50 protein-coding genes, 1 pseudogene and 2 riboswitches (1 of these 53 running past the window's edge) are annotated in these 56426 nt (G+C 65.8%); of the genes and pseudogenes, 15 read left to right on the forward strand and 36 right to left on the reverse strand.

Annotated elements, in window-relative coordinates:
* Window positions 1-36 precede the first annotated feature (36 nt).
* Both ACIPUB_RS04240 and glyA read right to left on the reverse strand, forming a co-directional pair.
* The gene (locus ACIPUB_RS04240) at window positions 37-918 is read right to left on the reverse strand and encodes a bifunctional methylenetetrahydrofolate dehydrogenase/methenyltetrahydrofolate cyclohydrolase (protein WP_407606227.1); all 882 of its coding nucleotides are present in this window, start codon (window positions 916-918) and stop codon (window positions 37-39) included.
* A gap of 77 nt (window positions 919-995) precedes the next feature.
* Window positions 996-2282 (reverse strand): serine hydroxymethyltransferase, encoded by a 1287-nt coding sequence (gene glyA, locus ACIPUB_RS04245; RefSeq protein WP_407606228.1) that lies wholly within the window; start codon window positions 2280-2282, stop codon window positions 996-998.
* A 61-nt stretch (window positions 2283-2343) separates the two neighbouring features.
* Window positions 2344-2431: riboswitch (ZMP/ZTP riboswitch) on the reverse strand.
* A gap of 92 nt (window positions 2432-2523) precedes the next feature.
* Here glyA and ACIPUB_RS04250 point away from each other — a divergent pair.
* Together ACIPUB_RS04250 and purU are read left to right on the forward strand one after the other, a co-directional pair.
* The gene (locus ACIPUB_RS04250; protein WP_407606229.1) at window positions 2524-3624 is read left to right on the forward strand and encodes a flavin-containing monooxygenase; all 1101 of its coding nucleotides are present in this window, start codon (window positions 2524-2526) and stop codon (window positions 3622-3624) included.
* Window positions 3625-3684: 60 nt separating this feature from the next.
* Window positions 3685-4533: a formyltetrahydrofolate deformylase gene (gene purU / locus ACIPUB_RS04255; protein ID WP_407606230.1), complete on the forward strand. Its 849-nt coding sequence runs from the start codon at window positions 3685-3687 to the stop codon at window positions 4531-4533.
* Between the two features lie 85 nt (window positions 4534-4618).
* Here purU and ACIPUB_RS04260 read toward each other — a convergent pair whose 3' ends face one another.
* The gene (locus ACIPUB_RS04260; RefSeq protein WP_407606231.1) at window positions 4619-5176 is read right to left on the reverse strand and encodes a hypothetical protein; all 558 of its coding nucleotides are present in this window, start codon (window positions 5174-5176) and stop codon (window positions 4619-4621) included.
* A 344-nt stretch (window positions 5177-5520) separates the two neighbouring features.
* Here ACIPUB_RS04260 and ACIPUB_RS04265 point away from each other — a divergent pair, with 344 nt between their 5' ends.
* Together ACIPUB_RS04265 and ACIPUB_RS04270 are read left to right on the forward strand one after the other, a co-directional pair.
* Window positions 5521-6045, forward strand: a complete 525-nt coding sequence (locus ACIPUB_RS04265) for a gamma carbonic anhydrase family protein (protein ID WP_407606232.1) — start codon at window positions 5521-5523, stop codon at window positions 6043-6045.
* A 37-nt stretch (window positions 6046-6082) separates the two neighbouring features.
* Window positions 6083-7141 carry a Gfo/Idh/MocA family protein gene (locus ACIPUB_RS04270; protein WP_407606233.1) on the forward strand — a complete coding sequence of 353 codons (1059 nt, stop codon included), beginning with the start codon at window positions 6083-6085 and terminating at the stop codon, window positions 7139-7141.
* 206 nt (window positions 7142-7347) lie between these two features.
* Here ACIPUB_RS04270 and ACIPUB_RS04275 read toward each other — a convergent pair whose 3' ends face one another.
* The 12 genes and pseudogenes from ACIPUB_RS04275 to ACIPUB_RS04330 all read right to left on the reverse strand — a co-directional run bounded on the left by ACIPUB_RS04275 (window position 7348) and on the right by ACIPUB_RS04330 (window position 22359).
* On the reverse strand, window positions 7348-7815 hold the full coding sequence (locus ACIPUB_RS04275; RefSeq protein ID WP_407606234.1) for a 2'-5' RNA ligase family protein: 468 nt from the start codon (window positions 7813-7815) through the stop codon (window positions 7348-7350).
* A 128-nt stretch (window positions 7816-7943) separates the two neighbouring features.
* On the reverse strand, window positions 7944-8948 hold the full coding sequence (locus ACIPUB_RS04280; protein WP_407606235.1) for a bile acid:sodium symporter family protein: 1005 nt from the start codon (window positions 8946-8948) through the stop codon (window positions 7944-7946).
* A 327-nt stretch (window positions 8949-9275) separates the two neighbouring features.
* Window positions 9276-10481 carry a cystathionine gamma-synthase gene (locus ACIPUB_RS04285; RefSeq protein WP_407606236.1) on the reverse strand — a complete coding sequence of 402 codons (1206 nt, stop codon included), beginning with the start codon at window positions 10479-10481 and terminating at the stop codon, window positions 9276-9278.
* 18 nt (window positions 10482-10499) lie between these two features.
* The gene (locus ACIPUB_RS04290; protein ID WP_407606237.1) at window positions 10500-11831 is read right to left on the reverse strand and encodes an O-acetylhomoserine aminocarboxypropyltransferase/cysteine synthase family protein; all 1332 of its coding nucleotides are present in this window, start codon (window positions 11829-11831) and stop codon (window positions 10500-10502) included.
* A gap of 43 nt (window positions 11832-11874) precedes the next feature.
* Window positions 11875-14217 (reverse strand): annotated as a pseudogene (gene metE, locus ACIPUB_RS04295) (5-methyltetrahydropteroyltriglutamate--homocysteine S-methyltransferase); the annotation flags it as partial.
* A gap of 55 nt (window positions 14218-14272) precedes the next feature.
* The gene (locus tag ACIPUB_RS04300) at window positions 14273-15199 is read right to left on the reverse strand and encodes a methylenetetrahydrofolate reductase (RefSeq protein WP_407606238.1); all 927 of its coding nucleotides are present in this window, start codon (window positions 15197-15199) and stop codon (window positions 14273-14275) included.
* Between the two features lie 103 nt (window positions 15200-15302).
* Window positions 15303-15419: riboswitch (SAM riboswitch) on the reverse strand.
* 383 nt (window positions 15420-15802) lie between these two features.
* Window positions 15803-17590 carry an ABC transporter permease subunit gene (locus ACIPUB_RS04305; RefSeq protein ID WP_407606239.1) on the reverse strand — a complete coding sequence of 596 codons (1788 nt, stop codon included), beginning with the start codon at window positions 17588-17590 and terminating at the stop codon, window positions 15803-15805.
* Window positions 17590-19113, reverse strand: a complete 1524-nt coding sequence (locus tag ACIPUB_RS04310) for an ABC transporter substrate-binding protein (protein WP_407606240.1) — start codon at window positions 19111-19113, stop codon at window positions 17590-17592. The genes ACIPUB_RS04305 and ACIPUB_RS04310 overlap by 1 nt, the downstream gene beginning before the upstream one ends.
* A gap of 58 nt (window positions 19114-19171) precedes the next feature.
* The gene (locus ACIPUB_RS04315) at window positions 19172-20437 is read right to left on the reverse strand and encodes an MFS transporter (RefSeq protein ID WP_407606241.1); all 1266 of its coding nucleotides are present in this window, start codon (window positions 20435-20437) and stop codon (window positions 19172-19174) included.
* Window positions 20434-21225: an ABC transporter ATP-binding protein gene (locus tag ACIPUB_RS04320; protein ID WP_407606242.1), complete on the reverse strand. Its 792-nt coding sequence runs from the start codon at window positions 21223-21225 to the stop codon at window positions 20434-20436. The genes ACIPUB_RS04315 and ACIPUB_RS04320 overlap by 4 nt, the downstream gene beginning before the upstream one ends.
* Window positions 21222-22001: an ATP-binding cassette domain-containing protein gene (locus ACIPUB_RS04325; protein ID WP_407606243.1), complete on the reverse strand. Its 780-nt coding sequence runs from the start codon at window positions 21999-22001 to the stop codon at window positions 21222-21224. Before ACIPUB_RS04325 ends, ACIPUB_RS04320 begins: the two co-directional genes overlap by 4 nt.
* Window positions 22002-22185: 184 nt before the next feature.
* The gene (locus ACIPUB_RS04330) at window positions 22186-22359 is read right to left on the reverse strand and encodes a hypothetical protein (RefSeq protein ID WP_407606244.1); all 174 of its coding nucleotides are present in this window, start codon (window positions 22357-22359) and stop codon (window positions 22186-22188) included.
* Here ACIPUB_RS04330 and ACIPUB_RS04335 point away from each other — a divergent pair.
* Window positions 22358-23890 (forward strand): deoxyguanosinetriphosphate triphosphohydrolase family protein, encoded by a 1533-nt coding sequence (locus ACIPUB_RS04335; RefSeq protein WP_407606245.1) that lies wholly within the window; start codon window positions 22358-22360, stop codon window positions 23888-23890. The genes ACIPUB_RS04330 and ACIPUB_RS04335 overlap by 2 nt on opposite strands.
* 78 nt (window positions 23891-23968) lie before the next feature.
* Here ACIPUB_RS04335 and ACIPUB_RS04340 read toward each other — a convergent pair whose 3' ends face one another.
* Together ACIPUB_RS04340 and ACIPUB_RS04345 are read right to left on the reverse strand one after the other, a co-directional pair.
* Window positions 23969-26191 carry an NADP-dependent isocitrate dehydrogenase gene (locus ACIPUB_RS04340; RefSeq protein ID WP_407606246.1) on the reverse strand — a complete coding sequence of 741 codons (2223 nt, stop codon included), beginning with the start codon at window positions 26189-26191 and terminating at the stop codon, window positions 23969-23971.
* Between the two features lie 220 nt (window positions 26192-26411).
* On the reverse strand, window positions 26412-26996 hold the full coding sequence (locus tag ACIPUB_RS04345; RefSeq protein WP_407606247.1) for a TetR/AcrR family transcriptional regulator: 585 nt from the start codon (window positions 26994-26996) through the stop codon (window positions 26412-26414).
* 156 nt (window positions 26997-27152) lie between these two features.
* On the opposite strand from ACIPUB_RS04345, the gene ACIPUB_RS04350 reads away from it, so the two are divergent.
* A complete protein-coding gene (locus ACIPUB_RS04350; protein ID WP_407606248.1) occupies window positions 27153-28613 on the forward strand; it encodes an MDR family MFS transporter in 1461 nt (486 codons plus the stop codon).
* Between the two features lie 677 nt (window positions 28614-29290).
* Here the strand turns inward: ACIPUB_RS04350 and purH are convergent.
* Window positions 29291-30958: a bifunctional phosphoribosylaminoimidazolecarboxamide formyltransferase/IMP cyclohydrolase gene (gene purH / locus ACIPUB_RS04355; protein ID WP_407606249.1), complete on the reverse strand. Its 1668-nt coding sequence runs from the start codon at window positions 30956-30958 to the stop codon at window positions 29291-29293.
* Window positions 30959-31046: 88 nt separating this feature from the next.
* A complete protein-coding gene (locus ACIPUB_RS04360; RefSeq protein ID WP_407606250.1) occupies window positions 31047-31562 on the reverse strand; it encodes a hypothetical protein in 516 nt (171 codons plus the stop codon).
* 244 nt (window positions 31563-31806) lie between these two features.
* On the opposite strand from ACIPUB_RS04360, the gene ACIPUB_RS04365 reads away from it, so the two are divergent.
* Window positions 31807-32310, forward strand: a complete 504-nt coding sequence (locus ACIPUB_RS04365) for a sigma-70 family RNA polymerase sigma factor (RefSeq protein WP_407606251.1) — start codon at window positions 31807-31809, stop codon at window positions 32308-32310.
* Window positions 32307-32975, forward strand: a complete 669-nt coding sequence (locus ACIPUB_RS04370; protein ID WP_407606252.1) for an anti-sigma factor family protein — start codon at window positions 32307-32309, stop codon at window positions 32973-32975. Before ACIPUB_RS04365 ends, ACIPUB_RS04370 begins: the two co-directional genes overlap by 4 nt.
* Here ACIPUB_RS04370 and ACIPUB_RS04375 read toward each other — a convergent pair.
* The gene (locus ACIPUB_RS04375) at window positions 32972-33733 is read right to left on the reverse strand and encodes a DUF4303 domain-containing protein (RefSeq protein WP_407606253.1); all 762 of its coding nucleotides are present in this window, start codon (window positions 33731-33733) and stop codon (window positions 32972-32974) included. The genes ACIPUB_RS04370 and ACIPUB_RS04375 overlap by 4 nt on opposite strands.
* 263 nt (window positions 33734-33996) lie before the next feature.
* Between ACIPUB_RS04375 and ACIPUB_RS04380 the strand changes: the two genes are divergently transcribed.
* Complete coding sequence (locus ACIPUB_RS04380) at window positions 33997-35346, forward strand: MFS transporter (RefSeq protein WP_407606254.1); 1350 nt, start codon at window positions 33997-33999, stop codon at window positions 35344-35346.
* Between the two features lie 250 nt (window positions 35347-35596).
* A complete protein-coding gene (locus tag ACIPUB_RS04385) occupies window positions 35597-38629 on the forward strand; it encodes an alpha-mannosidase (protein WP_407606255.1) in 3033 nt (1010 codons plus the stop codon).
* Window positions 38630-38680: 51 nt separating this feature from the next.
* Here ACIPUB_RS04385 and ACIPUB_RS04390 read toward each other — a convergent pair whose 3' ends face one another.
* Window positions 38681-39094 carry a hypothetical protein gene (locus tag ACIPUB_RS04390; RefSeq protein WP_407606256.1) on the reverse strand — a complete coding sequence of 138 codons (414 nt, stop codon included), beginning with the start codon at window positions 39092-39094 and terminating at the stop codon, window positions 38681-38683.
* A 694-nt stretch (window positions 39095-39788) separates the two neighbouring features.
* Here ACIPUB_RS04390 and ACIPUB_RS04395 point away from each other — a divergent pair.
* Window positions 39789-40472 carry a helix-turn-helix domain-containing protein gene (locus ACIPUB_RS04395; protein ID WP_407606257.1) on the forward strand — a complete coding sequence of 228 codons (684 nt, stop codon included), beginning with the start codon at window positions 39789-39791 and terminating at the stop codon, window positions 40470-40472.
* A 118-nt stretch (window positions 40473-40590) separates the two neighbouring features.
* On the forward strand, window positions 40591-41208 hold the full coding sequence (locus ACIPUB_RS04400; RefSeq protein ID WP_407606258.1) for a hypothetical protein: 618 nt from the start codon (window positions 40591-40593) through the stop codon (window positions 41206-41208).
* Window positions 41209-41302: 94 nt separating this feature from the next.
* Here the strand turns inward: ACIPUB_RS04400 and purN are convergent, their stop codons facing one another.
* Genes purN through ACIPUB_RS04425 form a run of 5 tightly spaced genes read right to left on the reverse strand, consistent with a single transcriptional unit; the run spans window position 41303 to window position 47000 of the window.
* Window positions 41303-41869: a phosphoribosylglycinamide formyltransferase gene (gene purN / locus ACIPUB_RS04405; RefSeq protein WP_407606259.1), complete on the reverse strand. Its 567-nt coding sequence runs from the start codon at window positions 41867-41869 to the stop codon at window positions 41303-41305.
* Between the two features lie 10 nt (window positions 41870-41879).
* On the reverse strand, window positions 41880-43619 hold the full coding sequence (locus ACIPUB_RS04410) for a dipeptide ABC transporter ATP-binding protein (RefSeq protein WP_407606260.1): 1740 nt from the start codon (window positions 43617-43619) through the stop codon (window positions 41880-41882).
* Window positions 43616-44455: an ABC transporter permease gene (locus ACIPUB_RS04415; protein WP_264268618.1), complete on the reverse strand. Its 840-nt coding sequence runs from the start codon at window positions 44453-44455 to the stop codon at window positions 43616-43618. Before ACIPUB_RS04415 ends, ACIPUB_RS04410 begins: the two co-directional genes overlap by 4 nt.
* A 50-nt stretch (window positions 44456-44505) precedes the next feature.
* Entirely contained in the window at window positions 44506-45456 is a 951-nt protein-coding gene (locus ACIPUB_RS04420; RefSeq protein WP_407606261.1) for an ABC transporter permease, read from the reverse strand.
* A 17-nt stretch (window positions 45457-45473) separates the two neighbouring features.
* Window positions 45474-47000, reverse strand: coding sequence for an ABC transporter substrate-binding protein (locus tag ACIPUB_RS04425; RefSeq protein WP_407606262.1), 1527 nt, complete (start codon window positions 46998-47000; stop codon window positions 45474-45476).
* A 144-nt stretch (window positions 47001-47144) separates the two neighbouring features.
* On the opposite strand from ACIPUB_RS04425, the gene ACIPUB_RS04430 reads away from it, so the two are divergent.
* Together ACIPUB_RS04430 and ACIPUB_RS04435 are read left to right on the forward strand one after the other, a co-directional pair.
* Entirely contained in the window at window positions 47145-47537 is a 393-nt protein-coding gene (locus tag ACIPUB_RS04430; RefSeq protein WP_407606263.1) for a hypothetical protein, read from the forward strand.
* A gap of 11 nt (window positions 47538-47548) precedes the next feature.
* Window positions 47549-48088, forward strand: a complete 540-nt coding sequence (locus tag ACIPUB_RS04435) for a DinB family protein (protein ID WP_407606264.1) — start codon at window positions 47549-47551, stop codon at window positions 48086-48088.
* Here ACIPUB_RS04435 and ACIPUB_RS04440 read toward each other — a convergent pair.
* The 5 genes from ACIPUB_RS04440 to ACIPUB_RS04460 all read right to left on the reverse strand — a co-directional run bounded on the left by ACIPUB_RS04440 (window position 48085) and on the right by ACIPUB_RS04460 (window position 52693).
* A complete protein-coding gene (locus tag ACIPUB_RS04440; RefSeq protein WP_407606265.1) occupies window positions 48085-49413 on the reverse strand; it encodes a DUF6350 family protein in 1329 nt (442 codons plus the stop codon). The genes ACIPUB_RS04435 and ACIPUB_RS04440 overlap by 4 nt on opposite strands.
* Window positions 49414-49477: 64 nt before the next feature.
* Complete coding sequence (locus ACIPUB_RS04445) at window positions 49478-50224, reverse strand: sulfite exporter TauE/SafE family protein (protein ID WP_264268357.1); 747 nt, start codon at window positions 50222-50224, stop codon at window positions 49478-49480.
* A gap of 178 nt (window positions 50225-50402) precedes the next feature.
* The gene (locus tag ACIPUB_RS04450) at window positions 50403-51218 is read right to left on the reverse strand and encodes an aldolase/citrate lyase family protein (protein ID WP_407606266.1); all 816 of its coding nucleotides are present in this window, start codon (window positions 51216-51218) and stop codon (window positions 50403-50405) included.
* Entirely contained in the window at window positions 51203-51988 is a 786-nt protein-coding gene (gene hpaH / locus ACIPUB_RS04455; RefSeq protein ID WP_407606267.1) for a 2-oxo-hept-4-ene-1,7-dioate hydratase, read from the reverse strand. Before hpaH ends, ACIPUB_RS04450 begins: the two co-directional genes overlap by 16 nt.
* Before the next feature lie 204 nt (window positions 51989-52192).
* Window positions 52193-52693, reverse strand: coding sequence for a DUF6328 family protein (locus ACIPUB_RS04460; RefSeq protein WP_407606268.1), 501 nt, complete (start codon window positions 52691-52693; stop codon window positions 52193-52195).
* 179 nt (window positions 52694-52872) lie between these two features.
* Between ACIPUB_RS04460 and ACIPUB_RS04465 the strand changes: the two genes are divergently transcribed.
* Window positions 52873-54078 carry a MalY/PatB family protein gene (locus ACIPUB_RS04465; RefSeq protein WP_407606269.1) on the forward strand — a complete coding sequence of 402 codons (1206 nt, stop codon included), beginning with the start codon at window positions 52873-52875 and terminating at the stop codon, window positions 54076-54078.
* Between the two features lie 16 nt (window positions 54079-54094).
* Here ACIPUB_RS04465 and ACIPUB_RS04470 read toward each other — a convergent pair whose 3' ends face one another.
* The 5 genes from ACIPUB_RS04470 to ACIPUB_RS04490 all read right to left on the reverse strand — a co-directional run.
* Window positions 54095-54775, reverse strand: coding sequence for a CE1759 family FMN reductase (locus tag ACIPUB_RS04470; protein ID WP_407606270.1), 681 nt, complete (start codon window positions 54773-54775; stop codon window positions 54095-54097).
* Between the two features lie 64 nt (window positions 54776-54839).
* A complete protein-coding gene (locus tag ACIPUB_RS04475; RefSeq protein WP_407606271.1) occupies window positions 54840-55058 on the reverse strand; it encodes a hypothetical protein in 219 nt (72 codons plus the stop codon).
* Between the two features lie 223 nt (window positions 55059-55281).
* Complete coding sequence (locus ACIPUB_RS04480) at window positions 55282-55569, reverse strand: hypothetical protein (RefSeq protein ID WP_407606272.1); 288 nt, start codon at window positions 55567-55569, stop codon at window positions 55282-55284.
* A gap of 117 nt (window positions 55570-55686) precedes the next feature.
* Window positions 55687-55860, reverse strand: a complete 174-nt coding sequence (locus tag ACIPUB_RS04485) for a hypothetical protein (protein ID WP_407606273.1) — start codon at window positions 55858-55860, stop codon at window positions 55687-55689.
* A 431-nt stretch (window positions 55861-56291) separates the two neighbouring features.
* On the reverse strand, window positions 56292-56426 hold the end of the coding sequence (locus tag ACIPUB_RS04490; RefSeq protein ID WP_407606274.1) for a molybdopterin-dependent oxidoreductase. Its footprint extends 1425 nt past the window's final position; the window shows 135 of its 1560 coding nt (coding positions 1426-1560); its start codon lies off the right edge, out of view; the stop codon is at window positions 56292-56294.

Consider the following 56426-nt stretch of genomic DNA (forward strand, 5'->3'; position numbering starts at 1 on the left):
CAACGCCCGGACCGTCGTTGCTTGGTGGCGATCCGGTTAGATACCGGCCGCGCGCTCCGCGGATTCGACCACGTTGGCCAACAGCATGGCACGGGTCATCGGGCCCACGCCGCCCGGGTTCGGGGAGATCCAGGAGGCAACCTCATGGGCCGCAGGTTCCACGTCGCCGGTGACAACGGCCTTGCCGTTCTCGTCATTGACGCGCGAGACACCCACGTCCAGCACGATCGCGCCGGGCTTGAGGTCCTTGGCCTTGATCATGTGTGGCTGGCCGGCTGCGGCGATGACCACGTCGGCCTCCGCCAGGTGCTGGGCCAGGTCCTTGGTGCCGGTGTGGGCCAGCGTGACCGTCGCATTGACGTCGCGGCGGGTCAGCAGCAGCCCGATCGGACGTCCGATGGTCACTCCGCGACCGACGACCAGCACGTTCTTGCCGTTCAGGTCGATGTCGTGGCGGGCCAGCAGCTCCACGCAGCCCTTGGGGGTGCAGGGCAGCGGGGAGGTCATCGGGCGGTTGACGTTGGCGACCAGGCGGCCGAGGTTCATCGGGTGCAGGCCGTCGGCGTCCTTGGCCGGGTCCATGGCCTCGAGGATGACGTCCTGGTCGATCTGCTTGGGCAGCGGCAACTGGACGATGTAGCCGGTGCATTCCGGGTTCTCGTTCAGCTCGCGGACCTTGGCCAGCAGTTCTTCCTGGGTGGTCTCCTCCGGCAGGTCCACGCGGATCGACTTGATGCCGACCTCGGCGCAGTCCTTGTGCTTGCCGCCGACGTACCAGGTCGAGCCCGGGTCGGATCCGACCAGGATGGTGCCAAGGCCCGGGGTGACGCCGCGTTCGGCGAGTTTGGCCACGCGTTCGGTCAGTTCGGCCTTGAGGGCCTTTGCCGTTGCCTTGCCGTCAAGAATCTGTGCAGTCATGTGTTTGTGGTGCTCCGTTTCAAGAGATTGTTCCCGTGCGCGCATGGTGCGGGCGGTGTTCGGTGGCCGGCGGCCGTTTACCAGTCTTCGAGGCCCTCATAGAGCGGGAAGGCCTTTGCCAGGGTGTTCACGCGCTTGGCCAGCGCGGCCTTGTCGGCCTTCTGTCCGTCACGCAGTGCGACACCAATGATGTCGGCGACCTCGGTGAAGGCAGCGGCGTCGAAACCGCGGGTGGCCAGCGCCGGGGTGCCGATGCGCAGGCCCGACGTGGTCATCGGCGGGCGCGGGTCGAACGGCACCGAGTTGCGGTTCACGGTGATGCCGATTTCATGCAGCAGGTCCTCGGCTTGCTTGCCGTCCAGCTCCGAATTGCGCAGGTCCACCAGGACCAGGTGCACGTCGGTGCCGCCGGTGAGCACCGAGACGCCCGCCGCGGTGACATCCTCGGCGGTGAGGCGCTCGGCCAGCAGCTTGGCACCTTCCAGGGTGAGCTCCTGGCGTGCCTTGAATTCCTCGCCGGCTGCGATCTTGAAGGCAACCGCCTTGCCGGCGATGGCGTGCATCAGCGGCCCGCCCTGGTGGCCCGGGAAGACGTTGGAGTTGATCTTCTTGGCCAGGTCGGCGTCGTTGGTGAGGATCAGCCCCGAGCGCGGACCCGCAAGGGTCTTGTGCACGGTGGAGGTCACTACGTCGGCGAAGGGCACTGGGTTGGGGTGCAGTCCTGCCGCGACCAGGCCGGCAAAGTGGGCCATGTCGACCCAGAGCTTGGCGCCAACCTCGTCGGCGATGGCACGGAAGGCGGCGAAATCGAGCTGGCGCGGGTAAGCGGACCAGCCGGCGATGATGACCTGAGGCTTCTCGGCGAGCGCCTGGGCACGGAGCTTGTCCATGTCCACGCGGAAGGTTTCCGGGTCGACCTCGTAGGCGGCAACCTTGTAGAGCTTGCCGGAGAAGTTCAGCTTCATGCCGTGGGTCAGGTGTCCGCCGTGGGCCAGGGAAAGGCCAAGGATCTTGTCCCCGGGTTCGATCATGGCCGATAGGGCAGCGGCGTTGGCGCTGGCGCCGGAGTGCGGCTGGACGTTGGCGAACTTGGAGCCAAAGAGGGTCTTCACGCGCTCGATGGCCAGGTTCTCGGCCACGTCCACGTGCTCGCAGCCGCCGTAGTAGCGGCGGCCCGGGTAGCCCTCGGCGTATTTGTTGGTCAGGACCGAGCCCTGGGCCTCGAGGACCGCGCGCGGGGCGAAGTTCTCCGAGGCGATCATTTCCAGGGTGTCGCGTTGGCGGCCCAGCTCAAGCTTGAGGACCTCGGCGATTTCCGGGTCGATCTCGGCGAGCGATTGGTTGGTCACGGGATTCTTGCTCATCTTTTGAACTCCAGTGGGTGAGGGTTGTTCTTCGGGCAGGGTCACATTGCGAATCATTCAACCCCCGGACCCAGGCGCGCGGTCCGTGGTTAGCTCATGTGCCGCTCCCCGGTGGTTCACCCCACCCAACGCCAGTTGCGACACCCTCCGATATTAGTCGGAATAGGCTTACGGGTCAGACTGTTACACCGGGTGACACTTGAATCTTCAATTACCACGTCCTCAAGGAGGGCCAGTCGACATGCAGTCTATGGGTGAGCAGTTGCGTACGGTAGTCATCGGTGCAGGCCAGGCAGGACTTTCCGCGGCCCACCACCTGCGGCGCAAGGGCTTGGTCCCCTTTCAGGACTTCGTGGTGCTGGATGCCAATGAAGGCCCGGGCGGCGCCTGGCGCCACCGTTGGGACTCGCTGACCTTTGACCGCGCCCACGGATTGCACTCCCTTCCCGGCATGGAATTGGACACACCAGACCCATCCGAACCGGCCTCCGCGGTGGTCACCCGATACTACGAGAACTACGAATCGGCGTTCGCCCTGCCGGTGATCCGGCCCTTCAAGGCCAAGACCGTCACCGGCTCGCTGGCCGAAGGCTTCACCGTCACCTCGACCGACGGCCGCCAGGTCCACGCCGCCACGCTCATCAACGCCACCGGAACCTGGGACAAGCCGTACTGGCCCTACTACCCCGGGGCACGGGAGTTCGCCGGGCGCCAGTTGCACACCCACGACTTCGTGGCACCGGAGCAATTCCTGGGCAAGCGGGTACTGGTGGTCGGCGGCGGGACCAGCGCAACGCAGTTCCTGCTCCAGCTTTCCGCCCTGGGGATCGACACCCTGTGGTCCACCCGGCAGGCACCTCAGTGGCGGGAAGCACCCCAGAACAAGTCCTGGGGCATCGAGGTGGAGATGAATGTCAACAGCCGCACCCGGGCGGGCCTGACTCCAAGATCCGTGGTCTCGGTAACGGGACTGCCGCTCACCGATTTCTACCGCGAGGGCATCGACTCCGGTGTGCTGGTCTCCCGCGGCGGGATTGATTCCATCTCTGCCCATGCCGTCACCTTCACCGACGGAACCACCGAGGCCGTCGACGTCATCCTGTGGGCCACCGGGTTCCGGGCGTCGCTTGACCACCTGGCTCCGCTGGGCCTGCGCGAACCCGGCGGCGGCATCGTCATGGGCGAGGACTCAGTCACCGTCGACAAGGTCCCGGGCCTCTTCCTGGTGGGCTACGGCGCCTCGGCCTCCACCGTCGGGGCAACGCGCGCCGGCCGAGCCGCAGCTGTTGCCGCGCAACGGCTGCTGGATGCACGCAGCGTCGCGGTGGTCGGTGCGGACTAGGAATGCTTCATTTACCGGCAGGATTCAGCCACCGCGGGGGCTGCCTGTAGCGTAATCCCCGTGAGCACCAACGAATTCATTGTGTCCCTGTCATGCCCCGACCGCCCGGGCATTGTCCATGCCGTCTCGGGAGCCTTGCTGAGTGCGGGTTGCAACATCACCGAGTCGCAGCAGTTCGAGAGCCCGGAGACCCACAACTTCTTCATGCGCATCGCCGTGGCCACCGGCCAGGATCTCGACGCCGTGCGCGGATCACTGGGCCCGGTCAAGGAACAGTTCGGGATGGAGCTGAAGGTCACCGCCGCGGGTTCCCGGGTACGCACCATGATCATGGTGTCCAAGGAAGGCCACGCCCTCAACGACCTGCTCTACTCCCAGCGTGCAGGGACCTTGCCGGTGGATATCCCGGTCATTGTCTCCAACCACCTGGATCTGAAGCCCATGGCCGATTTCCATGGCATTGAATTCATCCACATACCCGTCACCGCCGCGACCAAGGCCGAGGCCGAGGCCCGGTTGCTGGCCCTGGTTGACGAGCACGACATCGAGCTGGTGGTGCTGGCCCGCTACATGCAGATCCTGTCGGATGGCTTGTGCCGCGCACTGAACGGCCGTGCCATCAACATCCACCACTCGTTCCTGCCGTCTTTCAAGGGGGCCAAGCCCTACCACCAGGCGCACGCGCGCGGTGTGAAGATCATTGGTGCCACCGCCCACTATGTGACGGCTGACCTGGACGAGGGACCGATCATTGAGCAAGAGGTCATCCGCGTGGACCATGCACGCACCGCCGAGCAGTTCGTGGCGATGGGCCGGGATGTGGAGGGCCGCACGTTGACCCGGGCAGTGGCCTGGCATGCCGAGCGCCGCGTCATGCTCGACGGCTACCGGACCGTCGTCTTCTCCTAGTCCGGCGGGCCGGCACCTGGACGTGGTGCTGGCCCATTCTTCCCAGCCGCTTCCGGCGATGGCCCCTGAAGAGGTGTAGGCAGTGCTACTGCTCAGCGGCCCACTGGTCATGTTCATCCAGATGCTGGCGTTCGCTGGCTTCTGGTTGGGTCCCCGAATCGGCCAGCTGTTGCATGCGCCCCATCAGGTCCACGGCAACCGTCCAGGTTTCCAAGGTGGAGGGTGGATTGACGCCAGCGGCCCTGGCGATCTTGTTGCGCCATTTGTTGCTAAAGCCCAAAACCTGGTCACCGCCGATATCCCGGTCCCAGAGCCAGCGGGCCAATTGCCTGGCCTTAAGCATCCTGTTGGCCTCGGCGTGTGCGCCATGGCGGAAGGGATCGACCGCGGTGCTCGCCGCGGCCGGGGCGGAATCGACCGATTTCGCTTCGGCCACCACCGGCTCGAGAACTTCGGGCTCGATGTCCGGCAGGCCCACCGCCACGATTTCCGGACTGGTGTCGATGGAGTGAACCGCTGACCTGATGATCCCGTTCAGTCGTTCCAGGACCTCTGCCGGGATGTTCTCCGACTGCTCCTCAAGTGTGTGCCGGAGGGCCGCGACCATTTGCTCGTATACCTCAACCTTGTGCTGCGGCCACATCGTCCCAGCTGCTCCCGTTCTTTTGCATCCGAACACCGTCTCAGGTTCCGCAGCCCCAAGGCGCGGAGCCGAAGGACAACACTATCCGGTTGCCCAAGGCCGTGGCCACCGCGTGCCGCCCCCACACGATCCAGCCAGGCTCCGGCGGCAAGAATGCCGGCCCGCGGCCTCGTCCATGTCATAGCCCGGACTTCCGCACCCGCAGGGTGCCACCATCAGCCGAACCGATGGATGACCACGGGAGACCATGGTGGCCCGGGCCTCGCAAATTCCCGAAAACGGCATTGCGCCTTGTTGTGTCGTACAGCCAAAATGGGCGCAGGGCACAGGCTACAGTGGGTGTCATGGCCCACATCATCACCATTGACTCGATCACACCAACCGTCGACCCCACCGCTTTTGTGGCACCGACGGCCACGCTCTCCGGGGACGTCTCCCTCGCCGCAAACACCAGCGCCTTTTACGGCGTTTCGGCCCGCGGGGACTCGGACACCATTACCGTCAAGGAAGGCACCAATCTCCAGGACAACGTGGTCCTGCACGCGGATACCGGTTTTCCCTGCACCATCGGCGAGCGCGTCTCGGTGGGCCATTCGGCCGTTGTCCACGGCGCCATCGTGGGCAACGACTGCCTCATCGGCATGAGCGCGACCATCATGAACGGTGCCGTCATCGGGGAGAACTCCCTGGTGGCCGCAGGCGCCCTGGTGCTCGAGGGAACGCAGGTTCCCCCGCGCTCGCTGGTTGCCGGGGTCCCGGCCAAGGTCCGCCGCGAACTGAGCGACGAGGAGGTGGAGAACCTGAAGGAAAACGCCGCCCACTACCTGGTGCTGGCGGCAAAGCACCGTGAGGCCAACGCCTCACTCTAGGTCCACACCCGCCCACGAAATAGGGAGCACACAAGCGATGGTCAGTTATATCCAGGCACCACCCACCGCACACCCGGGAGCCCCCTCGCCAATCAAGGCCACGGGCCGCACACTGAACTGGGGCGTCGTTTCCACCGGACGCATCGTCGGAAGGGTCATTGCCGACCTGCAATCACTCGAGGACGCCAACGTGATGGCGGTGTCCTCGCGCAGCGAGAAACGCGCCCGCGCCTTCGCCGACGAACATGACATCGAATGGGCCTACGGCTCCCACGACGCCATGTTTGCCGAGCCGGAAATCGACGCCGTGTACATCGGCACCCCGCACGGGCAGCACTTTGAGATCGCCATGTCCGCGCTGAAATCCGGCAAACACGTGATCTGCGAAAAGTCCCTGACCATCAATGCCGACGAGGCCCGTGCCCTGGTCGCCGAGGCCCGGGACCGCGACCTTTTCCTGATGGAAGCCGTTTGGTCCCGCTTCACCCCGGCGTTTGGCCGTGCCCTGGACATCCTGGAATCCGGCGAGCTCGGGGAACCTTCCTGGGTCCAAGCGGACCTTGGTTTCCTGGCCCCCTACGACCCGACGTGGCGGCTCTACGATCCGGCTGCCGGCGGCGGCGCCCTGCTGGACATGGGCGTGTATCCCCTCACCTGGGCCATCGGCGCCTTCGGCTTCCCGACCTCGGTGCAGGCCAGCTGCGACCTCAACGAGGACGGCGTGGACATCCAGACCGCCATCACCCTGGGCTACTCCGGCGTGCGCCATGCCCAGCTCATGGTGTCGCTGACCAGCTCCCCCACCAAGGAAGCGCGGATCGCCTGCACCAATGGCTGGCTGGGGACCAATGCTCCGCTGCACAACCCCACGAAGCTCTTCATCCACCCGGCCGACGGCCCGGCACGAACCGAGGTCTTCGAACCCGTGGGCGAGAACTTCACGTTTGAGTTCCGCGAGGCGACCAGGTGCATCCAGCAGGGGCTCAACGAATCCCCCACCATGCCCTGGGAACACTCGATCAACACCATGGCCATTTTCGATGGTATCCGCCACCAATTGGGGATCCGTTACCCGAACGACCTCGTCGCGAGGTAGGCCCGTTCGCCGGACAGCAGAAGGGGGGTTGTGGTGTCGGAGGATACTCCGACACCACAAAACCCCCACTTTTTCCATGTTCGAAATCTCCAGGCGAGCCAGGGACTGCAGACAGGCTTTCCGCACCCCGGATCGCACGCGTACTTCGATTCCGATGAGTTTTCGCTGGGTTCCCGGGCAGGAGGCATGCTGCGGCGGACCGCTTATTACGCCGGTTCCCAGACGGCCAGGACCTGGCGCAGCCGCGGATCATCATCCGGACGCATATCCACCAGTGCTGCCTGCCGGATCCCGACCTGGTCACCGGGAAACAGTCGTGTGGCGGCATGGGTGATGTGCGGGCGGTAATTCGAGCGGTTGTGCTGGGTGCCGGGCAGGTGGACCTGCGGTCCCAGCGCTTCCAGTGCGTCCACATGGAGCCGATGCAGCGCCGGTTCCGGTTCCACCAGCGAGACCGGCACGGACGCGTTGCGGCCGAACTGCGCATCCGGGCCGATGCGCACGCCAAAGCCCAGCCGCGCTGGCAGCACGCCGTCGAGCCTGGCGCGTACGACGTCGGCGGTTTCCCGGGTGTCGAAGCGCACCAAGGTGATGTGCAGCGGCCAGTCCGACCGGGGGAAGACCAGACCGGCCTGCACGGGAACGACAAAGGCAACGAGGACATATGCGCCCATGGTTCAGGATAGGCACACAGTCCCGGATTCCGCACGGCCTCGAGTTGCCGGTGACGATGCCACAAGGATCCCTTGGCCGGACTGTTATCGTCCGGCCAAGGGATCCTTGTGTTACTACGGGCTACCGGCTACTTGGCCGCAAGCTGCGATTCTGCGTCGAACGCGGCGTTCTTGGCGCTGCTGCGGCGCCAGTAAGCGGCGATGAAGGCTCCGGAGAGGTTGTGCCAGACCGAGAACACGGCGCCGGGCAACGCGGCTTCGGGGGTGAAATAAGTCTTGGCCAGACCCGAGGCCAGACCCGAGTTCTGCATGCCCACCTCGATGGCCATGGTGCGGCGGCTGGCAATGGGCTGCTTGAAGAGCTTGGCGGTTCCATAGCCCAAGGCAATGCCACCGGCGTTGTGCAGGATGACTGCCAGCAGGATCAACAGGCCGGCACTGAAGATTGCGGCGGCGCTGCCGGCAACCACGATGAGCACCACGCCGGTGATGGCGAGGACCGAGACCCAGGGAAGGGCGGGGAGCAGCTTCGCGACCAAGCGCGGCAGGATCACCCGCAGCACCAGGCCCAGGACCACCGGGATGAGTACGATCTGCACGATCGACTTGGCCATTGATCCGGCGTCCACCGGCAGGTACTGGCCGGCCAGCCACAGCGTCAGCAACGGGGTGAAGATGGGGGCGAGCAGGGTGGAGATCGAGGTCATGGTCACCGAAAGCGCAACATCACCCTTGGCGAGGTACGTCACCACGTTGGAGGCGGTGCCGCCCGGCGCGCAACCGACGAGGATAACGCCGGCGGCCAGGGCCGGAGGCAACTGAAGAAGCATCGCAATGCCCAGGCCCAGCAGGGGCATGATCACGTACTGTGCCACAACACCCAGGAACACCGGCAGCGGCTTGCGCACGACCATCGCAAAGTCGGGCAGCGTCAGGGTCAGGCCCATGCCGAACATGATGACCATCAGCAAGGGGTTGATGGCCTTCGAGAACCCACTGAAGGAGTCCGGGGTCAGCAGCGCAATCGCGCCGCCGGCCAGGACGAGCAGCGGAAAAAGCGTCACGGCAATCTTGGCACTGCGCTCTTCGGCGTCCAGTCCGGGCTTGGGTTGTACGTTTCGATCAGTTGACATGAAAAAATGGTGACAAACTGACCAAGTAATGTCCAATCCGATCACCAGTTCGTTCAACATCAGCCATTCGTCGCGGATAAACCACCGCTTATCGCACCTTCCGGGGTCCATGTGACTGAGCTCGGTCATGCAGCGGGCCACAACGACCAAGGGCAGGAGCGGACCGGCTGCCAGACGCCGGCCCGCTTCCGCCCCTCCGGCACTGCGGGAACTCCCATACCCGCAGTGCCGTTCGTTCCGGTTCCGGCGATCAAGCACGGTACCCGGTCATGCGGTGTTCCTTCGCGGCCCCCTCAGACCAGGTACGGGAACACCGCAAGCTTTTTCTCAGGCGGCGGCGCGCTGCAGCGAGGCATCCCGCGCCGCAGCCAGCCCCAGCTCCAGGTCCGCGATGAGGTCCTCCACCTGCTCGATGCCCACCGAAAGCCGGACCAAGTTCCGCGGCACCGCAAGCGGGGTGCCGATCACCGAGGCGTGGGTCATTTCCGCGGAGTAGCAAACCAGCGACTCGACCCCTCCCAGGGAAACGGAGAGCGCAAAGAGCTGGGTCGATTCGGCAAAAGCCCGAGCGGCCGCCTCCCCTCCGGCAAATTGCATCGAGACGATCCCGCCAAAGCCGTTGGACTGTGCCTTGGCCAGTTCGTGGCCGGGATGGGTTTCCAGGCCCGGATAGAGCACCGTCGCAATTTCCTCGCGACCGTGGAGCCAGCCGGCGATGGCGGCGGCGTTCGAACAGTGGCGCTCCATGCGCAGACCCAGGGTCTTCAACCCCCGGGCCGCGAGGAAGCAGTCCTGCGGCCCGGCCACTGCTCCCCCGGCAAATTGCTGGAAGCCCACGGCCTCGGCGAGGTCCTGGCCGCGGAATGCCCGGTCCGCCACGATCACTGCGCCGCCGAGCACATCCGAGTGCCCGCCGATGTACTTGGTGGTCGAATGCACCACCACGTCGGCACCCAGGGTGAGCGGGCGCTGCAGGAACGGGGTGGCGAAGGTGTTGTCCACGACCAGCAGTGCCCCTGCGGCGTGCGCGATTCCGGCCCAGCCCGCGACATCCGCGATGCCCAGCAGCGGATTGGACGGGGTCTCCACCCAGAGCAGCGCGGTCCTGCCCGGTTGCACCGCGGCCTGGACCGCCGCGAGGTCTGTGATGTCCACGGGGGTGTTGGTGATCCCCCACTTGCCGTGAAGGCGGTTGATGAGCCGGTTGGTGCCGCCGTAGCCGTCGGAACCAAGGACGATGTGGTCCCCGGGCTCGAGCACCGCGCGCAGCAGCGCATCCTCGGCGGCGATGCCGGAGGCGAACGCGAAGCCGGCGTGGCCCGCCTCCAGCGCGGTGAGCTGGGTTTCAAATCCGCTGCGGGTCGGGTTGGAGCCGCGGGAGTATTCGTGCCCGCTGCGCAGCACGTTGATCCCGTCCTGGACAAAGGTGCTGGTCTGGTAGATCGGCGGGATGACCGCGCCGGTCAACGGGTCCGGTTCCTGGCCGGCGTGGATGGCCTGGGTGTTGAAGCCGTGGTTGGTGGTGGTGCCCATGGTGACTCGTCCCTTTCTCTAGGCGTTGATGGTTTCGCGCGGCGCTGCGGCCGGCGTGGCGGACTCGGTGCCCAGGGCATCGAGGGCTCCGAGCAGGTCCGCCACCAGGTCGGCGGCGTCCTCGAGCCCGGCGGAGATGCGCAGCGTGCCGGCTTTGATCCCGGCGGTCGCCAATTGGGACGCGTTGAGCCGGCAATGGGTCATGGCCGCCGGGTGAACCACCAGGGAGCGGGTGTCCCCGATGTTCGCGGCCAGGGCGAAGAGCCGAAGCGAATCGACCAGCCCCGGCACTGCAGCCGGATCCTTGAGGTCGAAGGAGAACACGCAGCCGGTGCCCCGGGGGAAGTCGCGTGCAGCAAGCGCGTGGTCGGGATGGGTGTGTTCCGAGGGGTGGTGGACCGTGGCCACTGCCGGGTGCGCGGCCAGCGCCCGGGTCAGGGCGAGCACGTTGTCCTGGGCCTTGGCCACGCGCAGGGAAAGCGTCTCGATGCCCGTGAGGATCGCCGAGGCGGAGGCAGCAGGGAGCGTGGGTCCCAGGTCGTGCAGGAACTTCGAACGCAGCAGCATCAGGTAGGCCTTGGACCCGTAACGGTCCAGCAGCGAGTCCCCGTAGTAGCGCGCCCGCGGCGCGGCAATCTGCGGCCAGCGGGCGGCATCGGAGAAATCGAAGGTGCCCGCGTCAATGACCAGTCCCCCAAGAACCGATCCGTGTCCCGCCAGCGCCTTGGTGGCAGAGTGCACGACCACGTCCGCCCCGAAGTCGATGGGGCGGTAGGCGGCGGGTGTGGCCAGGGTGTTGTCCACGACCACCGGGATGCCCGCGGCGTGGGCCGCCTCGGTGATGGAGCGCAGGTCAACCAGGGTGATCAGCGGGTTGGAGACCGACTCCAGCAGGAAACCCCGGGTCTTTTCGGTGATGGCCGCGGCCCAGGCCGCGGGGTCGGCAGGGTCCACGAAGCTCACGCTCACGCCGAAGTCGGCGAAGGTGTCCGTGAGCAGGTCCACGGTGCCGCCGTAGAGCTTGTTGGAGGCCACCAGGTGGCCCGGGCCCTGCAGCAGGGCCAGCAGGGAGATCGCGACGGCTGACTGCCCGGTGGCGGTGGCGATGGCGCCGATCCCGCCCTCGAGGGCGGCTGCGCGTTCCTCCAGCACCGCGACGGTCGGGTTGCCGGTGCGTGAATAGGTGTAGCCCGGTTCCCTGAGCGCGAAGAGCTTCGCGGCGGTGGCGTAGTCGGGGAACTGGTAGGCGGCGGAGTTGTAGATCGGCACGGTCATGGGGCGGTGCGGGGCAGCCGGGGCGTACCCGGAGTGGATTTCGGTGGTGGCGTTGCGCCAGGTGCTGGAGGCCATGATCGTGCCTTTCGGGCCGAAGGGAAGTCGAAGCTTGGTCGGTGAGGGGGGCGCGGGCGGCGACCGCGGCTTCCACCAGGTTGGCCAGCGAGGCCTCGGTTTCCGCGTACCCGCGGGTCTTCAGGCCGCAGTCGGGGTTGATCCACAGCGCCTTGGCATCCAGGGAGGCCAGCGCGATGTCGATGAGCTCGGCGACCTCGGCGGTGGAGGGCACGCGCGGGGAGTGGATGTCGTACACGCCCGGGCCGATGCCGCGGGAGTAGCCGAACTGCGTCAAATCCGCGGTGACCTCCATGCGGGAGCGGGCTGCCTCGATCGAGGTGACGTCCGCATCCAGTGCGTCGATGGCCTCGATGATCTCGCCGAACTCCGAGTAGCACAGGTGCGTGTGGATCTGGGTGGCATCGGTGGCCCCGGAGGTCGCCAGACGGAAGGAGTCAACGCTCCAGCCCAAGTACTTGGCCTGGTCGGTGGCGCGCAGCGGCAGCAGTTCGCGCAGCGCCGGCTCGTCGACCTGGATGATGCCGATGCCGGCGTCCTGCAGGTCGGCGATCTCGTCGCGCAGCGCCAGGGCGACCTGGTTGGCGGAGGTGGACAGCGGCTGGTCGTCGCGGATGAAGCTCCAGGCCAGGATGGTCACCGGACCGGTGAGCATGCCCTTGAGCGGCTTGTTGGTCAGCGAGGCGGCGTAGGAAATCCACGGGACGGTGAAGGCCGCCGGACGGGAGACATCCCCCCAGAGGATCGAGGGGCGGGTGGCGCGCGATCCGTAGGACTGCACCCAGCCGTTTTCGGTCTCGGTGAAGCCGTCGAAGTTCTCGGCGAAGTACTGGACCATGTCGTTGCGCTCGGCCTCGCCGTGCACCAGCACGTCAAGGCCCAGGCGTTCCTGCAGCTGCACGACGCGGGCGATCTCGGCCTTGAGGAAACCGTCGTAGGCGGCGTCGTCGATGGTGCCGGCCTTGTGGGCGGCGCGGGCGGTGCGGACCTCGGAAGTCTGCGGGAACGAGCCGATGGTGGTGGTCGGCAGCGGCGGCAGCGCCAGGGCGCGTTCCTGGGCGGCCTTGCGGGTCTCCGCGTCGGAACGGGAGAAGTCGGCGGTGGTGAGGTTGGCCAGGCGCTCGCGCACCGAGGCCACGGTGGTCCCGGCGAATCCGGCGCGGTGCGCGATGGCCGATTCGGCGGCCGAGAGCTCGGCGGCGATCGCGGATTCGCCCTCGGACAGGCCCTTGGCCAGGGTGATGACCTCGGCGACCTTCTGGTTGGCGAAGGCAAGCCATGTGGGCAGGTGGGTCGGCAGGTTCGCTTCCTGGGCCACATCGTGCGGGACGTGCTGCAGCGAGGTGGCGGTTCCCACGGCCAGGGTGCCGCCTGCCTTTTCGACCCGGGTGCGCAGCGCGGCGAGCGTGCCCAGCGAGGCTGCGAGGTCGTTGCGCCAGATGTTGCGCGAGTCCACGATGCCCGCGACCAGGGTGGAACCGGCAAGGTCGCCCAGGAATTCGGTGGTGGGGAGGGCGCCGCGGACCAGGTCGGCGTGCACTGCCTCGACGCCGGCGCGGGCCAGCAGGCCCTGGGTGGCGCCCGGGCGGGTGATGTCCCCGGCGGTGCCGTAGCCCAGGCTCACGAACAGTGCGGGACGCTCGGTGGCGGCGGCCAGCTTGGAATAGACGGTCTCGGCGAGTGCACCGGGGACGGCCAGGGCGGCGCCGCGGTCGGTGACCAGTGCCGGCTCGTCCAGCTGCACCCACGGTGCCCCGGCGGCGGCCAGGGCTGCAAGGACCTGGGCGTAGGCGTTGACCACTTCGTCGATGCGCGACAGCGGGTCGAAGCCGGCGGGAGCGCCGTCCTCGGCCTTGGCCAGCAGCAGGTAGCTGATCGGGCCCACGAGGGTGGGGCGGATGGTGTTGCCGTTGGCCGCGTGGGCGGTGAAGGATTCGACAAGCGCCGCGGCGTTGGCCTTGATGGGGGTCGCTTCCCCGATTTCCGGGACCAGGTAGTGGTAGTTGGTGTCGAACCACTTGGTCATTTCCAGCGGGGCGCGGGATTCGTCGCCGCGGGCCAGCACGAAGGAAGCGGCGGTGTCGATGGCGCCGTTCTGGCCTGCCAGGTCCGCGAAGCGGGTGGGCAGGGCCGAGAGGGCGACGGTGGCGTCGAGCACCTGGTCGTAGTAGGCGAAGTCGCCGGGCAGCGAGGCGTCATCGGGCTTGAGCCCGAGTCCGGTGAGCTTGGCCAGGTTGGCGTTCTGCAGTTGGCGGGCCGCGGCGTGCAGCGCGGCCTCGTCGGTGCGTGAGGCCCAGTGCGATTCGAGGGCCTTCTTGAGCTCGCGGTTGGGTCCGATGCGCGGGTAGCCGAGGATGGATGCGGCGGGGAAAGTTGGCTTCGACATGGTGGTTCTCCTATTTGTTCTGACGTTGTGGAAAGCGGTGGGAAGGTGTGTGGTTCTAGACAGCTGCGCGGGTGGCCCAGGTGTTGCTGGCCTGTGCGCGGGTCCGCGGCAATTCGAGCTGCTCGACGACATCGAGGGAGCCGCGGTGGTCGTTGAAGGTGTAGAGGTGCACGCCCGGTGCCCCGTCGTCGAAGGCCCTCCGGGCCAGGGTGACTGCGGCGTCCACGCCGATGCGGTGGCGCTCGGAATCCGAGCCGGCGGTTTCCAGCGCGTGGGCCAGGATCGGGTCCGGGGCAATCCCGGCCATCGAGGCCAGCCGGTTCAGGCGCCTGACCGAGTTCAGCGGGATGACGCCGGGGATGATCGGGATGGTGACCCCAGCGCGGCGGGCCGAATCCACGAGGTTGGTGTACTCATTGGCACGGAAGTAGACCTGGGTGATGGCGTAGTTGGCCCCGGAGCGCTCCTTGGCCAGCAACACTTCCACATCGTGTTCGAAGGATGGGGATTCGGGGTGCCGGATCGGGTAGGCGGCGACACCCACCCCCAGTCTTCCTCCGGCCAGGGCGGCCGAGTGGTCGGTCTCAACCTCGCGGATCAGCTCGATCAGGTAGCGGGCGAAGGGGAACTCGCCGCGCCAGTCCTCGGGGTCCGTCGGCAGGTCCCCGCGCAGCGCCAGCACCCCGCGGACCCCGAGGGAAACGAAGTGGCGGATCAGGTTCTGCAGGGATTCGCGGCTCTCCCCCACACAGGTCAGGTGTGCCAGGGGGCGCAGCCGGGTGTTCTGGATCAAGTGCTCGATCAGTTCAAGGGACGCGTTTCGGCGTGCCGGGGAGCCCGAATAGGTCACCGACACGTAGTCGGGATCGGTCGCCTCCAGGGCCCGGATGCTGTTGAAGATTCCCTCGGCGGCGTCGCGGTTCGCCGGAGGGTACAACTCGTAGGACAGTGACGGCGGTGCGGCTGTCGTTCCAATACTCATGCATGTCTCCTCGTCGATTCGAGGGAGGCATCAGGGATCGCCACAAAAGCCCCAGGGATCCGTCACGGATGTCCTGCGGCGATGATGAGTGAACGCTGAAGCGGCTCCATCGCTTCTGGCAGTAGCACCCTCGCCGATGGAGTCCCAGGGAAGGGAATCCATCGGATGATGGTTGCTGCGGCGTCAACGAGCCAGATCTCTCAGCCGCTCTTGATGGTTGATGTATTCATCTTGGAACAGGTTCGAGGGCACGTGCAAGGAGCTTGCCGGCACAGCCGTCACGAAGGGCAAAATCACTTCATGTGTCCACACGGCGTCATTTTCGCCGGGCCGCCGCGGTCACATTGTTACGGCCGTCCATTCGCGTTTTCGGTGTATCCGCAGGGATTCCCGGCACCGGCATGACGTCGCGGGACTTCCGTGAAGCCAATGTGACGCGAAGGAGTGGCGTGCTCGCGACCGATTCCATGTGCCGGGATCCGGGGGCGAGGAATGGTTTTCACCCGTAGTGCCATGGTCGTGACGGACTGCCGGGGCGGAGTTGCGACCCCACCGCGATGACCCTGATTCCTTTTCCGTGAAGCCCCCCTGCGCAGGGGGGCGTTACTCGCCGGACGAGGCAGTACTTTTGTGCCCCTCGCGGATCGGGGCATCGTTCCCGGGGTTGCCCTGGCGGCGGTTCCAGTTCAGGCCGGAGAGCGACACCGCCAGGACCGAGGTGAGCACCAAGGCGGCAGCGGGAGCTGCGACCGTCCACGGCGCCCTTTCGACGTAGTTGATTCCCTCGGCCAGGATGAGCCCCCACTCGGGGGTGGGCTGCCGGGGCCCCAGCCCCAGGAATCCCAGCGAGGCCAGCGCCAGCGCGATCCCGGGAATCCGCAGCATGGCGTGCCTGAACACCGGACCAAGGATCGCCGGCAGGACATACCTGAGCAGGATCCGGGCCGGGCCCACGCCCAGTACCGGAAGGATCTTTACGAACGGCCGGGCCCGCGCTTCCTGTCCCAGTGCCGCCGCGTGCGCCGCCAGCGGTGCCCAACCCACCAATGCGACCGCGATGGCGGCGCCGAGCAGCGACGGACCGGTGACCACCGCGACCATCAGGCCCACCAGGATCGGCGGGGCAGCGTTGGCGACCTCCACCGGACCGGTTGACGCATGCGGAAACAGCCCGATGACCAGCCCCAGGACCAGGCAAACCAGCACCACCAGCAGGGAAGTCCCCAAGGTCGACAGCGCACCATGCCCCACTCTGGCCAATAGGTCGCGTCCGCTGGCATCGGCTCCGAAGGGCAGAGCCAGGCTCGGGGCAGCCAGCCTCGCGTGCTCGGACGCGAACGGATCGCGCAACAGTCCGGCTACGACCAAAAGCACCAGCGCCAAGGCCACCACCAGCGGCAGGAGCATCTCACGTCGGCGGGTGAAGCGCATGGTCTCCGGCGCCGGAACCGTACCGGAGCGAAGTGCCCTGCCCAGCAACAGCAGGCGCACCGCAGCGCAGGCCGAACCCACGATGACGGCCAGCAGCAACAGCGCCAGCACCCCGGCTTGCAGCGCCGGAATGTCCTGGGCGCTGGCGGCGCCCAGAATGGCCCGGCCCAAACCGGGGATCGCGAAGACCTTTTCCACAGCCACTGCCCCGCCGGTCAACCCGATCAGGACCAGGCCGACTTGGCTGGTCACCGATGGCATGGCCCGGCGCAGCACGGCCGCGGTGAGCTGGCCGCGGCGCGCCCCGGCGAGCCGCCAGGTCGCCACCCACTTCTCCGCGAAGGCGGCGCTGATGGCTTCGGAGGCCAGGCGCCCGATCAGCCCGCCGGCGGGCAACCCGAGCGAAAGCGCCGGCAGCACCGCGTGGTGCAGGCCCTGCCAGCCGTAGGGCGGGAACCACCCCAGCAAGACGGCTCCGACAATCAGCAGCATGGCGGCCAACAGGAATTCCGGCAGCGCCGTCATTCCCGCCGCAACGGCCCCGGATCCGCTGCCCGGCTTTCCGGCCAGACCGCGCGCCACCGCAGGGACGCACAGCAGCACGGCCACGACTGCCGCCACCGCCACCGCGCATCCCATCAGGGTCAACGAGACGCCCAGGGCGGAGACAGTCCCGGGACCCACCGGGGTGTTGGTGATCCAGGAGGTTCCCAGGTCGCCGTGGGCCACCCCGCCGGCCCAGGCCAGGAAGATCGCCACCGGGCCGCGGTCCAGGCCGAGCTCGTCACGGATCATCGCCAGGGTTTCCGGTGTCGCTTCCCGATCCGCATAGCGGGCACGCAGGATCGTGTATTCGGGCTTGCTGCCCGATAGCCACGGCAGCAGGCCGATCACGACCGTTACCGCGGCAAGGGCCAGCAGGCGGGAAAGTGCGTTGATTGCCGGGGCCGTGCGCGCCATCAGTCGGCGATTCCCGTGCGGTTGGTGATCAGTGCACGTTCGCGGGGGTCGCGCTCAACATCGCGGACCCTGGCCGATTCGCCCTGGATGACGCGTTCGTGCAAAAGCGGCACTGCCGCGTCCTTGGAAAGGATCAGCGCCTCGGCGGCGGCGATGGCGGCCCGGCGTTCCGCACCGGGGGCCACGGCCGCGGCCTTGGCCAGGGCCGCGTCGACCTCGGCATCGCAGAACTGCGAGATGTTGAACGATCCCTCGCAGGAGAAATCGCTATACATGTAGGCCACCGGGTCCCCGGAATCCAGAACGGTGGCGCGGGAGAGGATGAATGCGTCGAACTTCCCGTCCAGGGCATCGGCCTCGATGTGCTGGTATTCACGCACATCCTGCTCCACGACAAAACCGGCGGCCTCGAGCTGCTGCTCCAGCGCGACGGCAACCTCCGGCAGCTCCGCCCGGTCGGTGAAGGTGCCCAGCGTGATCTTGGTTCCCTTCACAACGGAGGGCGCTGCACGGTTCCCCAGCACCTCGGTGTAGTTTTCGTTCGCGCGTTCGGCTGCCGCCCAGGGCAGGGCGGGGCCCAGCAACCCCTCGGCGATGTCGGCACGGTCCTCGTAGACCCGTTCGACCACGGTGGCCCGCTCGATGGCTTCCCGCGCCGCGGCCCGCACGGCCGGATCGGCAAAGGGGCCGGTGTCGTTGTTCAGGTAGAGGGTGTTGGTCCTGGGCATGGGAACCTCGTGGACCAGCGCGGGATCGATCTGGGCGACCTGTCCCACGGGGATGGTTTCCACGATGTCGGCGTTTCCGGTGCGCAGGGCCGCTGCGCGGGCGGTGCCGTCCGGGACGAATTGGACGTCGACCCCGGCGGCGGCGGCAGGTTCGCCCCAATAGCCATCAAAGCGGTCCAGGGTTGCGGAGCTGGTTCCGTCGAAGGAGGACAGCACATACGGACCGGTGCCGGCCCCGGTCGGGACGACGACTCCGCCGGACTTGTAGGCCGAGGCCGCCAGGATGGACAGCTGCGGGCTGGAAAGCCGTTGCGGCAGCAGCGGGTCGGCAACCTTGGTGGTGACCACGACGGTGTTGGCGCCCTCGGCCTTGATGCCCAACTCGACGCCGTCGAGGATGCGGGGCTTGGGGCTGGCGTTCGCCGCGGTTTCCAGCGAAGCGGCGACCTGTTTGGCGGTTAGTGCGGTTCCGTCGTGGAATTCCACGCCCTGGCGCAGTTCGAAGGTCCAGGTCGTCTCATCCGTTTGCTTCCATGCGGTGGCCAGTGCGGGTTGGGCCTCTCCCACCTCGTCGAGGACCACCAGGGTCTCTGCCGCCTGCCAGCGGGAAAGCTTGAAGGCATCATCGCTCAGCGGGGTCAGTCCCGAACGCGGCGGTTGCATCATGGCCACTTTGATGCGGGCGTCGTCTGCGGCGGCGCCCGCGTCGCCCGCGTCGAAGCATCCGCTCAGGGCCAGTGCCAGGGTGGAGGCCAGCACTGCTGTCGCGGCTGCTTTTGGGCGTGGAAGAACCATCTCGGTCTTACCTGTCTTTCGTGGTTGGGTGGTGACTGGATTTCGGGAAAGAGGGCGGTCAATGCCCGGGCACAAAGCGGCGGATGGCCACTGCGGAGGTTGCGGCCAGCAAGGCCAGTGCCGCCCACGGGGCGGCCGCTGCCAGCGACGGCAGGTAGGCATGTTCATAGAGCGGACCCAATAGGGCATTTCCAGCCAGCACGGCCACCCCTCCGCACGTGGCGAGCAGGCCGTAGTACGCCCCGGCGGGATGTCCGTTGGCAAAGCCGGCAACCAGGCCCATGGCCGTGGGCGTCACGCACATGTGGCCCAGTGCAAGGGCCGTGACCATCAGTGCGGCGGGGGCGAGGGACGCGCCCTCCGGTGCCTCCCGTGTTGCCAGCACCGCCAAGAGCAAAAATCCCACGGCCTGCAGAGAAAATCCGAGCGAGAAGGCCGTCTTGTCCCCGACGCGGCGCATGAACCCTGCAATGGGCCATTGCAGAGCCACGGTCAGAAGCGAAACGTAGACAAAGACCCCGGCTAGTGCCCCGACTCCGGCGCCGCTGCGTTCAAGTTCCACCGGCAACCCGAGGTAGAGCTGGTTGTAGGCGAGCAGGTTCACCGCGTAGAACGCGGCAAACAGCACAAACCGGCGTTCGCGTAGGCACGCCCAGGTGCCTGCCCCCTCCCGATTCCCGACCCGTGAAATCGCTGGTTGGCGCCCGGCGTCGGTTCCCGGAATCCAACGCAGGAAGACCAATGCCATGACGGCAAAGATCGCCGCGCCGGCCAGCAGCGCGGTATCGATGCCGATACCGAGCAGCAAGGCACCGAGCACCGGGCCTGCCACTGCGCCGATTTCACCGAAAATGACCAGCAGCGCAAAAAGCGTCGGCTTGGCGCCGGTGCCGGCGTTCCCCTTCTCCATGGACCGGGCCGTGCCCACCAGGCTTTCGAGCGCCGGCGAGAACAGGGCTCCACCGACTCCAGTGATGATGGCACCGGCCAGGAACGAGGGGAAGTCCGCGGCCCAGGCAAGCACCAGATAGCCGGCAACCCGCACCAGGGTGCCGGAAACCATGAGCCGCCTCGCTCCCCACCTATCGGCCAGCACCCCGCCGAAAAGGAACATCCCCTGTTGGGCGAAGGTCCGTGCCCCCAGCACCACTCCGATCGCCATGGCTCCCATGCCAAAGTCCCCGCGCATGCTCACGGCCAGGAAGGGGACAACGGAAAAGAATCCCACATTGAAAATCAGTTGGCTGGCCAGAAGCAGCCCGGGAGCGGGTCCGGTGCCCTGTACCCGGTCGGGCTCGCCGGCAAGGACGCGGGTGCCGCTCATGCGGCGCCCGTTCGGGTGCCCAATTGCGGGATGGCTGCCAGCAGCTCCCGGGTTGCCGGGTGCCGGGCAGTGTGGAACATATCGAGGGTGTCGCCCTCCTCGACGATGCGCCCGGATTCCAGCACCACGGTGCGGGAACACAGCCGGGACACGGCGGAGAGGTCGTGGGACACAATCAGCAGTCCCATTCCGTCCTGCCGGACCAATTTCTCCAGCAGCCCCAGCACCGCATCGCGAAGCGGCAAATCCAGCCCGCTGACGGGTTCATCGGCCAACAGGATCGACGGCCCGGGAACCAGGGCCCGGGCGATGGCGACCCGCTGGTTCTGCCCGCCGGAGAGTTCGGCCGGCTTGCGTCCCAGCAGTCCGGGATCGAGTTCGACGCGTTCCAGGGCGCGATGGATCATTTGCCGGTGGTCCCCCTGGATGCGAAGTTGCCTCAGCGGCTCGAGCATCAGTTGTTGGATGCTCATGCGCGGGTCCAGGCTGCCAGCGGGGTTCTGCGGGACGTACTGCACGAGCCGCCGGTACCACCGCAGAGAGGAAACCGGACCGGGAACCAGCGGGTTGTCGTTGAATTGGACGGATCCGGAGTCCACCTTTTCCAGGGCGAGCAGGCACCGCAACAGCGTTGATTTTCCGGAGCCCGAGCTGCCAACCAGGCCTACGGCTTGGCCTGCTTCGATGCCGAGGTTGATTCCGCACAGCGCCCGGTGGCCCTGTCGGCTCCTCGGCCACCGGCCAGGATAGCCGTGGACCAGATCCAGGGCGCGCAATCGGGTCGTCATGCGGCCGCCGCCTCGAACGGAGGAGCGAAGGAGGAGCGGGCCGAATCGACCAGCGCAGCGGTGTAGGGATGCCGTGGCCGGGCGATCAGCTCCGGCATGTGGGCCTCCTCGATTTTCCGGCCGTCCTGCAGCACGACCGCGCGGCCGCATATTTGCTCGGCAGCGGCCAGGTCGTGGGTGATGAGCAGCAGGCCACCAGCGCTGGAAGGGACCCCCGCCAGGATCTCGAGCACCTTGGCCTGGTTGACGACGTCAAGTGCCGTGGTCGGCTCATCTGCCACCAGGATGTCGGCACGGCAGGCAAGTGCCATGGCGATGCATACTCGTTGCAGCTGTCCGCCCGACAATTCCCCGCTGAAGCTGCGCAGCATGCGGTCCGCGTCGGCCAGTCCCACCGAGGCCAGCAGTTCACGGGAAATTTCACGCGCCTCGCGTCCCGAGAGCCCCGCGTTGCGCAGTGGCATGGCCAGCTGGCGGCCCAGGCGCACCAGCGGGTTGAGTGCTGCGGCCGGGTTCTGGTGGATCGCGGCGAATTCCCGCCTTGCGTGCCTTCGGCCCCGGAGGGGAATTTCCTTGCCGTTGACGCGCAGCATACCCGTGGCGTTCATCCCGGCCGGGAGCTGCCCCAGCAAGGCCGCCGCCGTGAGGGACTTGCCGGATCCGGAGGCCCCCAGCAATGCCAGTTTCTCCCCGGGTTCGATGCTGAAGTCCAGCCCCGCGACCAGGGGTTTCCCGTGCAGGGAGATGGTGAGGCCTTGGACGAGGAGGGCAGGCATAGGATGGGGACTTTCGTGTGGCGGTTCGGCTGGCAAACACTATTGCAACTAACAATCATTCTCGTTAAGAGCTCGATCGAATATTACCCCATGCAGGACACGGCTTCCGAAACGACCACTCACGGAACTCCCAAGCGGGGGACTTTTCGTCCGGGAGCGTGGCGTCGCAGGTTGGTTGCGCCCACTAACAAGAAATTGCTTCGCGCACGGTGACAAGACGGCGCCAGCACGGCACTGCCCCGTCCAGGAAGATGATGGGGGCAGCGGCGGATGACGCCGCGCGGCCACGTTCCTCGGATTCCGGTGCCGCGTCGCAGGGTTCCTGCGCCCCGGATTCCACTAGGCTGGTGCGCACCATGGACTACAGGAATACCACCCACCAGACCGGCGGCCGGGAACGGGCGATTGGCGAGGATTCGCGGCCCGGGGAAGACGAATTCCGCGTCGACATCGAGCGCATCCGATTCTCCCCCTATTTCTCGCGGCTCTCGGCGGTGACCCAGGTGATCCCGCAGGCCGGCGCCGGCACCGTGGTGCACAACCGGCTCACCCACTCACTGAAGGTCTCCGCGGTGGCACGCTCCATTGCCATCGGGTTGCGCAATGCCGACGAGCCCACGCGCACGCTGGTGGCCGAGCTCGGCGGCTGCGATCCCGTCGTGGTGCAGGCGGCCGCTGCCGCCCACGACCTGGGCCACCCGCCCTTCGGGCATCTGGGCGAACAGGAACTGGACCGGGCGGCCCGCAATATCCTCGGTTTGCCCGACGGGTTCGAGGGCAACGCCCAAAGTTTCCGCATCCTCACCGCGCTGGACAGCTGCGACGCGAGCCCCCGCGGGCTGAACCTCACCCGCGCCGTGCGCGCGGCGGTGCTGAAGTACCCGTGGACCCGCAACGAATGGCGTTCCCTGCCGGCCCGGTCCCCGGAACTTCTGCCCCGCGGCGTGGGCCTGGGCGGCGGCAACGCCGCCCTGAAATACTCGGCCTACGACATCGAGGCCGCCGAGATGCGTGACGTTCTCTCGGTCTTCCCGCAGATCACCGAACACCAACAGACCCTGGAATGTTCGGTCATGGACATCGCCGATGACATCGCCTACGCGGTACACGACCTGGATGACTTCTATCGCGCCGGGGTCCTGCAGTATTCCCCGGTGTCCGCCGAGCTGCGGCACTGGCTTGATTCCGGCGCCGAGTTGGCCAGACTCGATGCGTGCGAGCTGGACCAACGACTGCCCGGCCACGGGCTCGAGCGCACCTGGCGGCTGGTTGCCGCCAAGGACCCGTGGATCGCCAACGCCGACGCATTCCGCGCCTCGGTGCAGCGCGTGGGCCATGACCTGGTCGAAGGCCTGCTGTCCCTGCCCTATGACGGCGGACTAGACGCCGACCGTGCAGTCACTGCCTTCACCCGGCGGTGGATCGACAGGCTCCAAGCCTCAATCGCGGTGGAGAAGGACCCGGTCATTCGCAGCGGGCACGTCCGCTTGGCTGACGAGGCCTGGCACGACGTGGTGGTGCTCAAGTTCGTGCACGAGCGCTTTGTCCTGGAACGCTCCGACCTGGCGTTGTACCAGCGCGGACAGACCCGCATCATCAGGTCGCTGGCCGAGGGCCTGGCCGCGTGGCTGGATGATCCACAGGATTCGGCCCGCGCACCGCGCAGGCTGCTGGACTCCGTCGAGGCGGCCACCGGCGAATACCGCCAGCTCTATTCCGAAACCTCAGGACCGCTTCCGGATTCCTCACGCAGGGAGATCGAGCGGCTGGGCCGGGCACGGGCCATCGTCGACTACATCGCCTCATTCACCGACGCTCAGGCCGTCTCGGTCAACGCCCTGCTCACCGGCACCTCGGAGAGCATTTGGGAAGTCGGTCGCGGGCTGTAGAACGCCACCCACGGCAAAGGCCGCCACAATCCTGAAGGGAAAGCGGCGGCCTTTGTCGTACGCGTTGAGCGAGGGAGACTATTTCTTGAGCAGTTCCAGTGCCGCGTTCAGCGTGGAGCTCGGGCGCATGATGTCTGCGACCTTTTCCTCGACCGGGCGGTAGTAGCCACCCAGGTCGACAGGGGCACCCTGCACGGCGGCGAGCTCGGCCACGATGGCTTCCTCGTTGCCGCCCAGTGCCTCGGAGACGGCCTTGAAGGCAGCTGCCAGCTCGGTGTCCTTGGTCTGTGCCGACAGTTCCTCTGCCCAGTACTTGGCCAGGTAGAAGTGGCTGCCGCGGTTGTCCAGCTCGCCGGCCTTGCGCTTGGGCGACTTGTTTTCCAGCAGGAAGGTGCCGGTTGCGGCATCCAGCGTGTCGGCCAGGATCTGCGCGCGCGGGTTGTCCGAGGTGTTGGCCAGGTGCTCGAAGGAGACGGCCAGGGCCAGGAACTCGCCCAGGGAATCCCAGCGCAGGTGGTTCTCGCTCACCAGCTGCTGCACGTGCTTCGGGGCCGAGCCACCGGCACCGGTCTCGAACAGTCCGCCACCGGCGATCAGCGGCACGATGGAGAGCATCTTGGCGCTGGTGCCCAATTCGAGGATCGGGAACAGGTCGGTGAGGTAGTCGCGCAGCACGTTGCCGGAAACCGAGATGGTGTCCTCGCCGCGGCGGATGCGATCGATGGTGTACTGGGTCGCGTCGACCGGCGACAGGATCTCGATGACCAGGCCCTCGGTGTCGTGCTCCTTGAGGTACTCGTTGACCTTGGAGATCAGCACGGCGTCGTGCGCACGGGTCTCGTCCAGCCAGAACACGGCAGGGGTGGCCGAGGCGCGGGCGCGGTTGACGGCCAGCTTGACCCAGTCGCGCACCGGCACGTCCTTGGTCTGGCAGGCGCGCCAGATGTCACCCGGGAAGACCTGGTGTTCGATGAGCACGCCGCCGGTGGCGTCCAGGATCTGGACGTGGCCGGCTGCCTTGATCTCGAAGGTCTTGTCGTGGGAGCCGTATTCTTCGGCAGCCTGGGCCATCAGGCCGACGTTCGGGACGGTGCCCATGGTGGTCGGGTCGTAGGCGCCGTTGGCGCGGCAGTCGTCGATGACGACCTGGTAGATGCCCGAGTAGGAGGAGTCCGGCAGAACTGCCAGGGTGTCGCGTTCCTTGCCCTCTGCGTCCCACATGTGGCCCGAAGTGCGGATCATGGCAGGCATGGAGGCATCGACGATGACGTCCGAGGGGACGTGCAGGTTGGTGATGCCCTTGTCGGAGTCGACCATGGCAACAGCCGGGCCCTCTTCGAGGCCCTTGGCGATCAGTGCCTCGACGCCGGCGCGCACGTCGTCGGAGAGCTCGTCGAGCCCTCCGAGGATGGCCGCAAGGCCGTTGTTCGGGTTCAGGCCTGCTGCTTCAAGCTGCTCGCCGTAGGTCTCGAACAGCTCGGAGAAGTAGGCCTTGACGACGTGGCCGAAGATGATCGGGTCCGAGACCTTCATCATGGTGGCCTTCAGGTGTGCCGAGAACAGCACGTCTTCGGCCTTGGCTCGGGCAACGGCGTCCTTCAGGAACGCGTTCAGCGACGCGGCGTGCATGACAGTGCCGTCGATGATCTCGTCCTTCAGCACCGGCAGGGCCTTCTTCAGGACCTTGACGTCGCCGTCTTCGCCGACGAAGCGGATGGAGAGGGTCTGGGCGTTGTCGATGACAACGGACTTCTCGTTGGCACGGAAGTCATCCTCGGCCATGGTGGCCACGTTGGTCTTGGAGTCAGCGGACCAGGCGCCCATGGTGTGCGGGTTCTTGCGGGCGTAGTTCTTCACGCTCAACGGGGCACGGCGGTCGGAGTTGCCCTCGCGCAGCACCGGGTTCACGGCGGAACCCTTGATCTTGTCGTAGCTTGCGCGGATTTCCGTTTCCTCGTCCGAGGACGGGTTGTCCGGGTAGTCCGGAAGCGCATAGCCGGCGGCCTGCAGTTCGGCAATGGCTGCCTTGAGCTGCGGGATGGAGGCCGAAATGTTCGGCAGCTTGATGATGTTTGCATCCGGGCTCTTGGCCAGGGCGCCGAGCTCTGCCAATGCGTCGGGAATCTGCTGCTCTGCAGTGAGGTGGTCGCCAAAGGCGGAAATGATGCGGCCGGCCAACGAGATGTCGCGCGTCTCGATCTCTACACCCGCGGTCGAGGCGTATGCTTCGACAATCGGCAGGAACGAGTGGGTTGCCAGCATCGGAGCTTCGTCGGTGTGGGTATAAATAATCTTGGCCATAGGTGCGGCGTCTCCCTGAACGGTGTTCTCGGATATGAATGGTCCGACTTGATCTCAACAGCCCTAACTTACCCGATTTACTGCGCCCGGACACTTTTTGTGGCGAGACTCCCCTTCTCCCCCGGACCCTTTTCGCCCCGAAAAGCCGGGGCAATGGGGACCACGGCAGCACACCCGCGTTAAGTTAACCCTTCATAACTGAACTGCGGATACCCCTCCCTCACGTGCCCGGGAACAGCTTCCCCAGCTCACGTACGGTTTCATCGAAGAGCGCCAGCGGATCGGAGTCCACCCCGTCGAATTCCTGGCGGGCGAATGATTGCCAGGCGACCCGCCAGGCTGCCGTCACCACCTCGGCAACCAGGAGCGCCTGGATCGGCCGCAGCGGGCCCCGTTGCGCCAGCGACGCGCTGAGCCCCTCAACAAGGTTTCGCTCCTGGCGCGTGGCAACCCGCATCATCTCCGGTTCCTGGACCATCAGTCGGGAAATCCTGCGGAAGTCGCTCTCTGCCACCTCCAGCGCGAAGAGCTCGCGGCACACGGCCAACAGGTCGCCCAGGATCCCGGCGGCACTGGCATGCCTGCTTTCGCAGGCCACCAGGGTGTCGATCAGGCCCTGCTGGCCGGGCATGAGGGCATGTTCCTTGGACGAGTAGTAGCGAAAGACGGTGCGCTCGGAAATGCCGACGCGTGCGGCGATGTCGCCGATCGTTGTGGCATCCATCCCCTTCTCTTCCACGAGGTCCAGCGTGGCACCCTGGATCTCGCGCAGCATTTGGGCGCGATGCTCTTCACGGATACCCATGGCTCAGCTCTTTTCTTGAATCGGAGGGGCTCCCGGATAGGCGCGGGGCTCACCACACTATATTTCATGTCACACTATGACAGAATTTGCTTACCAAAGCTGTCAGACCATGACATTATTTTAGTCGTTCACATCTTACAGAAGAGGTAGCTTCCGATGGCCCTGTCCACAGAAGGCACGATTTCCCCGCCGGCAGCTCCTGCGCGGCAGGCTCCGCCCACCCTGCCCACAAAACAACTCGTCGGCATCATCGGTTCCCTCGCGCTCGCCGCGTTCCTGATGATCCTGAACGAAACAGTACTCAGCGTCGCCCTCCCGGCGATCATGGTGGACCTTTCCGTGTCAGCAGCCGCGGGCCAGTGGCTGACCACCGGTTTCCTGCTGACCATGTCCGTGGTCATCCCGACCACAGGCTATCTGCTGCAGCGCTTCAGCCCCCGGAGCCTATTCATTTTCGCGCTCTCCAGCTTCCTGGTTGGCACCTTGCTCGCGGTCTTCGCGCCAAGCTTCGCGGTGCTGCTGGTCGCCCGCATCATCCAGGCAATCGGCACCGCCATCGTGCTTCCGTTGCTGATGACCACCACCCTGATGCTGGTGCCCGTGCACAAGCGCGGTGCCATCATGGGACTGAACTCGATCGTTATCTCCGTCGGTCCCGCCATTGGACCGACGGTTTCCGGCGCAATCGTCAACGCCTTCACCTGGCACTACATCTTCATCCTGATGGCACCGCTGGCTGTGGTCATCTTGGTCCTGGGGATCATCTTCATCAAGCTCCCGTCCCACGCCCGCAAGATCCCGCTCGATGTCCCCTCGGTCGTGCTTTCCGCGCTTGCCTTCGGTTTCCTGGTCTACGGCATCTCCAGCCTTGAGCACGCCGCCGACAACTTGGTCGTCCCCGTCGCTTCCTTCGCCGTCGGACTGGTTTCCCTGGCTTTGTTCATCAAGCGCCAGGTCCGGCTGACCCGCATCGGCAAGGAGCTGCTGAACCTCACTCCGTTCAAGACCCGAACCTTCACCTTCTCGGTGGTGATGATCATGATCGCCATGGGCACCCTGCTGGGCACCATCGTGGTGGTCCCGATCATCCTCGAATCCGGTGCCGGCTTCACCACTCTGTCCATCGGCATGATGCTGCTCCCCGGCGGTCTGGCCCAGGCGGTCGTTGCACCGATCTTCGGGCGCATCTACGACCGTTTCGGTCCCCGCCCGGTCCTCATTCCGGGTGCCGCCATGCTGGCGCTGGGCCAGTGGATGTACGTCACCGTGGATTCCGAGACCGCGCTATGGATGTTCATGGTCAACCACATCGTCTTCTCCATCGGCCTGGCCCTGCTGATGACCGGTCTGATGTCATCGGCCCTGGCCACCGTTGAGCCTCGCCTCTACGGCCATGGCTCGGCCATCTTCAACACCGGCCAGCAGCTCGGCGGTGCCATCGGCACCACCATTTTCGTGACCGTCATGTCCCTGCTCGCCGGTTCCAAGCTCGAAGCGGGTTCGGACCTTGCCCACGCGCTGTTCTCCGGCGCGCATGTTGCCTTCATCATCGGCGCCATCCTGGCCACCGTCGGCCTGGTGATCTCCCCCTTCGTCAAGGTGGACAAGCAGCAATAGCCGCAGCCTCGACCAAAGAGGCGGAGCTCAGGCCCCGGGCGAATCAATCGTCCGGGGCCTCGGCACACCCGAATCTCCGCGCCCTACAACGCTGAAACGATCCAGATCACCAAGGCAATGGCCACCAGAACTCCCACGATTGTCCATACAAGGCCGCTTCCACGCATGTCTTTTACTTCCATTCTCTTGGTTGGTACCTCTCATCATCGGCTTACGAAACCCGCATTTCAAGGTTTTGCACTGTGGTGCGCAAGGCGCCAAACCTGATTTCACCGACACAGTGGATCGCGGATTTTCCTCACCATCCCATGACGCGATCCGGCTCTCTTGGTGCGGCACTGCGGGCCGTGCGGATGGGGACAACCTCGACCCCGTGACCGAATCCGCCGCCCGGGTTCGATGATGCATGGCAAGTTCCTGATCGACTGCCAGAACCGATGGGCTCGGACAGGTGAGCATCGAGACCAAGTACCTCCCCGCAAACCAGGCAAACGGCGTGGGGACCGGTGTGGGGACCGGCCCGGGAAACCGAAAGGGGAATTTGTTTCGGGACCATGCGTCTTCCGGTTTCCCCGCATCCATCGGAATGCCTCGGGGCAACGACGGCTTAAACAGAAAGCTGCCGCCGGCGTTTCCCCCTGAAGGCGAAACGCCGGCGGCAGCCGGATCACTTGTTCCTAGTGGAAGAAGTGGCGTGCTCCGGTGAAGTACATGGTGATCCCTGCTGCGTTGGCAGCGGCGATGACTTCCTCGTCACGGACCGAACCGCCGGGCTGCACCACTGCGCGCACACCGGCGTCCAGCAGGATCTGCAGGCCGTCGGCGAACGGGAAGAACGCATCCGAGGCTGCAACGGCGCCCTTGGCACGCTGTGCCGAGACGCCCTCGGCCCCGGCGGCCCCGCCCGCGGCATCCACGCTCGATTCGACGGTGACGCCCAGGGTGTTGGCGCGCTCGACCGCAAGCCTGCAGGAGTCCACGCGGTTGACCTGTCCCATGCCGATGCCCACGGCGGCACCGTTGTTGGCCAGCAGGATGGCGTTGGACTTTGCGGCACGCACAGCGGTCCAGGCGAAGGCCAAATCGGCCAGGGTGGCCTCGTCGGCAGCCTCGCCGGCCGCAAGGGTCCAGTTCGCCGGGTCGTCGCCGTTGGCGTCGACCTTGTCGGACACCTGGACCAGCACGCCGCCGGAAACCTGGCGGATTTCGGCCGGGTAGCGGCCGTAGCCCTCGGGCAGGGCCAGCAAACGGATGTTCTTCTTCTTGGAGAGGATCTCCACGGCTTCGGGTTCGAAGGCCGGGGCGATGACGACCTCGGTGAAGATGTCCTTGACCGTGTTGGCCATGCCCGCGGTCACGGTCCGGTTCGCGGCAATGACGCCGCCGAAGGCCGAAAGCGGATCGGTGGCGTGCGCCTTGGCGTGCGCGTCGGCGATCGGGTCCGCGGCATCGGCGGAGGCCACTGCGACGCCGCAGGGGTTGGCGTGCTTGATGACCGCAACTGCCGGGGCGTCGAAGTCGAAGGCGGCGCGCAGCGCCGCATCGGCGTCGACGTAGTTGTTGTAGCTCATGGCCTTGCCGTGCAGCTGGTCGGCCTGGGCGATGCCCGCCGGGGCGGCCTTATCCACGTAGAGGGCTGCCTGCTGGTGCGGGTTTTCGCCGTAGCGCAGGACCTCTGAGCGTTCCAGGGCCAGACCCGAGTACGCGGGCCAGTCGATGACTCCGTCGCCGTCCTCGTCGAGGAACTGGGCGGCGGTCCACGAGGCGACAGCCGTGTCGTAGGCGGCGGTGTGTGCGAAGGCCTTGGCGGCCAGGCGCTGGCGGGACTTCAGGTCGAAGCCTCCGGCCGAGGCCGCGGCGATGACGGCGCCGTAGGACGCGGGATCCACGACGATGGACACGGCGGCGTGGTTCTTGGCCGCCGAGCGCACCATGGCAGGGCCCCCAATGTCGATCTGCTCCACGACGTCGTCCATGGCGGCGCCGGAGCGCACGGTGTCGACGAACGGGTAGAGGTTCACCACTACCAGGTCGAAGGCCTCGATCTGCATGTCTTCGAGGGTCTTCATGTGGGCCGGGACCCGGCGGTCGGCCAGGATGCCGCCGTGCACGCGCGGGTGCAGGGTCTTGACGCGGCCGTCAAGCATCTCCGGCGAGCCGGTGACTTCCTCGACCTCGGAGACCGGGATCCCCGCGGCCGCAATGCGCTTGGCGGTGGAGCCGGTGGAAACCAGTGCGACGCCTGCTGCGTGCAGGCCCGCTGCCAGCTCCTCCAATCCGCTCTTGTCGTAGACGGAAATCAGTGCCCGGCGAATCGGGACGCGATCAAGGACGGTCTGGCTCACAAAAGTCTCCCAGGGTGCGGTTTGAGGGGGGTGCTATTCCCCATCTTATCCCGCACCCCGTTGGGGGACTTCTTGTGTGGCGCGGTGGTTACTTGATCATCTCCCCCGCGGGGGTGACTACGTACCAGACGTCGTTGACTCCCTGTCCGGTGACGTCACCGGGCTTGGTGTCCTTCGCCCAGTAGTACAGCGGCATGCCGTTGAGGGTCAGATGCTTCTTGCCATCGGGACTGTCAATGGTTCCGACCTCCCCGGTGACGCCCTCCACGACGGGGGTGTCGTTGGTGGTCGTGGCGATGGGCCAGGCTTCAAGACAGCCACCGGTGCAGGCGCTGACCTTGGTGTCCTTGGTGTCCTTGGTGAAGTAGTACAGGCTCATTCCCTTCCCGTCCACCACAATGGTGCCGAGGCTGGACTCGCCGGTCATCAGGTCTGCCGTTGAGGCAGCAGGGCTCGAGGCAGCGGCGCTGGTCGCGGCCGGTGCCGTCGTCGCCGGGGCTGCCGGAGAGTCGTCGTCGCCGGAAGCACAGCCGGAAAGCAGCAATGCGGCACCCAGCAGGACCGCAGCTGAAGACGCGAACGCCTTGTGATGAATACGGTTCATGATGCAATTCCTTACACTCGAAGGGCGAAACGGCACCCCGATTCCACGGGGCCAGAGCGCCCCGGGGAACATTCGGGCAGAACCCAAAGGGAACTCTTACCAGCTAAGACGCATCGATCCGGGACAAGGTTCATGCTTTTCAGAACTTTCTTTGCGCATACTTGAAACATGGATGAACCTTTTGCAGTCCCGATGCGTCTCAGTTGGTGACCCGATGTTCCCGAAACGACTCACTGGAGCCCACGTGCCCCTCGATGCGCAAGTGGTGTCGGACATCTACCGCGACCACGGAGACGCCCTGCGACGCTTCGTCCTGCGTGTAGCCAACGACCGCGACGAGGCCGACGACGTCGTGCAGGAAACCGTGCTCAAGGTGTGGAAGACCGCACCGGAGCTGACCGGTTCGCTGCGCAGCTACCTGTTTGCCACCGCCCGCAACGTGCTCATCGACAGACACCGCCGGGCCGCGGCGCGGATTTCCGCCACCGCGCTCGGCGAGCAGGATCCCGAGGCCGCGGGCGTGCCTGCGGGCATGGAAGCTGTTTTGGACAGAATTCTCATGGAGGAGGCTTTGCTGCGGTTGACCCTTGAACACCGGCAGGTGGTGATCCACATGCATTATCTGGGTTCCACGGTGGCCCAAACGGCTTCGAGCCTGGGTATCCCCCAGGGCACGGTGAAATCACGGGCGTACTACGCCATGCGGGCCCTGCGCGGGATCCTGGCGGAAATGGGAGTGGAACAGTGAACGAGCACATGAACTTGGGTGCCTACGTGCTGGGCGGACTCGATGCCGACGAGACACGGGCCTTCGAGGCGCATCTTGCCGGCTGTGAGCAGTGCCGCCGGGAACTCGCCCTCTTCGCCCCGGTGTCGACCAGGCTTGGCGCGTTGGACGCGCAGGACGCCCGCGCCTTGCTGTTCGGGGACCACGGCATCCCGGAGGAAGGCCCCGGAGCCAGTCTCCTGGACCGGTTGCGGGAGAGACGGCGAACCCGGCGGATCCTGTTGGGGTCGGCGGCGGCGGCTGCTGTCGCTGCATCAGTTGCCGGAGGCGTCTTCCTGGCACCCGTGCTGCGACCCGCACCGGCCCCGGATGCCGCCTACGAGGTGGTCTCGGCAGCGGGACCGCGCGTGGACCTGGGACTCAATGCCAAGGCGTGGGGCACCGAGCTCCAATTCAGGGGAACAGAGTTGCCCACCAGCGGGACGCTTTCCTTGTGGGTGGTGGACGAATCGGGGGAAGTCGACCGTGCCAGCTCCTGGAACGCCACGAAGACGGGCACTGCCCGCGTGAGCGGGGCCGTGCCCACCGAAATGGGGAAAATTTCTGCGATCCAGCTGCGCGACGTGGACTCCAAGATCCTCGCGGAGCTCACGCTTCCCGGAGACCCTTCGAGTCTGTCGAGCTAATGCGCGAGTTCCGGGAAGTGCTTGGCCAGTTGGGATTCGGTGAGACACCTGCGCAGGAGCGCATCGCCGTGCTCCTCGTCGGAGAGGTAGACCACCACGTCCGAGTTTCGTCCCACGGCAAGGGCGGAGCGCAGTGACTCGGTGACGCGGATGAGCATTTCGTAGTACAGGCGGTTGGTCCGTTCCCATCCGTGGTCCTTGGCCACGTCGGTCAGCGCCTGGCTCCACAGCGCCGTGGCCGATTCGTCAAAGAGCTCGATGGGGCTCCACTGCCAATCCGAGGGGTTCCACTTTGAGGAGTAGTAGCCCTGTTCGGCATCGGAGGTCAGGGCGTCGAATTCCTTGAGCACCGCGTCAATGTCTTCGTCGTCGTCATCCTCGTCCACGGCAACGTCGTCATCCTCGTCGTCGTCGTCCGAGTCGTTGCCATTGGTGTCGTCGTTGTCATGCAGATGGATGTCCCGGTCGGACCCGTCATCGTCGGCATCGGGGCGTTCCTCGAAGTCTTCGGCTTCGTCCTCGTCGTCGAAGTCCTCGGCATCCGGTTCCTCGACGTTGACGCTGAGGGCACGGGTCAGGGCTTCTTCGGAGTTCAGTGCGAGCACGGGCAAATCGATGTGGTCGGTTTCGTCGGCGCTCACCCCGTCGAGGGCAATGGCATAGAACACTTCGTCCGGGTGACGGTTAACTATTTCCTCCGCCTGGCGAAGAGCCGACACCCGTATCGCCTCTTCGAGAGCGGTCCAATCTACTCCCATATCCAGAGCCTACCCCGGGTTGCCCCGCACCGGAACAGCCCCGGCACAAGGGGCTTCGCCGAATTTTCCCGGCCCGAAAAGATGCCGATCCACGAAACGCCAAGCCACAAAATGTCAAGGGCTATTCTGTGGTTTGCCGGTTCAGCGCGTAGCGTTGTTGCTGGCGCCGGAGCACGTTTTCCTCCGGTGCCGCAATTGCCACATTGTTGCCGCGGTTGGACCCGTCCCGCGCCAGACCGCTCCTGTCCGAAGGCCAAGCCCAGATGAACAATTACTTGAAGCTACCCACCGGCGAGTCGGTCGTCCAGAACCTGCCGTGGAAGTGGGGCGTGCAAGGCAAGATCTTCATCATTGGCGGACTCGGGTTCATGTTCGACGCCTGGGATGTCACGCTCAATGGCGCCTTGATCCCCCTGGTCGCCGCGGAGTGGGGTCTGGACAGGACCACCGCGGCGCTGCTGGGCACCGGAAACCTGCTGGGCATGGCCCTCGGCGCCTTCCTCTGGGGCACCATCGCGGACAAGATCGGCCGTAAGAAGGCCTTTACCTGGACACTGTTGATCTTCTCGATCTTCACCGTTGCCGGCGCCCTGGCCCCGAGCTTTGCGTGGTTTGTGGCCTTCCGCTTCATCGCCGGGGTGGGACTGGGCGGCTGCATCCCGGTGGACTACGCGCTGGTGGGTGAATTCACGCCCGCCAAGCAACGCGGCCGCGTGCTCACGGCCATGGACGGTTGGTGGCCGGTGGGCGCAGCGCTCTCATTCTTCATTTCCGGTTGGGTCCAGGCGACCACCGGAAACTGGCGGCTCATCCTGGCAGTCATGGTGCTCCCTGCATTGATGGTCTTCTGGGTCCGCCGCAGCGTTCCGGAGTCCCCGCTCTATCTGGTCCGCAAGGGCCAGCGGGATGAGGCGGCGAAGGTCATTGACGACCTGGTGGCCCGCACCGGGGTACCTGCACAGTCCTACACCCTTCCGGAACCGGAGGCCGCCCCTCGGCTGTCCCCCGGTTCCTGGCTTGAGCAGCTCGTGAAGATCTGGCGTTTCAGCCCACGGATCACCCTGGTTTCGTGGTCGCTGTTCCTGACCATCCTGCTGGTCTACTACCTGGCCCTGACGTGGATGCCGTCGATCCTGGCGGACACGGGCATGGTGCAGTCCACCGCGTTCTTCATGACGTCGGTGATGGCCCTGATGGGCCTGATCGGCGTGGTCATTGCCGCACTGTTGGTGGAGCGGGTCGGCCGCAAGTGGTTGCTGGGCATCACCGGTCCGTTGTCAGCCCTCATCCTGGTCATGGTCGCGGTAACACTCAATGCACCGGCGTTGGCGCTGCTCTGGTTGCTGGTTTTTGGTGTCGTCGTACAGATCGCCATCCCGGTGCTGTACGCCTACGTTTCCGAGCTTTACCCGACCGAGCTGCGCGGGTCGGGCTTCGGCTGGGCATCTTCGTTCAGCCGCCTGGGCGCCGGATTCGGACCGCTGGTCTTCGCCTCCTTGTGGCCGGTGGTTGGACTGGGCAATTTGTTCATGGCGGCAGGGGCCATGGTCCTGGGCGCTGTCATCCTGATGGCATTCTTCGCCCCCGAGACCAAGGGCCGGGCCCTGCAGTAGATTCTGAACCCCTGCCCTGTGGCCCCTGGGCCTGCCCAGAGCGCCCGGTATGCTGCCGGAGCCATCGGTTAGTCTGGATTCATAGGTCAACCCCTGAATTTCCGTGAAGTCTGCGGCATCACCGCCAAGATGAGGCCGCAGGACGTCGGAGCCCGCAGTCTCAATTGAGTTCCGCGCCTCCGGCCAATGCACCACACCGCTTTTTCCGAGCAAAGATTCATCAAGGGCCAAAGCCCGGCGAAAGGCATCCATGCATGATGACATTCCGTTGACCCTTGGACGAGTCAAGCGAGTCCTCGAGGAGCGCATCCGCCCGGCCATCCACCCCGTTTCGATCCCGCTTGTCATTGACTGGCATGAGCTTCCGGGCGAGCCCATCGCACCGGCGGACGCCTTGGGCCTGGAGTACACCGATTACCAGGTCGGCACTCCCTGGGGCGCAGCATGGGGAACCACCTGGTTCCGCCTGCGCGGAACGGTTCCCTCCTCCTGGGCGGGCAAGCGCGTCGAGGCCCTGGTCGACCTTGGCTTCGACCAGACCCTGACGGGCTTCCAGTGCGAGGGGCTGGTCTACCGCGGGAACGGCACCACCGTGAAAGCGATCAATCCGCGCAACCAGTGGATCCCCGTCGCGGATCCCGCCGCGGGCGAAGAGTCCGTCGAGTACTTCCTCGAAGCCGCAGCCAACCCGGTGCTGCTTGGCCACCACCCGTTCCAGCCCACCGCCGAAGGCGATATCCGGACCTCGTCCTCGCGCAAGATCTACGCCACCCGTCGCATGGACCTGGCGATCTTCGAGCCGGAGGTCCACGAGCTTGCCCTGGACCTTGAGGTGCTGCTCGAGCTCCAGGCCGAATTGCCCCAGGGTCCGCGCCGGATGCGCATCCTGCAGGCCATGGACAACGCGCTGGATGGGCTCGACCTGCAGCACATCACCGAAACCGCGCCGGATGCCCGCACCGAACTGGTGGAAGTGCTTTCCAGGCGCGCCGATGAGAGCACCCACCGCATCTCGGCGGTGGGCCACTCCCACATCGATTCGGCCTGGTTGTGGCCGCTGCGCGAGACCATCCGCAAGGTCGCCCGCACCTGCTCCTCCATGGTGGAAATGCTCGGCATTGACGAGGATTTTCTCTACGGCATGTCCAGCGCGCAGCAGTACGCCTGGATCAAGGAACACCGCCCGGAGGTCTACGACAAGGTCAAGCAGGCAGTGGCCTCCGGCCGCTTCCTGCCCCTGGGCGGCATGTGGGTCGAGTCCGACACCGTCATGCCTTCCGGCGAGTCCCTGGTGCGCCAGTTCCACTACGGCCAGAAGTTCTTCCGCGAGGAATTCGGAGTGAGATCCGCCGGCGTCTGGCTGCCCGATTCCTTTGGCTACTCCCCCGCGCTGCCGCAGCTGATGCGCCGTGCCGGCTTCGGGTGGTTCTTCACCCAGAAGATCTCCTGGAACCAGCAGAACACCTTTCCGCACCACAGCTTCCTCTGGGAAGGTATCGATGGCTCGCGCGTGTTCAGCCACTTCCCGCCAATGGACACCTACAACTCGCAGCTTTCGGGCGAAGAGGTGGCCCGTGCCGCCCGCCAGTTCCGCGAGTCCCGCCACGCCACCGGATCGATTGCCGCGGTGGGCTGGGGAGACGGCGGCGGCGGCACCACCCGCGAGATGACCGGCAAGGCACGCCGCCTGGCCGACCTCGAGGGAAGCCCCACCGTGAGGTGGGAGCACCCCGATGCATTCTTCGCCCGCGCCAAGGCCGAGCTGGAGAACCCTCCGGTGTGGGTGGGGGAGCTCTACCTGGAGCTGCACCGTGCAACGTTGACCTCCCAACACCGGACCAAGCAGGGCAACCGCCGTACCGAACAGCTGCTGGTGGAGGCCGAGCTGTGGTCGGCAACCGCAGCCATATCCTCCGGCTTCGCATACCCGTATGCCGAAATCGACGCATTGTGGAAGCAGGTTCTGCTCCAGCAGTTCCACGACATCCTGCCGGGCACCTCCATCGCCTGGGTCCACCGCGAGGTCGTGGCCGAGTACGCCAGGGTGACCCAGGGCGCCGAAGCCATCATTGCCGCGGCACAGGCAGCGCTGGTGGGCACCGGCGACACCACGATCACCCTCAATGCGGCTCCGTTCACCCGCTCGGGCGTGCGCACCGGCGCCGGGGCGGCGGTTGCCGATCTGGCGCCCGTCACCGACACCGTGACGGCCACCGAGTCCCCGGAGGGCTTCGTGCTCTCCAACGAGCTGGTCACCGTCGCGATTTCGCGCGAGGGCCTGATCACCTCCGCCATTGACCACCTCAGCGGCCGCGAGACCATCTCGGTGGGCACCGCGGCCAACCTGTTGCAGATGCACCAGGACTTGCCGAACAAGTGGGACGCCTGGGACGTGGACAAGTACTACCGCAACCAGGTCACCGACCTGCGCGGACTGGATGCGATCACGCTGGCCACCGATGCCGACGGCACCGCCCGCGTGATCATCGAGCGCAGTTTCTCTGCCTCGACCCTGCGCCAGGACCTCACCCTGGCACCGGGTTCGCGCGTGCTGCAGATCGAGCAGACCACCGACTGGCACGAGACCGAGAAGTTCCTGAAGGTCGCCTTCCCCTTCGATATCCGGGCCGAGCAAGTCATCGCGGAAACCCAGTTCGGTTTTCACAAGCGGCCCACCCACGTGAACACCAGCTGGGAGGCGGCGAAGTTCGAAACCTCCATGCACCGCTTCGTGCTGGCCGAGGAGCCGGGCTTCGGTGCCGCGCTTGTCAACGATTCCATCTACGGTTTCGATGTCACCCGCGATTCCACCGAGGCAGGGGTGACGACCAATGTGCGGCTCTCGCTGCTGCGTGCCCCGCGCTTCCCCGATCCGGAGACCGACCAGGGCCTCCAGAGCCACCGCTACGGCTTGGTCATCGGTGCGGACATCGCAACGGCGACCGAGGCGGGGGCCCTGATGAACAGCGCCGAGCGCACGCTCACCGGGGCGCACGGCTTCGAGCCCTTGGTCTCCGTCGAGGGCACGGGCATCCTGCTCTCCAGCGTGAAGCTGGCCGGGGACCGCTCGGGCGACCTGGTCGTGCGCGTCTATGAATCCCTTGGCCGCCGCGCCGCCGGCACCGTGAACGTGCACCGGCCGGTGGAGTGGGCCTCGGTGATCACCCTGCTGGAGGATCCGATCGAAGGTCCCGGAGGGATGGCCGAACACACCGACGGCTCGGTCGCCATCGCACTGACGGCCTTCGAGGTGCGCACCTTGCGCTTCAGCCTCATTCGCTAGCCTTGGAATCTTCGTTTTTGCGCAGGTCCCACAGGGCGATGGCCAGTGGGGTCAGGGTCGAAGCCCAGGGAATCGGCGCAGTGCCGCCTCGATGGAATCATCTGTGACCGTGGCGAAGTAAGCGGTGTCCAGCTCTTCCCAGAGCGCTTCGTCGGCGTTGCTGAGATCCTCGAATCCCATGGGCCTGAATCGCGCATATTCCCTGTCTGCTCGTTCGATGAGTTCGGCATGAGTATCAAGACCGAACAATCGGAAAGCCGCCACAGCGTCATCCAGCAGCGTGTCTTCGTCTCCCAACCTGATGTTTTCCACGGCCCCACCGACCAATCCACCGTTTTCTGCCAGCCCGTGAAAACCGAGAATGGCCCCTAATGGCCTCATCAGGTGGACGTTGTCGGACTGTTCGTCGTCGAAATAGGCAGCAATTGCGCGATCGCCCAGTGCTTCCAGCAGGTCATCCTCCATACCTGTTGGCCCCTCTCATCCATTCGCCAATATCCAGCCCAAAGCATACAGCGAACCACCCACAGCGGACGGAGCGGGCCCCCCAGCCGGGATAGTCGATGCCGGCCGCCTTCCACGGCCAGCATCTGTCCGGCCGGCCCGCTGCCCACGATCACCACATCCGCCATGTAGTTCCCCTCTGGTGGTGCCTTGCCAGGGGGGCACTCTCGAGCAGGGTGTGGCACAAAGTCGGGTTCGAAGGACAGGCATTTTTCGGTCAGTGCGTGGTTCCAGTCGGCGCGCTCGGCGAAGTCCTTGAAGTTCACCACGAAGGTCACGATGCCGGCGGTGGCCGAGCGTTCCACGAGGCAATCCGGTAGAGGGCCAAGGAACGGGAATGGCAGCCGGCGAGGCTACCCTCCGTTGTCAGGGTAGTTGTTCTCGACGAGAATACCGCACTCCCCTGTGCTTGGATGCCTCCGCCGGCGGACCTGAATGATGAACTTCGCCTTCGAGGCAGGGAGTCGTGATGTCGAAAACCCGATGCCGCTCCATGCCGCAATTTGCACATTGGTCAGGCGCTCCAAGCCATGCAACGTTTTTCGTGGCCACTCCATCCGCACTGGAACCGTTAGGCAGCAATTTCATCGTTATTTCCAGACAGGCAAATGCGCCATCTATGTATCAATAGTTTTTACTAAGATACAATTGATACATGGATCTCTATACGACGATCATGGCTTCCGAGGAGCTTGGCATCACCCCCGCAGCCGTGCGCCGTCTGGTGAAAAACGGTCGGCTTCAGGCAACAAAAATGGCCGGCACGCTGCTTTTCGAGCCTGCATCCATTCACCGGCTCCAACGCTCTTCACGTGCTCCAGGACGTATATGGTCTTCAAAAACTGCATGGGCAGCGTTGGAAGTCCTGAACGGCGGCCAGACCAAACTCATCGACCAGCCCCGTCGTTCCAGGCTCACCCGGCAGTTGCGCTCGATGGAATCGGCCGACTTACACCGTTTGGCACGAAACCACAGCCTGGTGAGACGATTCAGCGCAGGCCCGCGGTTTCGTTCCGCTCTTGCGGGGTTCCTGGTGCCGACCGGTGTCAGCTCGATCGCCCAGGATACCGTTGCTGGCCGGTTCGGCTTGGTCGGTGTTCTGGATGAGGACCGCTTGGAAGGGTATTGGACCGGTTCCGTTGAGTCATTGCTTGATCAAATTCCCCTTGCCAGCGACGAATCGGGCGGCGTGATGGTCAGGTTCGTAGACGATCCTGAACTGATTTCGGGCACTGTGGGTTCCGACGCCGTCATCGCACTGGATTTGATGGACTCCGACGATGTTCGCGAACGCGGGGCAGGGCGGGATACATTGCAGCGGATAATCGATAATGCCTGAGCAACGTCCTCGCCAAAGCATACGTGTGCCCGGAGGCATCTGACCTTCGCCCTGGCCAAATGTCTTCGAACTGGCTGATGCTGTCCCAAGCCGGCATTGGTCGTTGGTCGGCGGCTTGATGGTCCAGTTGCACATGATTGCCGCTGGCAAGCTCCCAACCCGGTCAACAAGTGATGTGGATGCGATGATTCACGTTGAGCTCCCGGGCGACAGCTTCTCCGTGTTGGGAAATGGATTGAAGCGCCTCGGATATCGATTGGAGATCCCCATCGACCACAGGCAGGCTGCACATCGCTACAGGCGAGGCAACGACCAGGTCGACTTCCTGGTGGCGGACCATGTAGCGCCTTCAATCCTTCAACGGTTCAAGGCTCGGGGCGTCGTCCAGGCTCCCGGCGGCACAAACGCCCTGCGAAGAACCATTGAATTCGAATTGATCCATGCCCAAGGATCGTCCGTCGTCTCGGCCCCGGATATCGTTGGCGCGCTGATGCTCAAATCCGATGCTTACCGAGCAGACTCTCGAGATTCACAAAGACACTTGCAGGACGCAATTTCCTTGGCGGTCCTGCTATCCGATACCAACCGTGGTCCAGCGCTTTTTGGCAGGGGACCCTGGCGCATAAGGCGCCTGATCAAGGACCTCGGCTCGCAGCATCCCAACCGCCTCAGCGTAGGCAAAGACGAACTTGCCGACGCTGTGCATGCCCTTCGCGAGCTGCTTGACCACGTGTGATCCCGGTGGAGCCGGCATGCAGGCCGGCCCTCCCCAAACAGGAAGCCCGCCCGGAACCAGGCCGGGCAGGCCTCCTGTTTCGCAAGAGCGGGGGTTACTTCGCGGCCAGGTCCGCCAGCGTGGCGATGAGCAGGCGGCGCTCGATGACCTTGATGCGCTCGTGCAAGGTTTCCTCGGTGTCGTCGTCCGCAATGGCCACGGCTTCCTGGCGCAGGATCGGGCCGGTGTCCACGCCCGCGTCGGCGATGTGCACGGTGCAGCCGGTGACCTTGACCCCGTAGGCCAGCGCGTCGCGGACGCCGTGGGCGCCGGGGAAGGAAGGCAACAGGGCCGGGTGGGTGTTGATGTAGGTGCCGTCGAAGGCGTTGATGAATTCCTCGCCCACGATGCGCATGAAGCCGGAGGACACCACGTAGTCGGGTTCGTAGGACAGGCATTTTTCGGTCAGTGCGTGGTTCCAGTCGGAGCGCTCGGCGAAGTCCTTGAAGTTCACCACGAAGGTCTCGATGCCGGCAGCGGCCGAGCGTTCGACCCCGTAGGTGCCGTGCTTGTCGGCGCCGACCGCCGCGATGTCCACATTTTCCAGCGACCCGTCGGCGACGGCGTCGATGACTGACTGGAGGTTGGACCCGGTGCCGGAGACAAGAACTACGATGCGCATGGGTACAAGTTTAGTGGGGCGTCGCCAGTTCCTCTGACAGGTCAAGGGAGCTGGCAATGAGTTGCGCCGTGTAGGGGTGGGCGGGGTTGTTGTAGATCTGCTCGGTGTCCCCGGCTTCGACGATGCGCCCGTCCTTCATCACGATCACCCGCTCACAGAGATGGCGCACCACCGAGAGGTCGTGGGAGACCAGCAGCAGCGTCAGCGCGTACTCGTCGACCAGGTCCGCAACCAGGTTCAGCACCTGCGCGCGCACCGAGACATCCAGCGCCGAGACCGGCTCGTCCGCCACCAGGATCCGCGGGCGGTTCACCAGGGCGCGGGCGATGGAGAGGCGCTGGCGCTGCCCGCCGGAGAACTGGTGCGGGTAACGCTGCGCCGATTCGGCCTCCAGGCCAACCAGCCCGAGCATCCGGTGCACCTCGGCCAGCCGGCCGGCCGCGTCCAGTTTCCGCCCCGGCACCAACAGCGGTTCGGCGATGATGTCAGCCACCCGCATCCGCGGGTCCAGCGAGCCCAGCGGATCCTGGAAGACGATCTGCAGCGCACTGCGCAGGGAGGCCAGGTCCGCCTCGCGGGCACCTGCGACAGGGGTCCCGGCGACGGTGGCCTGCCCTGAAGTGGGTTGGTCAAGCCCCGCAAGGATGCGCAGCAGCGTGGACTTGCCCGAGCCGGACTCCCCCACGATGCCCACCCGTTCCCCGGCCGCCACGGTGAAGCTGACATCGGCCAGGGCATTGACCACGGGGCGCGGGCCGAAAGCGGTGGTGCGGGCACGATGGTAGGTGCGGCCCAGACCCGCCGCGGTGATCAGTGCGGGACCGGCCTTGGGGTCGGCGACGGCGGGGTGCGGGTCCGGAGCCGACGCCGGAGGTGCCTCGCGCAGCGCCGGCGGCACGTAGCTTGCCGCGGTGTCCACGGTGAACAGGCGTCCGCGCGCATCGGTGGCCGACAGGTCGCTGGCAGCCAGCAGGGCGCGGGTGTAGGGATGCTCGGGTGCGGAGAAAATCCGGTCAATCTCCCCGGATTCGACCAGGCGTCCCTTGTTGAGCACCAGCACCCGGGTGCATACGTTCGCCACCACGGCCAGGTCGTGGGTGATGAACAGCAGCCCGGTGCCGCGCTCGCGCACCTGGGCGGAGATGAGCTCGAGCACCTGGGACTGCACCGTGACATCCAACGCCGTGGTCGGCTCGTCGGCCAGCAGCAGCTGCGGGTCGTTGGCCAGGGCCATGGCGACCATGACGCGTTGGCGCTGCCCGCCGGAAAGCTGGTGCGGGTAGGCGCCGGCCGCCTGGGAAGGATCCGGGATCTTCACCGAGGCCAAGAGTTCGACGGCGCGCCGGCGGGCGGCGGCGCGGTTCGGCACCGTGCGGTGCTGGAGCATCACCTCGGCGACCTGCGCACCGACTTTCATCAGCGGGTTCAGCGCAGAAAGCGGCTCCTGGAAAACCATCGAGATCTCATCCCCGCGCAGCCCCTGCATCGACCTGTCGCCAGCGGTGAGCAGGTTGGGTGCGAACCCGTGCAGGTGCGCGGCACCGGAAACGGTGAGCTCGTCCGGCAGCAGGCCCAGCAGCGCCGTGGCCGTCAACGACTTGCCTGACCCGGACTCGCCGATCAGCCCGATGCGCTCGCCGGCGACCATGGAGAAGGACAGCGAGGAGACCAGTGCCCGGCTGCCGGCGGAAACGGACAGGTCGGTGACCTCCAGCAGGTTCCCGGTTCCCGGTTCAAGGTGCCCGCTCATGCCTTGCCCCGTCCCAGCTTGGGATCCAGGGCATCGCGCAGCCCGTCCCCGAGCAGGTTGAAGCCCATCACCGCCACCGCAATCGCCGCCCCCGGCCACAGCGCCATCAGCGGGAACGTGCCCCAGTATTGCTGGGACTCCTGCAGCATCCTGCCCCAGGAGGGAACCGGCGGGGGCGTGCCCAGGCCCAGGAAGGACAGCGCGGCCTCCGCCAGCACGGCCAGGGCGAAGGTCACCGAGCACTGGATCAGCAGCATCCCGGTGATGTTGGGCAGCACGTGGCGCCTGGCGATGCGCAGGGGGCGCTGCGCGGCGGCGCGGGCGGCCAGCACGTATTCGGCGTTCATCACCTGCAACGTCCCGGCGCGGGCCACCCGGGCGAAGCCGGGCACCGAGGCCAGGCCGATCGCCGCCATCGCCGAGACGGTGGAGGCCCCGTAGATCGCGGCGAACATGATGGCCAGCAGCAGGGCGGGGAAGGCCAGCAGGATGTCGGAGGCGCGCATGGTGATTTCCTCCACGGCCCCGCGCCGCATGCCTGCCCAGATGCCCAGCGGGGTGCCGATGAGCACCGCGATGCCCACCGAGACCACCCCGACCAGCAGCGTGATCCGTGCACCCACCAGGATGCGCGAGAGCAGGTCGCGGCCCAGGTTGTCGGTGCCCAGCCAGTGTTCGGCGCTTGGCCCCTGCAGCCGCACCGGCGGGTTGGCCTGCAGCGGGTCAAAGGGAGTGAAAACCAGCGAGAGCAGTGCGGTGGCGGCGATCAGCACCACGATCCCCCCGCCGATGAGCAGCGCGGGGACGGGACGGGGCCGCACTGGTCCCGGCTTCATGGTCTCGGGCGACACGGGTCCTGGCAGCATGGGTTCCGGCTCCGGGATTCTCATCGGACGGCTGCGCGGATGCGCGGGTCAAGGACGGTGTAGAGCACGTCCACCAGCAGGTTGACGACCAGAGTGATGGCCACCAGCACCATCACCACCGACTGGACCGTCAAAAGGTCGCGGTTGCCCACCGCGGAGAGCAGCATCGAGCCCAGGCCAGGGATCACGAAGACCCGCTCGATGACCACCGCCCCGATGATCAGCGCGGAGAACTGGACGCCGGTGACGGTGAGCACCGGGATCGCTGCATTGCGCAGCCCGTGCCGCCCCAGCGCGCGCAGCGGGGACAGGCCCTTGGCCCGCGCGGTGCGCAGGTAGTCCTCGTGCATCACCTCGAGCACAGCAGAGCGGACGTAGCGCACCAGGATCGCGGACTGCACCCCGGCAAGCGCCATGACCGGCAGCACCAGCCGGGAGAGGAACCCGGCGAAGTCGGTGCCAGGGGCAACCCACCCGTTGGCGGGAAGCCAGCCCAGGCGCAGTGCGAAGAAGGAGACCAGCACGATGCCCAGCAGGAAGCCGGGGATCGCGATGCCCAGCTGGCTGACCGCGGAGATCAGCGCGCCGGAAGGCTTGGAATGCCGCACCGCGGCAATGGTGCCGGCGGGGATCGCGATGGCCAGCGCGAGCGCCATGGCCGCGGCGACCAGGATCAGGGAGACCTGCACCTTGTCGGCCACCAGCGGGGAGATGTCGGCCCGGGTCACATAGGACACCCCGAAGTCCCCGCGCCAGAGCCCGGAGAACCAGTCCCAGTACTGCACGGGCAGCGGCCGGTCGGTCCCGAATTGGCGGGCCAGGGAGGCGACAATTTCCGGGGAGGCGTTTTGTCCGGCGGCGATCACCGCCGGGTCCCCGGGCAGCACGCGCATCAGGGCGAAGACCAGGATCGTGGCGGCCAGCAGCGACAGCAGGAAGCGGGCCAGGTTCCCCGCAATGCGCACCAGCATCCGTCGACCGCCCCCGCCTAGGACCAGGCGATGGTGGAGAGGTTCAGCGCCTCGGTGACCGAGTTGGCGCCCAGGCCGGTGATCCCCGCCTTGGCCACCGACACGTTCGGGAAGATGAACAGCGTGTCCACCGGGGCGTCGTCCACGATGGTGCGCACCACGTTCTTCATGCCCGCCACGTAGTTCGCCTCGTCGGCGGCATCCGCGGCGGCGGCCTCGTCCTTGATCTTCGAGTTGTCGTAGCCGATGTAGTAGTCGGGGTTGTTGAACATGGTCAGCACGTCGCGGGCCTCCACGGCCAGCACCACCGACATCTGGTAGTCGTGGCGGTTGAACACCGTATCCAGCCAGACGGCGGGGAATTCGGCGCTGCGGATCCGCGCGTCGATCCCCACGTCGCGCAGCTGGGACTGGACGATTTCCGAGACGGCAGTGGCGTAGGGACGGGTGGGCACCGTGAAATCGATCTTCAGGTTCTCGGCGCCGGCCTCCTTCAGCAGGGCACGGGCCTTGTCCGGGTCGAAGGGATAGCGGTCGTTGAGGTCCTCGTAATACGGGTCGGTGGGCGGCACCGGCCCGCCGACCAGGGTGCCCAGGCCGTTCCAGGCGGTGTCGCGCACCGACTTGCGGTCGATGGCGTAAAGCACCGCTTGGCGCACCCGCTTGTCGTCAAAGGGCTTGGCCTTGTTGTTCATCGACAGGATGATCTCGCCGTTGGAGGTGCCCTCGATGACCTGGTAGGCGGGATTGGCCTGGAAGGAGGACAGCAGCTCGGGGGCCTGCATGTTGTAGATGATGTCGACGTCGCCGGAGGACAGTGCGTTGGTGGTGGCAATCGCATCGGCGAAGTAGCGCAGGGTCACATGTCCGATGGCCGGGGCCGGACCCCGGTAGTCGGGGCGGGCCGACAGGGTGATCGATTCCCCGCGCGCCCAAGACTCGAGCTGGTAGGGGCCGGTGCCCACCGGGGTGTTTGCCAGGTCCTCGACTCCGGAGGGGTCGAACATGGCGCCCACCAGCGTAGTCATCGAATACAGCCAGGCTTGCGAGGGACGCGAAAGGTTCACCGTGACCGAGGTCGGGGAATTGACCACCACCGTGTCCACCACGTCCATCTTCGACTTCAGCCCGTTGAGCCAGGCGTCGGACTTGACGCGCTCAATGGAGAACTTCACGTCCGAGGCGTCGAAGGCGGCGCCGTTGGAGAACGTGGCACCCTCCACCAGGGTGAAGGTGTAAGACTTGTTGTCGTTTCCGGTTTCCCAGCCGGTGGCAAGTTGCGGGATGATGGCGCCGGTCTGGTCAACTCCCACCAGCCCCTCGTACACGTTGGACATCATGGCCTGCGGGATCGCCGCCCCGGCGGTGGTGGTGAAGTCCAGGTTCACCGGTTCGCCGGTCAGCGCAACCACCAGCCTGTCCGGATCAGCCGGCGCCCCGCCGGTGGATCCCGCGTTGCAGGCAGAGAGCAGGAGCATCGTGCCAAGCATGGCGGCGAGCATTGCGACGGTCTTTCTGCGTCGGCTCGATGGCGTTGCCTGCATCGTTGAATCAATCCTTTGGTACCTGGGCGTGGGCCTGCCGCGGTGCGGAAAAGCACCCGTGACTAACCATTATCGTACGCAAGTGCACCAGAGTGCGACCTAATCCATGTAACGAACCGGGGGTTCGGGTCTAGTGTGGGTGATATGGCCAGCAACACCCCACGGGATGCACCGGATGCCGCGCGCCCGCTGCGCGGCTGGGTCGCTGCCACCCTGGTCGCCATGGCGTGCACATTGGCGGGTTGGTACCTGCCGTTGCCGTTTAGGCTCGCGGGCCTGCCGTTCGCCGTGGCCGGATTCGTCTTGGGCCTGGTGACCAGCCTGAAGGCCTTTGGCAATCCCGCGGCGGGCGCGCTCAGGCTGGCGGTGCCGGTGGCGACGGTGGCCTGTGGGCTGATTGCCCTGCTGCTGGCCGGGCAACTGGTGTTCTTAGGGCCTTCCCTGCATTACCAGCAGTGCCGCACCGACGCGCTGACCCTGCGCTCCGAGGCCGCCTGCACCCAGGATTTCAGGAACGAGTTGGACCCGGCGAGATGAGGAGTTTCCCCATGAACGAGCAACCCACCCCCGACACCAAGGACTGGACCGTCGTGCTGAGCGAGGTGTGCGACGAATGCGGGATCGATGTGCGGGCACTGAACCCCGGGCAGGTCGCGGCGCTGTTGCGCGACTCAGTCCCGCGTTTCACAGCCGCCCTGGCTGCACCGGATGCGCCGGTGCGCAAGGATCCGGGCGTGTGGAGCACGCACGAGTATTGCGCACACGTGGGCGAGATGCTCCAGGTGATGAACGGCCGGTTGGCCATGATGATGGAAACCGACTCCCCGACGTTTCCGGACTGGGACCAGGACGCGGCGGCGGTGCGCGGTGCCTACGCGCAGATCCCAGCGGCCGAGGTGGCCCGGGGACTGGAGGAAGCCGCGTCCCTCTTTGCCGCCGCGCTGGAATCGCTGTCCGACGCGCAGCTGACGCGAATGGGGACCCGGTCCAATGGGGCGGTGTTCACCACTGCCACGTTGGCCCAATATGCCTGGCACGACACGGCCCACCATCTGCACCACGACCTGGGCGTCGCGCGGCCGCTCTAGCCGTCGAGCACCGGATCGTGCTCGAGCAGCGGGGACACCAGGTACCCGACGGCGGTGCCCAGGGCTACCTGGGCGGCCAGCAGCACGGCCGTGAGCAGGATGTCCGGCCCCATCTCGGTGAAGCGCCCGATGCCCAGCGACCCGCCGGCCAGCCAGGAGCCGACCAGGGACAGGGCGCCGGAAAAGGTGCCGACGAACAGGCCCAGCGCGACGGTGGACAGGCCCAGGGATAACCAGCGGGAACGGATCCGCAGCGACACCCAGTCGTCCAGGTGGTTCTCCCCCACCCGCAGGAAATACCAGCCCGCCATGAACCCGGCGAACACCGGAAGCGCCATGAATGCCCAGGCGTAGTCAAGGTCCCCGGAGGGGAGTGCGGCCAGCACCGGCACTGCGGGCAGCGGGCCCACGGTGGTTTCCAGCGTGGACAGCGTGCTGCCCACGCCCAAGGTGATCCCGCCGCCGGTGATCCACGCCAGGGTCCACAGCGCAAGGTTGGGCATGATCCCCAACTGGCCCAGCGTCAGCACGGCCGAGCCAATGGGGCCGGGCCGCAACTGTTGGTAGACGTTCGAGACATCCACCCAGTGCACCGCCAGGTTGATGGCCAGCAGCAGGGAGGCCAGGGCAAAGGCGAGCAGGTAGGCCAGGGTTCCGCCGCAGAGCACCGCCCACACGTAGGATCCCGCCCAGCGCGAATGCTGGGAGGCCTTGGAGATCCAGGCCGCGGCGTCGAAGCCGATCAACCGGCCCCAGGAACCCGCCTCGCGTCGGGCGCCGATGATGACCCCGGCCCCGGCCGGGACCAGCGGAATGAGCGTGGCCGCCAAGAGCGAGACGGTGGCCTCCTCGTTGTTTACCAGGAAACCGGTGAACAGGCCGCAGAGCAGGTAGACGCCCAGCGCCCCGATGATGCCCTGCCACAACGAGTCGGTGTAGGAAGCCCGGGCAATGCGGCGCCCGGCCCGCCAGCACAGGAAGAACGGGATGAGCGTGAGACCCAGCGGGATGAAGTCCAGCACGCCGGATCCCTGGGTGGGGTCGGCACCGGTGCCCACCTGCAAAAGGTGCAGCGGGACGGCATGGATCAGCAACCAGATCTGTCCGCCCATCTGCAGCACCGACTCGATGTCGCGCTTGGCAAAGCCGCCACTGAACCACACGGCGAACCACGGGATGACCACCAAGAAGGCCGAAAACAGGGCGGCCTGCATGAACTCGAAGGCTCCCTGCAGGAATAGCGGCATGGGCCAGCCGGTGCTCAGCCGCTGGCGCGCCGCGTTCAATGCCGCCGCGGCGGGCGGCTGCTTTTTCTTCTCACTCATCGTTTCCAATCGTGCCACCGATGTGCCGCCGCTGCCCTGATTGACGCGATTGGGCGGCCCTGGGCTACAGGGCGCGCAGACCGCTGACCAAGGCGGTGATGGCTCCAAAGAAGGCGAAACACAACACGAAGAAACGCGCATGCCTGTCCGAGACCACGCGCTGGACCTGCTCGCCGATGAGCACGCCCGCCCAGATGAACACGGCGACCCCGATCCAGGCCCACAGCGGCAGCGGGGGAAGCTGGTCGGGCGTGGTGATGAACTTCATGCCGATCGTGACCAGTCCTGTCACCACGAAGAAGGGCTGGAGGGTGGCGGCGAAGGGACGTTGCGGCCAGCGGGCCAGCACCGCGTAGGCACTCACCGCAGGTCCCCCGACCCCTGCCAGCGAGTTGGTGAGTCCGGAGAGGAACCCGGCGCTGCCCTTGGGGACCTGGCCGGAAACCGTGACGTTGGCACGCACCAGGATCAGGGAGAGCAACAGTGCCGCCAACACCACGGCGCCGACCACGATCGAGAGCGGGGCCGCGGGCAGCCCTCCGGCGAGCAAGGCACCGGCCACCGAGCCGAAGACGCTGAAGGAGCACAGCCAGCGGAACATCGACCAGTCGATGTCCTTCCATACCCGCGGCATGATGAGCGCCGAGGAGAGCACCCCGCAGATGTTCACCAGGAACACCCCCTGGTGCGCGCCCAGGGCAATAACCAGGAACGGGGAAACAAGCATCGCGAAACCGAGCCCCGCCACGCGCTGCGCGATGGCACCGACGACAACCATGCCAAGCACGAGAAAAATAAGGGAAAGGTCCATTCAAGCGAGCCTATCGCCTATTCGGCCGAGGTCATTCCGAGGTCGACAGGCGGCAGTGTGCCGGGCGATCCCGCGCGGGCACCGCCGACTGCCGCCGGCAGCGCGACGGAGACACAAAAGCGCGGCTTCCGGAGGAAGGAATCCTCCGGAAGCCGCGTGCTGCCCGTGGGGTCGGAACTCAGTAGCTGGCGGGAGCCCCGGCCTGGCGTTCGGCGCCGGAGACGAACTTGGCTGCCAGCGCCTCGCTGCCGCGGGCCAACAGTGCCACGTCGGCACCGACACCCACGTAGTGCGCGCCGAGTCCGATGTAGCGCTTGGCGGGCGCTTCGGCGAAGGCGTTGACGCCGACGTACTTGCCGGCCGCCTTGCCGGCGGCAATGGCCATTTCCACCGCCGCGACGACGTCGGGGTGGTCCTGCTGCCCGATCACGCCCATGGAGGCTGCCAGGTCGGAAGGGCCAATGAAGATGCCGTCCACGCCGTCGGTGGCGACGATCTCCTCGACGTTGGCCACCGCCTCCGCCGATTCGATCTGCACCATCAGCGTCAGGGACTCACTCGCCCGTGTCAGGTAGTCGGGGATGCGGTTCCAGCGGGCCGAACGCGCCAGCGCCGAACCGACGCCGCGCACGCCCGTCGGCGGGTAGTGGCAGGCGGCCACTGCGGCACGGGCGTCGTCGGCGTTGTTGACCATCGGGATGATCAGCGACTGCACGCCCAGGTCCAGGTACTGCTTGATGAGAACGGTGTCGTTGACCGGCGGGCGGACCACCGGCACGACAGGGTAGCCGCGCACCGCCTGAAGCTGTCCCAGGATGGACTCAAGGCCATTGGGCGAGTGCTCGGCATCGATGAAGATCCAGTCGAATCCGGCACCGGCGCAGATCTCGGCGACCAGCGGGGAGCCGGAGCACACCCAGATGCCTGCCAGCGCGTGGTCGGCCTGGCGCAGTGCGTCCTTGAGGGACGGGTCGGGTTCTACGAGAAATGGCATGTCACGGTTCCCATTCGTCCGTAGTCGGCAAAGACGGTGTCGCCCTTGTCCACCCACATGGGGCGGGTGAAGGAACCGGCCAGGATGATCTCCCCCGCGTTGAGCTTGTCGCCGTGGGCGGCGATCTTGTTCGCCAGCCAATAGACGCCGGCGGCCGGGTGGTTCAGTACTCCCGCGGCGACACCGGTTTCCTCGACGACCTGGTTCTTGAACAGGATGCCCGAGACCCAGCGCAGGTCGATGTCCGAGGGCTTCATCGGGTTTCCGCCGATGACCATGGCGCCCATGGCCGCGTTGTCGGAGATGGTGTCGACAATGGTGCGGCCCTCCATCTCAATGCGTGAATCCAGGATTTCCAGCGCGGGGATGACGTATTCGGTCGCGTTGAGCACGTCGAAGATGTTGGCAATGGGCCCCTCAACGTCCTTGTTGAGTTTGAAGGCCAGTTCCATTTCGACGCGCGGGTGGGTGTACTTGTCCCACTCGATGGTGCACCCCGAGTCGAGCACCATGTCATCGAAGATGATGCCGTAGTCCGGCTCGGTGATGCCCGTGGCCATTTGCATGGCGCGGGAGGTCAGTCCGATCTTGCGGCCCGCAAGGATGCGCCCGTTGGCCTCGGAGCGCTGGCGCCAGAGGTTCTGCACCTTGTAGGAGTCCTCCACCGTCATTTCGGGGAAGCGGGCGGTCAGGCGCTTGACCGGCACGCGGTCGTGACCCGCTTGTACGAGTTCATCGGCTATCTGGGTGATGGTCTCATCATTGAGCATGCTGGCCTGGGCCCCTTCTGAAGTTCTGGATGCACGTCCCGTGGTCACCCGACCACATCTTGTGGTCACAGGCTCACACCTTGAACATGGTAGCCAATACGTCACCGGGGTCACATTCAGGCGTCCTTTGTGTCCGTGCCACCCTGAAGTGCCCAAGGCTTTCCTGCGACTGGCGGGCCGAGGCCGAACCGCCCATGCCGTACGCTACTCGATGCCGGGGGCCGGCGGGACCGGGATCGAGGACGTTGGCTTGATGATCCGTGGCAGGACCACCAACAGGAAAACCACCGCAAGCATGACGAGCCCGCCAATGAGGGCACCCAATGCCCAGCCATACAGGACCTGGACCACGAACCACACGCACCCGGCCACCAGGACCCCCACGCCGATGACCACCAACTTCGAAATGACGTGGCCCATGTGCACGGTGGTGATCTTGACGCGTTGGCCGAAGAGGTGCCGGTGCACGGCAACCGGCGTAACCAGCAGGACGATCAGCAGCGCGGAGAACACCAGCAGGACCAAATAGAATCTCCTGTCCGCCTGCTCCAGCGACGTGAACCCCGCTTGGAAGGGCAAGACCACCAGGAATGCGGCAAGGATCTGCGCACCGGTCTGCATGACGCGCAGCTCCTGCATGAGCTCGTTCCAGTTCCGGTCCAGCCGCTCCTCGACACTCTCATTGCGCTCATTGCGCCCGTCCATTGCGCTCCCTCCCGGCAACCACCCACAGACCGAGGCTTGGGGGGTGAACCCAAGGAATTCGGGTCGGATCCTGCTGACATCCTGCTTCACTAGCCAACCTACCGAAGAACAAGCGACTTGGGCAGAAGAAATGAAAAACGGCAGGGTCTTTCGTTCCCGAAGGAGTCTAAGCTGTCTAAATGAGTGTCCACCCCTTCGACCTTCTGACCGTCGACCAATTGCGCCGGACCGGATCGCTGAAGTGGTCCGAATACCGCGGATCGCTTGGCGCCTGGGTGGCCGAAATGGATTTCGGAACGGCCCCGGGCGTCATCGCGGCGGCACAGGAAACGTTGGTCAACGGCCTGATCGGCTACGCACCGACCCAATTGGTCCACGACATGCAGCAAGCCACGGCCGGATGGCTGGAGAACAGGTTCGAGTGGAAGATCGACCCCGACCAGGTGCGGCCCATGAGCTCCGTGATGACGGCGCTTGACGCCGCCATCATGCATTTTTCCCCGGGGCACCGTCCAGACGCTCCCCTGGTCCTTTTGACCCCCGCGTACATGCCCTTCATCTCCACCGCGGAGCGTTTTGGGCGGGATTCCATCGAAGTGGCCATGGTTCCCACGCAAAGCGGATGGGAAATCGACTGGAACGCCCTGAAGCAGGCATTGGCAGGCGGCGCCCTGCTGGTCCTGGTGAATCCGCACAACCCGATTGGCAAGGTCTATTCGCGCGAGGAACTGCTCGCGATTTCCGAGCTGGTCGAAGCCTCCGGATCGAGGGTCTTCGTGGACGAGGTCCATTCGCCACTTGTTTTTGACGGCGCCTCCCACATTCCCTATGCCACAGTTTCGCCCGCGGCCGCGGCGCACTCCGTCACGTCGGTTGCGGCCACGAAGGCCTTCAACCTGCCGGGACTCAAGTGCGCCCAGCTGGTCCTGACCAACGACGCCGACCGAATCGCTTGGGAGCGGGTGGGCGGGGTTGCCGAACACGGCGCAGCCAATGTGGGGCTGGCGGCGACAACGGCTGCCTACCGCACCGGGACGGGCTGGCTCGACGGGGTCATCAGCTACCTTGACGACTCGCGAATGCTGCTCTTGGACATCATCAAGGAACACCTGCCCCAGGTCCGCTACATTCCCCCGCAGGGGACCTACCTCGCGTGGCTGGATGTTTCCCGGCTCGCCTTGGACCCGGGACCCGCCCAGTTCTTCCTCAAGGAAGCCCAGGTCGCTTTGATCAACGGCACTGCCTGCGGCAGCGGCGGCAAGGGCTTCGTACGGCTGAACTTTGCCACCCCGCGACCGGTGCTGGGCGGAATGATCCACCGCATGGGGGCCGCGGTCGACGGGTGCGACAACAAGGACGTCACCGACCCGGAGTTTGCCCAGTAGCCTTGGGCGGCTCCGACTAGCCCTTCTGGATGTTGGCCAGCAACTGCTCGAACGGCAGCGACGTCAGGTTGTCGCGCGGGTTTGCGGTTTCGCTCACGCGCGGCGCGATGGAGCGGGTGTCGCCCAGGTCCTGGGTCTTTGCTGCGGTCCCGTGTGGTCCGGCAATGGCCTGTGCCAGTTCGGCCCCGGCGCGGCGCTCGCGTTCGGCCAGCGCACCGTGGCCCTGGTCCGCTCCCCAGTCCTCGGGTGAGGCAAAGATGGACGTGGGCATGATCCGCGCCCGCAGGTAAGCGAAGATCGGACGCATTGCGTAGTCGACCACCAGGTTGTGCCGTGCACTTCCGCCCGTGGCGGCCAGGACCATGGGCTTGTCATCGAGCGAGGTGGGATCCAGGACATCGATGAACGACTTGAAGAGCCCGGAGACCGATGCGGTGAAGACCGGCGAGACAGCGATCAGTCCGGCCGCGTTGCGTACCGCTTCGATGGCCTCAGCCAGGCGCGGCGGTGCGTAGCCGGTAAGCAGGTTGTTGGTGATGTCAGCGGCGTAGTCGCGCAACTCAAGCACCGTCAGGTCGGCTTGGATGCCCACCGCCGCAAGTTCCTTGACGGCGGATTCGCCGAGCTGGCGTCCCAGCAGGCCGGAGGTCGACGGCGTGCCCAGTCCGCCGGAGATGACTACGATGTTTTGGCTCATGATGTGTGTGGCTCCCTCTCGTGAAATACATGTCTTTGCATGTAAAACCACGAGGGTCGTGAATTCATTCCCGGCCGGCCTCTTCTTTTTTTGGAACGCTTTCGTCGGCCGCCGCCGTCGGCATGCAGATACCGCCAAGGCAACGTCCGCGGATGGCCGCAACCAGACAGTAGGCGGCAGTCGCGCCTGCACCGAATGCAGCGACGGGCGCGTCGGACCAGAGCGAAATACCCATGGCTGCAAGCACCACGGCCACGGTCATCCAGACCACGCGATACCGCATGCAGCCTCCCTGGTTCATCCTGATGGCAATGGCCGAAATGCCGGGTTCACCATGACCTCAACGGTACCGCGGGAACAAGCGCCATGCAGAAGACGACGGAAACACCTTGGCCAGAACGCATTGCCGAACCAACGAATATGGCCTCCACCGCCGGACACACGAAGGCCACCGTCTGCCCTGGGGGCGGCGAGACGATGGCCCTCGTGATTTCACCCGTTTTGCGTTAGGCAGCCGGGTGTTTGTGCTCGGTATCGCCTAATCCGAAGGCTTCGGGGCCGCGAACCATGCGGAAGGCTCCAAGAAGCGCGACCAAGACACCAATAATGAAACCAATCCACAGCGGACTGATCACGGTACCCAGGGTGATGCCGCCGGCGACGATGAATACCAAGAAGAGCAGGGCCGTGAGTCCGCCGCCAATCAACAATCCGTTGGCGTGGTGCGTCCTGGGCACCCTCAGCCTTGACTTGGGTTCCTCGCGTGGTGCCGGAATGTGTGCATCCTGTGTCATGACATTTCACTCCTGTCATTTTCTCTGGAACAGGCCACCATGTTGTTGCGAAGTGTGCACCGTCCAAGCCGTTTGCCGGCTTGTCGAGGTACATGTTCTTGGCTTCGTCGCCTGTGGCTAGCCTGCGTCGTAGCGTTCCCTGTCCTCCGGCGTCATCGGGCTCTGCGCGTCGTTGCCCGAGCCGTCGGGCAGTTCGTCCGCGGATCGTTTCGCGGCGCCCTTGGTCGTGGATGATCCGATGACTTTTCCGTCGGATTCTTGTACCGGCGTGGCGTTGGTTTCCTGGTTCATCGTGTGCTCCTCAGTCCTTGAAACTGGAACATGGATGTTTCTCTTGGAGTATGCGGTAGCCGGGCGGACCACCGGTCAATGTCGGCACGATACCCCAACGGAAGTTTGGGGTTCATCGACAAAGTCGTGAACGTCGGCGGTTTCCAATAATCGCGATCCGAAGGCGAAGGTGTCATGCGCCGTGAACAGAGCCGTCTGGCCAATGCCAGATATCACCTAGGCGTTTTCGCCGCCGGCACCGATTTCCTTGCCGTATCCATGCGTTCTCCCGCATCCTCTTGCCCATCGGTTCTGGTGGTTTCAGCAAACCGACTTACCTTGAGAATACGCCGGGTATCTATGGATTTCCAGCATTTCAGGTGGTATTGGGAGCCGACCCGATCCGGGCAGAAATTGGACGGTCCTGCACTGCAGAGCAGGAGACCGCAGGGCTATTCAACCGAGAACTGGACCCGCTGCCAGCCGCTGGCGCCGTCGGGGACCGGGTCGGCTTTCTCGCTGGTTTGCATTTCCCCTTGCCCGTCGAAAGCCCTGACGCTGACCGTGTGGTTTCCCGATGAACCCCC

The sequence above is a fragment of the Paeniglutamicibacter sp. ORCA_105 genome (assembly GCF_045798545.1).
GTDB classification, from domain to species: Bacteria; Actinomycetota; Actinomycetes; order Actinomycetales; family Micrococcaceae; genus Paeniglutamicibacter; species Paeniglutamicibacter sulfureus.

Coding starts and splice junctions, on each gene's coding strand:
- ACIPUB_RS04460 (WP_407606268.1), bottom strand. CDS start 52,693: ATGGACGGGCGCAATGAGCGCAATGAGAGTGTCGAGGAGCGGCTGGAC.
- ACIPUB_RS04350 (WP_407606248.1), top strand. CDS start 27,153: ATGGCCCTGTCCACAGAAGGCACGATTTCCCCGCCGGCAGCTCCTGCG.
- purN (WP_407606259.1), bottom strand. CDS start 41,869: ATGCGCATCGTAGTTCTTGTCTCCGGCACCGGGTCCAACCTCCAGTCA.
- ACIPUB_RS04430 (WP_407606263.1), top strand. CDS start 47,145: ATGGCCAGCAACACCCCACGGGATGCACCGGATGCCGCGCGCCCGCTG.
- ACIPUB_RS04425 (WP_407606262.1), bottom strand. CDS start 47,000: ATGCAGGCAACGCCATCGAGCCGACGCAGAAAGACCGTCGCAATGCTC.
- ACIPUB_RS04395 (WP_407606257.1), top strand. CDS start 39,789: ATGGATCTCTATACGACGATCATGGCTTCCGAGGAGCTTGGCATCACC.
- ACIPUB_RS04285 (WP_407606236.1), bottom strand. CDS start 10,481: ATGGGCACCACCACCAACCACGGCTTCAACACCCAGGCCATCCACGCC.
- ACIPUB_RS04270 (WP_407606233.1), top strand. CDS start 6,083: ATGGTCAGTTATATCCAGGCACCACCCACCGCACACCCGGGAGCCCCC.
- ACIPUB_RS04345 (WP_407606247.1), bottom strand. CDS start 26,996: ATGGGTATCCGTGAAGAGCATCGCGCCCAAATGCTGCGCGAGATCCAG.
- ACIPUB_RS04450 (WP_407606266.1), bottom strand. CDS start 51,218: ATGCCATTTCTCGTAGAACCCGACCCGTCCCTCAAGGACGCACTGCGC.
- ACIPUB_RS04250 (WP_407606229.1), top strand. CDS start 2,524: ATGCAGTCTATGGGTGAGCAGTTGCGTACGGTAGTCATCGGTGCAGGC.
- ACIPUB_RS04290 (WP_407606237.1), bottom strand. CDS start 11,831: ATGGCCTCCAGCACCTGGCGCAACGCCACCACCGAAATCCACTCCGGG.
- ACIPUB_RS04390 (WP_407606256.1), bottom strand. CDS start 39,094: ATGGAGGATGACCTGCTGGAAGCACTGGGCGATCGCGCAATTGCTGCC.
- ACIPUB_RS04335 (WP_407606245.1), top strand. CDS start 22,358: ATGGACTACAGGAATACCACCCACCAGACCGGCGGCCGGGAACGGGCG.
- ACIPUB_RS04360 (WP_407606250.1), bottom strand. CDS start 31,562: ATGAACCGTATTCATCACAAGGCGTTCGCGTCTTCAGCTGCGGTCCTG.
- ACIPUB_RS04445 (WP_264268357.1), bottom strand. CDS start 50,224: ATGGACCTTTCCCTTATTTTTCTCGTGCTTGGCATGGTTGTCGTCGGT.
- ACIPUB_RS04375 (WP_407606253.1), bottom strand. CDS start 33,733: ATGGGAGTAGATTGGACCGCTCTCGAAGAGGCGATACGGGTGTCGGCT.
- ACIPUB_RS04420 (WP_407606261.1), bottom strand. CDS start 45,456: ATGCTGGTGCGCATTGCGGGGAACCTGGCCCGCTTCCTGCTGTCGCTG.
- ACIPUB_RS04380 (WP_407606254.1), top strand. CDS start 33,997: ATGAACAATTACTTGAAGCTACCCACCGGCGAGTCGGTCGTCCAGAAC.
- hpaH (WP_407606267.1), bottom strand. CDS start 51,988: ATGCTCAATGATGAGACCATCACCCAGATAGCCGATGAACTCGTACAA.
- ACIPUB_RS04320 (WP_407606242.1), bottom strand. CDS start 21,225: ATGACGACCCGATTGCGCGCCCTGGATCTGGTCCACGGCTATCCTGGC.
- ACIPUB_RS04310 (WP_407606240.1), bottom strand. CDS start 19,113: ATGGTTCTTCCACGCCCAAAAGCAGCCGCGACAGCAGTGCTGGCCTCC.
- ACIPUB_RS04415 (WP_264268618.1), bottom strand. CDS start 44,455: ATGAAGCCGGGACCAGTGCGGCCCCGTCCCGTCCCCGCGCTGCTCATC.
- ACIPUB_RS04440 (WP_407606265.1), bottom strand. CDS start 49,413: ATGAGTGAGAAGAAAAAGCAGCCGCCCGCCGCGGCGGCATTGAACGCG.
- ACIPUB_RS04260 (WP_407606231.1), bottom strand. CDS start 5,176: ATGTGGCCGCAGCACAAGGTTGAGGTATACGAGCAAATGGTCGCGGCC.
- ACIPUB_RS04325 (WP_407606243.1), bottom strand. CDS start 22,001: ATGCCTGCCCTCCTCGTCCAAGGCCTCACCATCTCCCTGCACGGGAAA.
- ACIPUB_RS04480 (WP_407606272.1), bottom strand. CDS start 55,569: ATGACACAGGATGCACACATTCCGGCACCACGCGAGGAACCCAAGTCA.
- ACIPUB_RS04315 (WP_407606241.1), bottom strand. CDS start 20,437: ATGAGCGGCACCCGCGTCCTTGCCGGCGAGCCCGACCGGGTACAGGGC.
- ACIPUB_RS04435 (WP_407606264.1), top strand. CDS start 47,549: ATGAACGAGCAACCCACCCCCGACACCAAGGACTGGACCGTCGTGCTG.
- ACIPUB_RS04410 (WP_407606260.1), bottom strand. CDS start 43,619: ATGAGCGGGCACCTTGAACCGGGAACCGGGAACCTGCTGGAGGTCACC.
- ACIPUB_RS04265 (WP_407606232.1), top strand. CDS start 5,521: ATGGCCCACATCATCACCATTGACTCGATCACACCAACCGTCGACCCC.
- ACIPUB_RS04400 (WP_407606258.1), top strand. CDS start 40,591: ATGGTCCAGTTGCACATGATTGCCGCTGGCAAGCTCCCAACCCGGTCA.
- ACIPUB_RS04330 (WP_407606244.1), bottom strand. CDS start 22,359: ATGGTGCGCACCAGCCTAGTGGAATCCGGGGCGCAGGAACCCTGCGAC.
- ACIPUB_RS04485 (WP_407606273.1), bottom strand. CDS start 55,860: ATGAACCAGGAAACCAACGCCACGCCGGTACAAGAATCCGACGGAAAA.
- ACIPUB_RS04475 (WP_407606271.1), bottom strand. CDS start 55,058: ATGCGGTATCGCGTGGTCTGGATGACCGTGGCCGTGGTGCTTGCAGCC.
- ACIPUB_RS04280 (WP_407606235.1), bottom strand. CDS start 8,948: ATGTCAACTGATCGAAACGTACAACCCAAGCCCGGACTGGACGCCGAA.
- ACIPUB_RS04340 (WP_407606246.1), bottom strand. CDS start 26,191: ATGGCCAAGATTATTTATACCCACACCGACGAAGCTCCGATGCTGGCA.
- ACIPUB_RS04240 (WP_407606227.1), bottom strand. CDS start 918: ATGACTGCACAGATTCTTGACGGCAAGGCAACGGCAAAGGCCCTCAAG.
- ACIPUB_RS04385 (WP_407606255.1), top strand. CDS start 35,597: ATGCATGATGACATTCCGTTGACCCTTGGACGAGTCAAGCGAGTCCTC.
- ACIPUB_RS04465 (WP_407606269.1), top strand. CDS start 52,873: ATGAGTGTCCACCCCTTCGACCTTCTGACCGTCGACCAATTGCGCCGG.
- ACIPUB_RS04300 (WP_407606238.1), bottom strand. CDS start 15,199: ATGAGTATTGGAACGACAGCCGCACCGCCGTCACTGTCCTACGAGTTG.
- ACIPUB_RS04275 (WP_407606234.1), bottom strand. CDS start 7,815: ATGGGCGCATATGTCCTCGTTGCCTTTGTCGTTCCCGTGCAGGCCGGT.
- ACIPUB_RS04470 (WP_407606270.1), bottom strand. CDS start 54,775: ATGAGCCAAAACATCGTAGTCATCTCCGGCGGACTGGGCACGCCGTCG.
- glyA (WP_407606228.1), bottom strand. CDS start 2,282: ATGAGCAAGAATCCCGTGACCAACCAATCGCTCGCCGAGATCGACCCG.
- ACIPUB_RS04305 (WP_407606239.1), bottom strand. CDS start 17,590: ATGGCGCGCACGGCCCCGGCAATCAACGCACTTTCCCGCCTGCTGGCC.